Genomic DNA, 53,773 nt, shown 5'->3' with positions numbered 1-53,773 from the left:
GTCGCGCGCGAGCAGCACGTGGTGACGGCCCCTGCCTCGGGCGTCCTGACCCGCCTCGACGCGTACGCGGTGGGCGTCGGCGCCTGGCGCCTCGGCGCGGGCCGCGCCCGCAAGGAGGACCCGGTGCAGGCGGGCGCGGGCATCGAGCTGCACGCGAAGCCGGGCGACACGGTGACGGCGGGCCAGCCGCTGATGACCCTGCACACGGACACCCCGGAGAAGTTCGCCTACGCCCTGGCGGCGCTGGAGGGCTCCCACGACATCGCCCCGGCGGGCACCTCGTTCTCCGCCACGCCGATCGTCCTGGACCGCATCGCCTGACCTGCGACTTCCCTTTCGGGTGAACGGGACCGGTGGACCCCCGCCGGTCCCGTTCGGCATGCTGGGATCGGTGACGAACCGATTGAGGAGCAATCGATGAGCGCACTCACCGTCCAGCCTGAGTCACGTGGTGGCGACAGCTGGGACGCGCTTGTCCGTCTCTGGGAGGAGATGGACTGGCCGGAGGGCTGCAAGGTGGAGATCATCGAGGGGATCATCACCGTGGCGCCCACGCCTGCCAACCAACACAACCTCATCGCCGGAGAGGTGCAGCGCAAGCTCTACTCGGTCCTCCCCGACGATTGGGGCATCTACCAGACCCAGAGTGTGGCGGTCCCGTCCCGCAAAGGCATGTTCATCCCGGACCTTCTGGTGATGCCGACGGAGGTCCTCTCCGAGTCCGAGTCCGTGTACTACGTGCCCGCCGCCGCTGCGGAACTCGTTGTCGAGATCACATCACCTTCGAACGCATCGCACGACCGCATCGCGAAGGTTGCCGGATACGCGCAGGCTGGTGTTCCGCTGTACCTCCTCATCGATGCGTTCGCCGGGGGCGGCCCGACGGTCACGCTGTACGGAGAGCCCAGTGACGGGGTCTACCGAGTGCTCCAGGCCGGCAAGTTCGGCGACACCTTCCGGCTGCCCGCGCCCTTCGGCATCGACCTCGACACGTCCCCCTTCCCCACCCCCTGAGGCGATTCGCCTGCGCCGATGAGTTCCGGGCCACGGCGGAGTCATCCCCTCGTGGAGATCATGCGACTCGTGCTGCCCGGGCCAACTCCGACCGCGCAGGACACGGCCCGGCTGTGTGCCCGGCTCGCCCTGCTGTACGACAGCGGGGCGTCCGCCGTGGTGTGCGAGGCGGCGGCCGTCACCGCGCCGAGCCTCGGCACCGTCGAGGCGTTGGCCCGGCTGCGGATGACCGCCGGGGCCCGGCCCTTCCGGATCACCGGGGCCGGGCCGGCCCTGCGCGCCCTTCTGGACCTCGTAGGCCTGTCAGAGCTGCTCGGGGAGGCCGAAGAGCGGGAACCACCGGGCGGTGTCCAGGAAGGCGTTGAGCCCGACGATCTTGCCGTCTGATATTTCCAGCACCTGGAGCGCCCACGGGGTGTGGCCCGTCCCCGAGGCGGCCGGCCGGTACTGTCCGAAGGCCGGCATGCCGTTCGCCGTGGTCGGGATCAGGCGGGAGCCCTTGCAGCCGATGCCCTGGTTCAGGTGCCAGGCCGCGATGTCCTCGTGGCCCTGGAGCCACAGGTCGAACGGCGGCATCGACAGCACCGCGTCCTCGTGCAGGAGCGTGGTGAGCCGCGAGATGTCGTAGGCCTCGAAGGCGGTCAGGTACTGCTCCAGCAGCTTCGCCTGGTCCGCGTCCAGCGGGTCGGCGGCCTCGCTCTCGCGGATCCGGCTGCCGGCCAGCGTGGCCCGGGCCCGCTGCAGGGCGCTGTTCACCGAGGCCACCGTGGTGTCCAGGAGCGTCGCGACCTCGTCCGCCTTCCAGGCCAGTACCTCACGCAGGATCAGCACCGCCCGCTGCTTGGCCGGCAGGTGCTGGAGGGCCGCGACGAACGCCAGCCGTACGGATTCCCTGGCGAGGGCCATCTCCGCCGGGTCGGCGGTCTGCGGCAGGACCCGCCCGTCCGGCACCGGCTCCAGCCAAGTCACTTCGGGCCGTTCGTTCAGCACGGCGGAGGCCTGGTGCTGGGGGGCGGACAGGTCCATCGGGCGGGCCCGCTTGTTCCCCGCGCTCAGCAGGTCCAGGCAGACGTTGGTGGCGATCCGGTACAGCCACGACCGCAGCGAGGATCGCCCCTCGAACTTCTCGAAGCTGCGCCAGGCACGGATGTACGTGTCCTGCACCGCGTCCTCGGCGTCGAAGGACGAGCCGAGCATCCGGTAGCAGTACCCCGTCAGCTCGACCCGGTAGCGGTCCAGCGCGGTGTCCAGGTCGGTGCTGGTGGCGAGGTCGCTCATGTCCGTTCATCCCCCTGGTGGTTCCCGGTACTTCGGAAACTACCGGAGGGGTCTGACAGTCGCAGCAGGACGGAATGTCTATCGACATCAAGTATCTTGACGTCAAGATTGATGTGGGGCAGGCTTCCGTCATGTATCTCGATATCGAGACACTTCGAGGTGCGTGGACTGCGGAGGGGGAGGCCCGGAATGCGGCGCGGCACGGAGACCCGGAAGGCGCGACGGGGGGAGCCCGGCCTGCTGGCGCAGCTGCGCCGACCGCCGGGAGGCCGCGACGCGCGGATCATGCTGCTCGCCCAGCTCCTGGACCGCGCCGGTACGGGCGTATGGGCCGCGTCCTCGGTCCTGTACTTCACCTTCGTGGTCGGACTCGACGCCGGGCAGCTGGGCCTGCTGGTGGGCGCGGCAGGAGTGGCCGGCATCGCCGGATCACCGCTGGCGGGCCACCTCGCCGACCGCTTCCCGGTGCGCTCCCTGCTGATCGGCTGCCACCTGCTCCGCCTCGGGACCCTCTGCGCGCTGCTGCTGGTCACCCGCTTCGGCGTGCTGCTGCTCGTGGTGGCCGTCACGTACCTGGGCGACCGGGCGGCCAAGACGCTGGAGATGCTCTTCGCCACCCGGGTCGCGGGCGAGCGGCGCTCCACGTACCAGGCACTGTCGCGCAGTTCGGCGAACGCCGGGTACGCGCTCGGCGCGGGCCTCGCCGCGATCGGCCTCGCCGTCGGGACCCGGGGCGCCTACCAGGTGCTGATCCTGGCCAACGCGCTGTCGTTCCTCGTGGCCGCGGCCCTGGTGTGGCGCACCCGCGAGCCGCGCGGCCGCGGGCTCGTGGCCGCACGGCCCGGCGACGTTGCTCCGCAGACGGCGGGCGGGGAGGCAGCAGGGCCCGGGGCGGCCGGGGCGGCCGGGCGCAGTCCCTGGCGGGACCGCGGCTACCTCCGGTTCGCCCTGCTGGACGTCCCGATGAACCTGGACGACTCGATCCTCGGTGTCGGCCTGCCGCTGTGGCTGGTGCACCACACCGCGGCGCCGCACGCCCTGGTCCCGGCGTTCCTGGTCATCAACACCGTGCTCGTCGTCGTCCTGCAGTTGCGCGTGTCGGCGAAGGTCCAGGGCCCCCGCCAGGCGGCGGGAGCCGTCGCCGTGTACGGACTGACGACGCTCGCGTGCTGCGTCCTCCTGGCCACCGCCACCGGCGGCGGGATCTGGTCCGCCTCGGCGGCCCTGCTCGCCGCGGCGGTCCTGGCCACGGCGGCAGAGCTGATGCGCTCGGTGAGCTCCTGGGAGCTGGCGGTCTCCCTCGCGCCCCGGGAGGCGCGCGCCTCGTACCTCGGCGTGGCCGGCATGGCCCAGTCCGTCCAGAAGTCCGCCGGCCCACTGCTGCTGACCGGCGCGGTGATGACGGCGGGCCCGGCGGGCTGGCTGGCCCTCGGGGCGGCGGTGGCCGGGCTGTCCCTCGTGCAACGACGCGCCAGCCTGCGGCGGTTGGACGCCCTGGCGCAGGCCGACAGGCCCTACGTGCCGGGCTTGCGGCCGTAGACGTAGACGTCCTCGCCGTTCCCCAGCAGGTTCCAGTACGCCTTGGCGTCGGCGGGCCGCATGTTCACGCAGCCGCCCGAACCCGGCGGGTTCCACATGCTCTTGGTGGTCGAGTGGAACGCGATGCCGCCGTCGAAGAACTGCGCGTACGGCATCGCCACGTCGTAGATCGTCGACCAGTGGTCGATGCTCCGGTAGTAGATCTTCTTCAGGCCGGTCCGGGTCTCCGTGCCGTCCTTGCCCGTACGGACCGGGACGGGGCCGTACTTCAAGGCGGCGCCGTCCTGGATCCAGCTGAGCTGCCGCGTCAGGTCGACACAGGCGATGCGCCCCCGGTTCACCGGGCAGGCACCGTCCCTGTTGGGTGTGGTGCCGGCCGCCCGCTGGGCCAGCATGGTGCTCATCGTCTGCCAGGTCAGCGGTCCGGCGTAGCCCTGCGTCGGGGTTATGCCGTGGCTCGCCTGGAAGGCCCTGATGGCCGTGCAGTCGGCCGCCGACTGCCAGCCGTCCACCGGCCGCCCCAGGAACTGTTCCACCTGCCGCTGGTACGGCCCGGTGCCGAGGTTGCAGGATGCGGCCCGGGCCGCTCCGCCGCCCGCCACCACCATCGGCAGCGCGAGCGCCACCGCCCCGCCGAACACCGCGGCGGCCCGCCGCCCCGCGCGCAGGCGCTTCGTCAGCATCCCCATCAGGTCCTCCCCTTCGCGGATACGTCTCCTGTTGAATGCCCGGAAACCAGCGCGAGTTGCATGAGAAGGGGACGTATTTCCCGCCGTTCCCGGCGAGTTCTTCAGCGCGCGGCCACAGCCGGAGTCGGCATCCGCCGTTCCGCGCGGGCCGCGTGGGACCCGTACAGCGTGATCGATACGACGCCGAGGACGGCCAGCAGGGCGATGCCGACCGTGGCCGCCCAGCCTGCGGAGTGGTAGGCGAGCGCGCCCAGGGTGCCGCCCGCGCTGGAGCCCAGGTAGTACGCGGACTGGTAGAGCGCGGAGGCCTGCGCACGGCCCGACTTCGCGGTCCGGCTCACCGCGGCCGAAGCCACCGCGTGCCCGGCGAAGAAGCCCGCCGTGATCAGGACCAGGCCGGTCAGGACCGCGGCCAGGGAGTCGGACAGCGACAGCAGCAGCCCCAGCGCCGTGGTGGTCACCGCCAGGTACAGCGCGCCCCGGCGGCCCGCGCGGGCCACGAGCTGCCCGGCGGCGGCCGAGGAGACCGTACCGACCAGGTAGATCAGGAAGATCGACCCGATCACGCCCTGCCCGAGCGAGAACGGCTCGTCCACCAGGCGGTAGCCGATGACGGTGTACACGGCGCCGAAGACGGTCATGAACAGCGCGCCGATCCCGTACAGCCGCAGCAGCAGCGGATCGCGCAGGTGACCGGCGACCGTACGGCCCACCGCGCGCGGGTTCAGCGACGCCGGACGGAAGAACCGCGCCCGGGGCAGCAGCACCAGGAACGCCGCCGCGCAGGCCAGCGACATCAGCCCGACGGCCAGCAGACCAACCCGCCAGCCGCCCAGCTGCGCCGCCCAGCCGGTGACCATGCGACCGCTCATGCCGCCGATGGAATTGCCCGCGACGAACAGACCGATCGCCCCGACCAGGGCCTTCGGCTTGACCTCCTCCGCCAGGTACGCCATCGCGGAAGCCGGGATCCCGGCGATCGCCGCGCCCTGGACGGCGCGCAGCGCCACCAGCCACTCCAGGTTCGGCGCGAAGGGCACCAGCAGGCCGACGCCCACGGCCACCGCCATCGACCAGGTCATCATCCGGGTGCGCCCGAACCGCTCGGACAGCGCGCTGAGCGGCAGGACGAACAGCGCGAGCGCGCCCGTGGCCGCGGACACCGTCCAGCTGGCCTGACCCGCCGTCACCCCGAAGCCGTCGGAGATCGCGGGCAGCAGCGCCTGGGTGGAGTAGAGGAGGGCGAAGGTGGCGAGGCCGGCGGCGAACAGCGCGAGGGTCATCCGGCGGTAGCCGGGACGGCCGGGCTCACGGCCCTCAGGGGTGGTGGTCTCGGGGGCCGGGAACGACGCGGTGGAGGCACCCGGGATGACGGGTGCCCCGGTATGAGCGGGAGACATACCTCGAAGGTAGGCCCGTGTTTTTCATGCGTCCAATGCACGGATTCGCGATAATCGATCCACTCACGCATCAGTACAGCTCAGGGCGGCGCATGTCGATGAACCGTTACGAAGAAGACGTGTCGGTGACACGTTTGCTGGCCCCGCGCCTCGCGTACTTCGCGGCCGTCGCCCGGCACGAGCACGTCACCCGGGCCGCCCACGAACTGGGCGTCCCGCAGTCCACCCTGTCGCGGGCCATGGTCCGCCTCGAACAGGACCTGGGCGTCACGCTGTTCGCCCGCAAGGGCCGCACCGTCGCCCTCACCACCGCGGGCCGCACCTTCCTGGCCTCGACCGAACAGGCCCTGGACGGGATCGCCCGCGCCGCCGAATCCGTCCAGCAGGACGCCGACCCGGCCTCCGGCAAGGTCGCCTTCGGCTTCCTGCACACCCTGGGCTCCGAGACCGTACCCGGCCTCATCCGTGCCTTCCGCGCCGACCACCCGCGCGTGCGCTTCTCCCTCGTCCAGAACTACGGCGAGGCGATGCTGGAGCGGCTGCGCGCGGGCGAGCTCGACCTCTGCCTCACCTCGCCCCTGCCCGACGCCCCCGACCTCGTCGCCCGCCGCCTCGACGAACAGCGCCTGCGCCTCGTCGTCCCCGACGACCACCGCCTCGCCGGCCGCAAGCGCATCCGCCTCGCCGAGGCCGCCGAGGAAACCTTCGTCACCCTGGAGCCCGGCTACGGTCTGCGCCGCATCACCGACGACCTGTGCGCCGAGGCCGGCTTCACCCCCCGCGTGGCCTTCGAGGGCGAGGAGGCCGAGACCCTGCGCGGCCTGGTCGCCGCCGGCCTCGGCGTGGCCCTCCTGCCACCCCCGGCCGTGGCCCGCCCGGGCGTCGTCGAGCTGACGGTCACCGCCCCGCGCGCCGTCCGCGAGATCGGCCTCGCCTGGCTCGACGGCCACCCCGACACCCCACCGGTCGCGGAGTTCAAACGCTTCCTGCTCTCCCGCCGCGGCCGCCTGATCCCCGAACTGGAGCCGCCGGTCTAGCGTCCTGCGCCACGGTGGAGGTCCAGGAACCGTGCCGCCCGGCGGACATCACCGGGTACCGCTGACCCACCGGCCGCCTTTCCCCGCCCTACCGCGGCTCCGCCCCGCCCGCATGCAGCTCGGCCCACCGCTCCAGCCCTTCCAGCACGCACTGGAGCCCGAAGGCCCACACGGCGTCCGGGTCGTAGGCACCGGCGGCCTCGCCCACCCGCCCGGCGAGCGGATACCGCTCGGCGTCGATCACCCGGGCGAGCAGCGGCCCGACCTCGGCCCACCAGTCGTCGTCGCTCTGCCGGCCGTTCAGCTCGGCCGCGTCGGCGGCCGCCCGGGCGCTGGAGTGGACGAAGCCCAGCAGGTGGCTGAGGGCGGCGTCCCGTTCGGCGTCGGGCAGGCCGATGCCCTCGAACGCCGCCAGCTCGTGCTCGTACTTGCCGATCACACCGGGGCCCAGGGGCGGGCGGGTGACGGACATTTCGGCGATCCAGGGGTGGCGCACCAGCAGGGCCCGGTTGTCCCCGGCGACCCGGGTGACCCGGTCCCGCCACGGCTCGTCCGGGCAGAACGGCGTCAGCTCCATCCGCCCGTACGCCTCGTCCAGCATGAGGTCGAACAGTTCGGCCTTGCCCGGGACGTACGTGTAGACGGTCATCGGCGTGACCCCGAGCCGCTGGGCCAGGGCGCGCATGGTCAGGGCGTCCAGGCCTTCCGCGTCGGCCAGTTCGACCGCCGCGCCGACCACCGCGTCGACGGTCAGCCCTTGGCGGGGGCCGCGCCGCCCTGCCGACGGCTCCGGGGTGCCGGCCTCGCGCCACAGCAGCTCCAGGGTGCGGACGGGGTCCCCACCCCCACTGCGGTTCTTCGTCACGGCTCCTCCATTCCTTCGGAAATATGGTGCGCCAAAACTCTGTATGACGTATAGAGTACATCGTACAGAGAAAGCTCGAGAGTCACCCCTCAGCGAGGAGTTCCGTGCAGATCGCCGACACCGCCATATGTCTGACCGTTGACGACGTTCCCGCCTCCGCCTCATTCCTGACCAGGTACTTCGGCTACGCCGAGGCCATGGCCGCCGACGGCTTCGCCTCCCTCCGCCACCCCGACGCACCCAACGTGATCTTCCACCGGCGGGGTCTCGAAGTGCTCCCCGAGGGCTTCCGCGACCGGCACGCGGACGGGGTGATCCTCGCGTTCGTCGTGAGTGACCTGCGCAAGGAGTACGAGCGACTGCGCGCCGAAGGGGTCACCATCACCCTGGAGCCGCGCGAGGAGTCGTGGGGCGAGCGACTGTTCATGGTCGCCGACCCCAACGGGGTCCCCATCGAGCTGGTCGAATGGGCCACGGAGAACGGAAGCGGAAGCGGGGGCGGGAGCGGGGGCGGGAGCGCGGAGGCGCAGGCGTGAGCCTCCCCTGCGAACCCGGCCGTCGGCCACCAGTTGATCCGGGTGCGGGGAGCCCGCGAGCCCCCGTCCGCGGCTCGCGCCGGTCCGACCCCGACACGTAGACCGGACTGTTGAACCCGGTCCGGATCTGGCTGATCGCCGCCGTACGGCTCCTCGACGCCCGCAAATATTCGTGACGAGGAGCCGGGCGCGGCACCGTCACCTGACCGGCCGGCCGGGTGCCTGCGGCGGCTGCGCGGACAGCAAGTACCCCGCCTGGAAGCGGGACTTGGCGCCGACGGCCCGCATGATCCCGGCGATGTGCCGCTGGCAGGTCCGCTCGGACATGCCGAGCCGCCGCGCGATCGCCTTGTCCTCCAGCCCCTCCGACAGCAGCCGTACGATCGTCTGCCGCAGCTCGTCCGAGACCGACCGCGCCGCCTCCGGACTCACCGTCACCGGAAAGGGCTCCGCCCCCACCCAGGACCGCTCGAAGGCCGCCGTCATGAAGTGCACGACATTCGGCTCGCGCACCACCAGCGCCGCCCCGCTGCGGTCCGGTACCCCCATCAGCCCCGTGTGGTCGTCGAAGACCAGCATCCGCATCAGCCCGTCGCCCAGGGTCCGTACCTGCGCGCCCAGCGCCGTCACCCGCTCGACGTACGCCGCCGTCGGCCGCGAGTACCGCGCCGTGTGCTGGTAGATCGTGCGCATCCGGACCCCGCGCGCCAGCAGCGACTCGTCCCGTCCGATCGACTCCTCCAGCGTCTCCAGCGGCCGGCCCCCGCCGGGCTGCGAGGTCAGCATCTCCCGCTCGCACGCCGCGGCCAGCTCCGCGATCAGTCCCCGTACCGCGCCGAGGTCGGTCACCAGCTCCAGGCGCCCCGAACCGCTCAGGTCCCGGTGCGCGGTCCCCGCCTCGTACGCCGGCACCAGCGTCTCCAGCCGCCCCCGCAGCCGGTCCATCTCGTCGTGGGTCTCCCGCACGAGCAGAGCCAGCGGGGCCAGCGCCCGGGCCGCCGCGGCACGGGGCGCCACCGCGCTCCACCGGTCGGGCCCGCCGCACGGCGCCCGCTGGAGCAGGTGCGCGGCGGCCAGCTCGGTGATCGCGGCGGCCGTGCGCACGCCCAAGGCCTCGGTGGCCTCGGCCGCGTCGAAGGCGTTGCGTTCGACCGCGTACGCATACAGGCGTCGGGCCGCGGGGCTGAGATCGTCGGCTCGATCAGCTGGCATACGCGTATTCGTCCCGGTCTGCGACTGTTCGTAAACCCCTCGTGTTCCCGCAAGGCGGTAAGACGACGCCTGCCCGGCGGCGATCGGCATATGCCGAAGAGGCACAGTGGCCGCACGGCGTGAAGGGGGCACGCCGTGTGGGTGCCCGCACCGTGGTGGTCGCGCCGGGATCCATCGGTGCCATCCGACCGTGAGGGGGCGGAGCGGCGGGCACGGACGGACCGGCGCGACCACCGGTAGCCCGTCGGGCACGTCGGGCACATCGGGGCCGTCGGCCGTAGCGGCGGACGCGTCAGCCGGAAGGCTTCGCGTAGTCGACGTATCCGGTCCAGTCCAGCGCGACACAAGGCTCGTCACCCAGGACCCAGGCGTCGTGTCCGGGTGCGATCTGGATGAAGTCGCCGGGGCCGATCTCGCCGCTCTCCCCGTCGTCCATGACGATCTTCATGCGCCCGCTCACCACGTACCCCGTGTGAGCGGACTGGCAGCTGTCCGTACCCGCCAGCGGCTTGATGTGCTCCGACCAGCGCCATCCAGGCTCGAAGACGGCGCGCCCGACGGCCCCGCCCTCGGTGTTGAACAGGTCCAGCCTGCCCTTGCCGTCCTCGAACGGACGCGTCTCGTCCGGCTTGTCGAAGTTCTTGCTCTGCAGTCCGGCCATGCTTGATCGCCTCCGGGAGGAGAAAGCCCCGAGTCCACTCCTCACGTTACCCGCGGCAGCCGCCCGTCACCTGCGCAGCGATCGCCCGAACCCCGACGCCAGCGGCATCCGCAGGCCCAACGGCGGGGGAGCGGCGAGCGCGTCCGTCACCGGCCGTGAGTACCGTCCCGAGAACACCGAGCCCAGTACGAAGTCCACGACCAGCGCGACGACTTCCGGCTGGTGCTCGCGCAGCCCGTGCCCGTCCGAGTGCACCTCGAAGCGGCAGGTCGACCGGTTGGCCTTCTTCGCCCGGGCCGCGAGCTGAAACGATGCCTCTGGGTCACTGCGCGCGTCGTTCGTGCCGTGCACGATCAGCACCCGCCGTCCCGACAGCTGTTTCACCGGTTCGGGCGAGTCCGCCGCGGCCGCCGCATTCTCCAGGCAAGGGGCCAGCGACACCACGGAGTTGACGGCGTGGTGGCCCGCCGCCCGCAGCGCGGCAAGGCCGCCCGCGCCGTAGCCGGCCAGGCACACCGGCACGTCCCCGTACCGCCGCACCGCCTCATCCGCCGCCCATCCCGTCTGGTCCTCGCGGGAGGATCCCCCGCCGTGGATGACGGTGTGCGCGACCAGCCCCTCCGCCCCGCCCGCCCGGACCAGCGCCCGCCCGAGGGGGCGCAGTGGACCGGGGGAGAATCTGGACGCTCCGGGAAGCAGGAGCACCACACCACTGACCGTCGACCCCGAGCCGTTCGCGCCGGCCGCCCGCCCCAGGCGGGCCCCGCGCGCCGGCGGCGCATGCTGTGCCATGACGGAACAGTCTCAGACGCCGAGGTGTACGCCATCCGTCCGCGCGGTCACTGTTACATATCTGCGGCCGTCGTCGGCGCGTCGCTCTACGCGCGTAGGAGTTAGAGTGCCCAGATGACGAGCGAGACCCCCAACCTGCCGACCCCGGATCAGATCCGCCGCTCCCCGAAGGTGCTGCTGCACGATCACCTCGACGGTGGACTGCGCCCCGGGACCATCATCGAGCTGGCCCGTGAGGCCGGCTACGAGAACCTCCCCGAGACCGACGCCGACAAGCTCGGCATCTGGTTCCGGGAAGCCGCCGACTCCGGTTCCCTTCCGCGCTACCTGGAGACCTTCGCCCACACCTGCGCGGTCATGCAGACGAAGGAGGCCCTCTTCCGGGTCGCCGCCGAGTGCGCCGAGGACCTGGCCGAGGACGGCGTCGTGTACGCCGAGATCCGCTACGCCCCCGAGCAGCACCTGGAAGCCGGCCTGACCCTCGAAGAGGTCGTCGAGGCCGTGAACGACGGCTTCCGCGAGGGCGAGCGCCGCGCGAAGGCGAGCGGTCACCGCATCCGCGTCGGCGCCCTGCTGACCGCGATGCGCCACGCCGCCCGCGCGCTGGAGATCGCGGAGCTGGCCAACCGCTACCGCGACAACGGCGTGGTCGGCTTCGACATCGCCGGCGCCGAGGCCGGGTTCCCTCCCACCCGCCACCTCGACGCCTTCGAATACCTCAAGCGCGAGAACAACCACTTCACGATCCACGCGGGCGAGGCCTTCGGTCTGCCGTCGATCTGGCAGGCCCTGCAGTGGTGCGGTGCCGACCGCCTCGGCCACGGCGTGAAGATCATCGACGACATCGAGGTCGCCGCCGACGGCTCCGTGAAGCTGGGCCGCCTGGCCTCGTACGTCCGGGACAAGCGCATCCCCCTGGAGATGTGCCCGACGTCGAACCTGCAGACGGCCGCGGCCGCCTCGTACGCCGAGCACCCGATCGGTCTGCTGCGCAAGCTGCACTTCAGGCTCACGGTGAACACCGACAACCGCCTGATGAGCGGCACCAGCATGAGCCGCGAGTTCGAGCACCTGGTGGACACCTTCGGCTACTCGCTCGACGACATGCAGTGGTTCACCGTCAATGCGATGAAGTCCGCGTTCATTCCTTTCGATGAACGACTGGCCATGATCAATGAGGTCATCAAGCCTGGTTATGCGGAACTGAAGTCGGAGTGGCTGTTCCAGCAGACCGCTTCCACCAGGGGTTCTGTCTCGGCGTAGGCCACGGCATGACGTACTGAAAGCGCCCGGGAGGAGCAATTCCCGGGCGCTTTCTCGTATTTACTGATGTTTGCGGGCGGGGGTTTTACGTGACTAGTTTGCGGAGCCGCTCAATTCCCCTCCGCAAGGACTATTTTTCATGAAGCAGTCAGCTGCCAAGATCCTCGGTGCCGCCGCTCTCGGTGCCGCCTTCGCCGCCGTCGCCGCCGGTACCGCCTCCGCCGCCGCCCTCCCGGCCGTCGGTCTCACCGACGCGCTGGGCACTGCCACGGGTGCGCTCCAGGGCGTCACCAGCCCGCAGCAGACGGGCGCCCAGGGGGGCCAGCAGTCGAGCGACCCCACCTCCTCGGTCACCGGCCTGCTGAACCCGCTCACCGGCGCCCTCAACGGCGGCTGACGCTGTCCCGATGCGAACGCGCGCACGGCGGTCGTACGCCTCTTCGGCGAGGTGTGTGTACCGCCGTGCCGTGTGCCACGATCACCATCAACTGCCCGCCGACCCCATCGGTATGAGGTTCTTGGTCATGCGCATGAAGGCACGAGCGACGATGGTCGCGCTGGTCCCCGCCCTGCTGCTCGCGGCGGTCGGCTGCGCCGGTACGGGCAGCCCCGCGAAGGACAAGGCCCCGGACCCCAAGGGTTCCGCGAGTCAGGCCTCGGGAGCGCCCGGCGGCCCGGCGGCGACCGCCCCCGGCGGCTCCGCCGCACCCAAGACCGGCAGCAGGCTGGAGCGGTCCGCGCTGGAACAGGGCGACCTGCCCGGCTACCAGATCTCCGCCCAGGGCAAGAACCCGAGCGCCCCGAACGGTCAGCCGCAGGCCGACAAGAAGGCCTGCCAGCCGCTTGCCGACATCATGGGCGACAAGCCGGACCCTGCCGCGCGCGAGACCGTCAACCGCGGCGTCGGCTCCCTGAAGCAGGTCGGACTCGCGGTCTCCGCCTCGGTCAGCTCCTACGCCGAGAGCGACGCCAAGACGCTCATCGCCCGCCTCAAGGCCGCCGTCGCCGCCTGCGGTACGGGCTTCTCCGCCACGGTCGAGAAGCAGACCGGCAGCTACCGCGAGGTGCGGGCCGCCCACTACCGCACGTCCGGCGACGAGAGCGTCAGCTGGACCACGACCGCGGCCGCCCAGGGCGTCTCGGCACAGGTCCACCTGGTCGTCGTACGCGAGGGAGACACCGTCGTGCGGCTGATGGCCCTCAATGTGGCGGCCGGCCAGCAGAAGACCCAGGTGCCGCAGGAAGTCGCCGACAAGCAGCTGGAGAAGGTCCAGCGGGCCGGCTGACGCCCCCCCGGTCCGACGGAGGGCCTACCAGGCGGTGGAGGCGGACTTCTCGTTCGGCAGGAGCAGCCACAGCGCCAGGTAGATCAGGAACTGCGGGCCGGGCAGCAGGCACGAGACGACGAATATGACGCGCATCGTGTTCGCGGAAATTCCGAAGCGGCGCGCCAGTCCGGCGCAGACTCCGCCGATCCACCGGCCGTCACGGGGGCGGGCAAGGGCGCTCATGGGGTTCTCCTTAATCGGGATCGCTTTTCTGCGATGCCTCAATACTCCCGGGGAACCGCCGACAGGACCTCGGTCCAGGGGCCGAGCCCGACCCTGGTAATTCTCGGGGTGGCCCCCTGATAAGCGGTGCGTGAACGCCTCATCCGGGCGCGCAGCGCCGGTACGACGGCCGCGTGCGCGAGCAGCACCCCGACGGTGTTCAGCAGGACCGAGTCCACGTCGACCACCTGGCCCGGCACCGCGGTCTGGAGCATCTCGATGCACACCGAGACCAGCGCGCCCGCGGCCGCGGTCCGGGCGAGCGAGGACCACGCGGACAGTGCCGACGGCGCGAGCCGCCCGCTGACCAGCGGCAGCAGCACCCCTAGCGGGGCGAGCAGCGCCAGCCCCTCGCCGATCCGGTGGGCGGCCTCCAGCGGCCCGTAGGCGAGGTCGGCCCTGATCCCCTCCAGCGGGCTCAGATTGGCGGCCGCGGCCCAGGGCACGTCCAGCGGCCGAAGAGTCAGCCAGCCGACGACCAGGAGGTGGGCGACCAGCAGGACGGCTGCCAGGAGCCGGAACCGGAGATGAATGGCGGTGGCGGCGCTGCCGCCGGCCTCATTGCGCTGCACACCTGCGAGGACGCACCGTCCGGTGGCCCTGGTTCCGCCCGGGGTGAGATGTGCTGGGGAGCACGTACGGGGGCGCAGAAGGACCGGTCAGCCCGTGGCGAGGAGCACGATCAGCACCAGCGCGCCGGCCACGACCGGCGCGATGATCTCGTACGACCACGTCACGCGCACGCTGCCCTGGGCGCCGGGCCGCGAGGCACCGCGCTCCGCCAGGTCCCGCAGCTCGTCCACGACCCGGTCGGCCTCGGCCCGCTGCGGCTCGGCCGGTACGGCAGGCTTCTGCGCATCCGAGGAGGACGGCCCCGGGCCGCCGGGCCCGCCGCCGCGGCGGCCGGGCTGCTGTTGCTGCTGGCGGGCCGCCTTCTTGCGCTCGCGCAGCGAGACGGGGACGGACCAGAGCTGATACTTCGAACCCTCCGCCAGCACCTCGGCCGAGTACCCGGCGCGCACCGAGTCCACGGCCGCCCACGGCAGCTCGATGACCCGGAAGGGGTTGCGTACGCGCAGCCGGTCGGCATTGGCGAAGACGGCCGGGCGGATGGTGAAGGCCACGACCAGCGGTACGGCGCAGAGCGCGACCGCGAGCGCGATCCACGGGCTGTTCCCGGAGCCGCGCACCACGGCGTCCCCGCAGAGCCACGCGATCAGGGCGAGCAGCAGCACGCCCGTGACCACGGCCATGGAGGAGCGGTAGACCCGGTCGTCGTACACCGGTTCATCAGAGGGCTGCTGGCTGCTCATGCGGTCGATTCTGCCCCACGCCGTCTCAGCTGACGAGATCGGCGTACAGGATGATGTTGTCGGGCCGGTGGCCGTCGGTGATCTCGCCGCCGCAGGTGATGACGCGCAGCTCCGGGCGGGTGGTGTCCCCGTACACCTTTTCGGTGGGGAACTGCTTCTTGCCGACCTGCTCCAGTTCGCGGACGCGGAAGACGGCGGTGCTGCCGTCCGCCCGGGACACCGTGATCTCGTCACCGGTGTGGACCTTGGAGACGTCCTTGAGCACGGCGGGGCCGCGCGCGGTGTCGAAGTGCCCGATCAGCACGGCGGGACCGGTCTCGCCGGGGGTGACGCCCTTGCCGTACCAGCCGACCTTGTCCGCTTCGGCCACGGAGGGCACCTCGACCGTGCCGTCGGCGGCCAGCCCCAGCTTCAGCAGCGGCGAGGCGTCCACCCCGGCCGCCGGGATCCGTACGCGTACGGGCGCGGAGGCGGGCATCGGGGCGGCCGACGCCGGGGCGGCGGGGGCGGTGGTCGGCGTGACCGAGGGCGGGGCGGCGGAAGGCGCGGCGGCCCCGGGCGCGGGTGCGGTGGTGGTGGCCGCGCCGCAGCCGGTCAGGGCGGCGGCGAGGAGGACGGCGGCGAGCATGGGGCGGGCGCGGTGGGCCATGGAGTGCTCCGGGGACGGCTTTCGGCGGGCCACCGGATCGGTGGCCCGCCGGAGGAGGGCAGGGGGGAAGCGGGGGCGTCAGCCCTGGGTTGCGCGTCGGCGGCGCAGGACCACGCTGGCGCCCAGGGCCCCGAAGGCGGCGATCAGGCCGGCGCCGGCCGCCATGGTGGCGGTGCCGCCGGCGCCCGAGGCGGTCTCGGCCGGGAGCTCGGCGCCCGCGGCGACCGGGCCCTTCGGGACCACCGTCGTCTGGCCCGCGGTCTGCGGCTTCGTCGGGGCGGGGGTGGTGGGCTTCGTCACCGGCTTGTCGTCGGTGAACTTGTAGTTCGGCTTGCACCCCTTGGGGAACGCGGGGAAGGAGGTCCGGCCGACCGTGCTGTTGCCACCCTCGGTCTTCCACTCGAAGACGGGAGTGGCGCTGCTGGGGTTCACGATCCGGGCGATGATGCCCGCGGACTCGGGCAGCGAGGGTTCGGTGCGGTACAGAGTGGCAAAGGCGCGACCGTCCGGGTCGGCGATGAGGGAAGCTTGCGGGCCGTTCTCGGTCACGCGCAGCTCGGCCCGCATGCCGCCACCCATCGGCTGCCCCTTGAGCCCCGAGCGGCAGTCGGCGCCGGCCTCGGCGGCCGGCAGCGGGTACGACTTGGTGACGCCGTTCATGAACACGGTGAGCACCGGCGCGGCCGTGTCCGCCTTGGTGAGCTCGAAGATCACCCCCTGCTTCGACACCTTGGTGTGCGCACGGTCGAGGGTCGCGACGATGCCCGGCTCGGTCTTGCCGTCGATGACGGCGCGGATCTCGACGCGCGGCCCCCCAGCTGCGGAGTTGCTCATGTGCGCGACCAGGTTCCCGCCGAGGTCGGCCGTCTCGTCGCCGGACGCGGCCGCGCTCGTCGCCGCAACCGCCTGCTGGGCGACCGGGGCGGCGCCCGGCATGCCGGACGCGGCGAACGCCGTGCCGGCGGCTGGGGCCAGGAGCGCGCCGGCGAGGGCGGCCGTGACGATGGAGGTGCGGAGGGCGGTACGCATAACGACTCCTGAAGCGTGGGTGAGGAGGGTGGAGGAGAGCCGCATGCCGCGTTGCGTCTGTTCGGTCTTGTTCACCGGGTCAGGTGTGGCGGGCTGCTGAAGACAAATCTATGGATCTCGTGCGCGCGGACGATCTGCCTCCTGTCATGGCCGTGTAACGGCCGAACGCGTGTCGGAATGGAGGTGTCGATTCCCTATCGGATCCGCCTGAAGCTCGCCCGGAAAAGCGCCCGGAAAAGCGTCCGAAATAGTGCCCGTAAAAGTGTCCGGAAACGCCTCAGGCGGGCATGGACAGGGGGATGCGGGTGCGTCAGCGCTGGGTGGCGCGGGCGCGGCGGCGCAGGGCGAAGGCGGTGCCCACCCCGGCGAGGACGGCGGCCAGGGCGGCGCCCAGCGCGGTGGTGGAGCCCGCGGACTCCTCGGAGGCCGCGACCTCGGCACCGGCCGCGACCCCGCCCTTGGGCACGACGGAGGTCTGGCCGGCGGTCTGCGGCTTCGGGGCGGCCGGGGTGGAAGGCGTCGCGGACGGCTTCGTGACGGGCTCGTCGGACGGAGCCGTCTCCGGCAGCGGCGTCCGGGTCGGCTTCTGCAGCGTGTAGTTGAAGGTGCAGCCCGGGTGGAGCTTCGGGAAGGAGGCGTGGCCGACCGGAGCGCCGTTCTGCACGTGCCACTCCAGGAGCGGCTCGGCGGAGCTCGCGTTCAGGATGCGGACCTCGCCCTCGGAGGCCGGCAGCGCGGGGTTCTTGCGGGTGAGGGTCCGCCAGGCGGTGTCACCGGAGGCCGGGCCGAACAGCTCGGCCCGCGGGCCCTCCGGAGAGGTGGTCATCCGGACTTCGAGGCCCCGGCCCAGGGCCTTGGTCACCGGCCCGCTCACGCACTCGGAACCCTGGCCCCCGGGCAGCGGGTAGGAGGTGTCCGTGCCCTCCTTGGTCACGACGAGGTTCTGGACGTGGATCTCGCCGCCCTCGACGAGCTTCAGCTGCAGCTTGCCGCCCGTGGCGGAGCGGTGCGCGTCGTCCAGCACCGTCAGGACCCGGCCCATGTAGTCGTCGCCCTGCTTCCAGTCCTTGGAGACGGCGCGGATCCAGGCCTCGGGGCCCTCGCCTTGTGGCGCAGCACCGCGACGACGCCCTCGTCGATGTCGGGGACGGAGACAGAGCCGGAAGCGGCCGCGGTGCCGGCCGGTGCGACCGCGAAGGCGGTACCCGCGGCCGGGGCCAGTAGGGCGCCGGCGATGACGGCGGTGGCGAGGGCGGAACAGACGGCGGTACGCATAACGACTCCCGGAAGCAGAGTGAGGAAGAGGGAGGAGGCGCATGCCGAGGTTCTGGCGGGCTGCTGAGAAAGAATTTACGGATCTCGTCCGACCGGACCGTGGGGCTCCCGTCATCGCCGCGCAACAGCAAAAGCGGAGGTCAGCGCTCCGCTAGGCCGATCCGCGGTCCGGCCCGGCCGCGCCCGGATGTGGCCGACCCCGCACAGATGTGCACCCGTGGGGGGTGACAGGTCGCTACGCGCGTAGATATGCTCATCTGGTGACCATGCCCACCACCCTCACCGCATTCGCTGACGTGACGACGTCCGACAGTGCGCTGCGCCGCTTCCTGCACGGGCTGCCCGGCGTCGACGCTGTCGGTCTGGAGGCCCGCGCGGCCTCCCTCGGCACCCGTTCGATCAAGACGACGGCCAAGGCGTACGCCATCGACCTGGCCATCTCGATGATCGACCTGACGACGCTGGAAGGCGCGGACACCCCGGGCAAGGTCCGGGCGCTCTCCGCCAAGGCCGTCAACCCCGATCCGACCGACCGCAGCACCCCGATGACGGCCGCCGTCTGCGTGTACCCCGACATGGTGGCCACCGCGAAGAAGGCGCTGAACGGCGCCGACGTCAAGGTCGCCTCCGTCGCCACCGCGTTCCCGGCCGGCCGCGCGGCCCTGCCCGTCAAGCTCGCGGACACGGCCGACGCCGTGGCCGCCGGCGCCGACGAGATCGACATGGTCATCGACCGTGGCGCCTTCCTCGCCGGCCGCTACCTCGACACCTACGAGCTGATCAAGGCCGTCAAGGAAGCGTGCGTGCGCCCCGACGGCACCGCGGCCCGCCTCAAGGTCATCTTCGAGACCGGCGAGCTGTCCACGTACGACAACATCCGCCGGGCCTCCTGGATCGGCATGCTCGCGGGCGCCGACTTCATCAAGACGTCGACGGGCAAGGTGGGCGTCAACGCCACCCCGGCCAACACCCTGCTCATGCTCGAAGCCGTACGCGACTTCCGGGAGCAGACTGGAATCCAGATCGGCGTGAAGCCGGCCGGCGGCATCCGCACCACCAAGGACGCGATCAAGTTCCTGGTCCTGGTCAACGAGACCGCGGGCGAGGACTGGCTGAGCAACCACTGGTTCCGCTTCGGCGCCTCCAGCCTGCTCAACGACCTGTTGATGCAGCGCCAGAAGCTGAGCACCGGCCGTTACTCCGGTCCCGACTACGTGACGGTGGACTGATCACCATGGCATCCCTCTTCGAGTACGCACCGGCTCCCGAGTCCCGCTCGGTCGTCGACATCGCCCCCTCCTACGGCCTCTTCATCGACGGAGAGTTCACCGACGCCGCCGACGGCAAGGTCTTCAAGACCGTCTCGCCGTCGTCCGAGGAAGTCCTGGCCGAGATCGCCCAGGCGGGCGCCGCCGACGTGGACCGCGCTGTCAAGGCCGCCCGCAAGGCCTTCGAGAAGTGGTCCGCGCTGCCCGGCTCCGAGCGCGCCAAGTACCTCTTCCGCATCGCCCGGATCATCCAGGAGCGCAGCCGCGAGCTGGCCGTCCTGGAGACCCTGGACAACGGAAAGCCGATCAAGGAGACCCGCGACGCGGACCTCCCGCTGGTCGCCGCGCACTTCTTCTACTACGCGGGCTGGGCCGACAAGCTCGACCACGCGGGCTACGGCCCGAACCCGCGCCCGCTGGGCGTGGCGGGCCAGGTCATCCCCTGGAACTTCCCCCTCCTCATGCTCGCGTGGAAGATCGCCCCGGCGCTCGCCACCGGCAACACGGTCGTCCTGAAGCCCGCCGAGACCACGCCCCTGTCGGCGCTGTTCTTCGCGGACATCTGCCGCCAGGCCGGCCTGCCCAAGGGCGTCGTCAACATCCTCACCGGGTACGGGGACGCGGGCGCGGCCCTCGTCGAGCACCCGGACGTCAACAAGGTCGCCTTCACCGGCTCGACCGCCGTGGGCAAGAAGATCGCCCGCCACGTCGCCGGGACCGACAAGAAGGTCACCCTGGAGCTGGGCGGCAAGGGCGCCAACATCGTCTTCGACGACGCCCCCATCGACCAGGCCGTCGAGGGCATCGTCAACGGCATCTTCTTCAACCAGGGCCAGGTCTGCTGCGCGGGCTCCCGCCTGCTGGTCCAGGAGTCGATCCACGACGAGCTGCTCGACTCGCTCAAGCGCCGCCTGTCCACGCTGCGCCTCGGCGACCCGCTCGACAAGAACACCGACATCGGCGCGATCAACTCCGCCGGGCAGCTCGCCCGGATCACCGCGCTCGCGGACACCGGCGAGGCCGAGGGTGCCGAGCGCTGGTCCCCGGCCTGCGAGCTGCCGTCCGCCGGTTACTGGTTCGCCCCGACGCTCTTCACGAACGTCACCCAGGCGCACACCGTCGCCCGCGACGAGATCTTCGGCCCGGTGCTGTCCGTGCTGACCTTCCGCACGCCCGACGAGGCCGTCGCGAAGGCCAACAACAGCCAGTACGGTCTGTCCGCCGGCATCTGGACGGAGAAGGGCAGCCGCATCCTCGCGGTCGCGAACAAGCTCCGCGCGGGCGTCGTCTGGGCCAACACGTTCAACAAGTTCGACCCGACCTCGCCGTTCGGCGGCTACAAGGAGTCGGGCTTCGGCCGCGAGGGCGGTCGCCACGGCCTGGAGGGTTACCTCGATGTCTGAGTCGTCGACGGCGCGTCTGAGCGTCTTCAAGACCTACAAGCTGTACGTCGGGGGCAAGTTCCCCCGCTCCGAGAGCGGCCGGGTGTACGAGGTGACGGACTCCAAGGGCAAGTGGCTGGCCAACGCCCCCCTGTCCTCCCGCAAGGACGCGCGTGACGCGGTCGTCGCCGCCCGCAAGGCCTTCGGCGGCTGGTCGGGCGCGACCGCGTACAACCGGGGCCAGATCCTCTACCGCATCGCCGAGATGCTGGAGGGCCGCCGCGACCAGTTCGTCCGCGAGGTCGGCGAGGCCGAGGGCCTGTCGAAGTCGAAGGCCGCCGCGGTCGTCGACGCGGCCATCGACCGCTGGGTCTGGTACGCGGGCTGGACCGACAAGATCGGCCAGGTCGTCGGCGGGGCCAACCCGGTCGCGGGCCCGTTCTTCAACCTCTCCACCCCCGAGCCGACCGGTGTCGTCACGGTCGTCGCCCCGCAGGACTCGTCCTTCCTGGGCCTGATCTCGGTGCTCGCCCCGGTGATCGCCACCGGCAACACGGCCGTCGTGATCGCCTCCGAGAAGGCGCCGCTCCCGGCGCTCTCCCTCGGCGAGGTGCTCGCCACCTCCGACCTGCCCGGCGGAGTCGTCAACATCCTGTCCGGCAAGGCCGCCGAGATGGGCCCGCACCTGGCGTCCCACCAGGACGTCAACGCGATCGACCTGGCGGGTGCGGATGTCGCGCTGGCCAAGGAGCTGGAGATCGCGGCGGCCGACAACCTCAAGCGCGTCCTGCGTCCACAGCCTGTGGACGACTGGAGCGCGGACCCGGGCACGCGGCGCATGACCGCGTTCCTGGAGACCAAGACCGTCTGGCACCCCACCGGGTCGCTGGGCGCGGGCGGCTCCTCCTACTAGGCCCGCCCGGGTGAGTCCGGCCCCGGCAGCGTCCGTCCACGCTGCCGGGGCCTTCCCGTGCGCGCCTACGACTTGGGGAGCACCGGCCCCAGCAGCGAGGTGACGGCGGCCGTGGGCAGCTCGCCGACGGAGGGCCCCTGCGTCAGGACGCCGGTGACCATGCCCGTACCGACCGCCGGGAAGTCCGCGACCTTCGTGGCGACTCCGTTGTCCAGCGGATCCACGCCCGTGTGGGCGAGCGGATTCACCTTGAGGTTCGAGATCGGGTCGGTGACCCCGGCGAGGGCCGCCGGGACATCGAGTTCGCCGGCCTGCGCGCCGCCGGCGGCCATCGCCAGGGCCGCGCCGGCCATCGAGACCGCCAGCCCGGCGGTGCGGAGCCGGTGCGTTGCGGAGGGGGCTGCGTGACGTGCCATGGGATTCCCGCCTGTGGTCGTAGTCGCGTGCGCACGCAGCGTAGTTGAGGTGTGATCCTGGATACCAACCGGCCACCGGGAGGATCCCCTACCCGGGGGAATGGTTCAGACTGGTGTCCCGTGAGCTGTTCTTCTCCTTCACCGACCCGCGTCGTACTTCTGACCGGTCCGTCGGGCTCCGGAAAATCCGTACTGGCCGCCCGGTCCGGGCTGCCCGTGCTGCGCCTCGACGACTTCTACAAGGAGGGCGCCGACCCCACCCTCCCCCTGGTCGAAGGCAGCTCCGACATCGACTGGGACTCGCCGGGATCGTGGGACGCGCAGGCGGCCGTCGCCGCGATCGCGGAACTGTGCGCGGCCGGGCGGACGGAGGTGCCGGTGTACGACATCGCCACGTCCGCGCGGACCGGGACCGAGACCCTGGACATCTCGCGGTCACCGCGGACCCCGCTGTTCATCGCTGAGGGGATCTTCGCCGCCGACATCGCGGCGCGCTGTCAGGAGCTGGGTCTGCTGGCCGACGCGATCTGCCTGCGGGGGCGGCCCTCGACCACCTTCCGGCGGCGCCTCGCCCGTGACCTGCGGGAGGGGCGCAAGTCCGTGCCCTTCCTGCTGCGCAGGGGCTTTCGCCTGATGCGGGCCGAGCGGGGCATCGTGGCCCGGCACGTCGCGCTCGGCGCGCACGCCTGTGGCCGCGACGAGGCCCTCGGCCGCCTGGCCGCCGCCGCGGCGGGCCGCCACCGCGCCGCCGCTCCGGCGTAACCGGGGACTTCGCCGCGGCGCCGCTGGCGGGGGCGGCGCGCCCGGACCCTCAGCACGCGAAAAGGCGGGATCACGCGGACCCCCGGCCGCCTGATCCCGCCTTTTCCCCCCGCGGCCCCCGCCCCACCCCCGTAGGACGGGCCCCCTGGCCCGATGGCTCTTTGTCGGCGCCGCGTTACGCGACGAGTTCCTCGAAGGACTCCGCCTCGTCGCGGCCGAAGCTCAGCGCCTCGTCGTCCCGCATGCGCCGCAGCGACCGCCAGATGCTCGACTTCACCGTGCCGACGCTGATCCCGAGGATCTCCGCGATCTCCGGGTCCGTCCGGCCCTCGTAGTACCGCAGCACCAGCATGGTGCGCTGCGGCTCCGGGATCCGGGCCAGCGCCTGCCACAGCACCGCGCGCAGCTCCGTACCGCCCATCGCGTCCGTGTCCGAGGCCGTCTCCGGCAGCTCCTCCGTCGGGTACTCGTTCAGCTTCCGCCGGCGCCACGCGCTGATGTGCAGGTTCGTCATCGTGCGGCGCAGGTAACCGCCCACGGCCGCCTTGTCGCTGATCCGGTCCCAGGCGCGGTACGTGGAGAACAGTGCGCTCTGCAGCAGGTCCTCGGCCTCGTGGCGGTCGCCGGTGAGGTGGAAGGCCGTCGCGTACAGCGCGGCCCGCCGCTCCTGGACGTACGCCGTGAACTCGGCCTCGGACGTGGAGGACGGCGTGCCCTGTGCGGGAACCGCCCGGTACTGGTTTGCGTCAATGGCTACGACGTGTGCCGGCCGGGGACGGGTGACCGCAACCTTACGGACACCCGCCCGGCGGTTCACATCGTGCAGCCGCGTGACAACCGCGCTGGTGGTGGTGCTGTGCAGCGTGTTCATCTCGCGCCCCCCGTCGTGGAGTCTGCTTGGGTCCGTCGTGTTCGGTTGCTGATAGAAGACTGCCCGGCCGACTTAACCGGGGTGTCCGTCGACTGTCACAGGCCTGTCACAGCGATCTCGGCGAGGGCGCGGCGAGGACGCGAAGAGATCCCGTACCCCGGACGGTCGAACTCCCGTCGGTCGATGGGACAGAATGAGCCCGTGCCTTTCCTGTTGCTGATCGAGGACGACGACGCCATCCGCACGGCCCTCGAACTCTCCCTGTCTCGCCAGGGCCACCGTGTGGCCACCGCGGCGACGGGCGAGGACGGCCTGAAGCTGCTGCGCGAGCAGCGGCCGGACCTGATCGTGCTGGACGTGATGCTGCCCGGGATCGACGGTTTCGAGGTGTGCCGGCGCATCCGGCGCACCGACCAGCTGCCGATCATCCTGCTGACCGCGCGCAGCGACGACATCGACGTGGTCGTGGGCCTGGAGTCCGGGGCCGACGACTACGTGGTCAAGCCCGTGCAGGGGCGGGTCCTCGACGCCCGCATCCGCGCCGTGCTGCGCCGCGGTGAGCGCGAGTCCAGCGACTCCGCGAGCTTCGGCTCCCTCGTCATCGACCGCGCCGCGATGACGGTGACGAAGAACGGCGAGGACCTCCAGCTCACCCCGACCGAGCTGCGGCTGCTGCTGGAGCTGAGCCGCCGTCCCGGACAGGCGCTCTCCCGCCAGCAGTTGCTCCGGCTCGTCTGGGAGCACGACTACCTGGGCGACTCGCGGCTCGTCGACGCCTGCGTGCAGCGGCTGCGCGCCAAGGTCGAGGAAGTGCCTTCCTCCCCGACCCTGATCCGTACCGTCCGGGGTGTCGGCTACCGGCTGGACTCGCCGCAGTGATCAGACCTCTGTTCGCGGGCCGGCGCTGGACCAGCCTGCGGCTGCGGCTCCTCGTGGTGTTCGCGCTCGTCGCGCTCACGGCCGCGGTCTCCGCGTCCGGGATCGCGTACTGGCTCAACCGGGAGGCCGTCCTCACCCGTGTCCAGGAGGCCGCACTCGGCGACTTCCGGCAGGAGATGCAGAACCGGGCCGCGGCACTGCCCGCCGACCCGACCCCCGCGGAGATGCAGCGCACCGCCGAGCTGATGGCGGGCAGCAGCCCCGGGTACAGCGTGCTGCTGGTGCAGGAGCTGGGCGACCACCGCCAGGTGACCGGCGCCGCGGGTCCCGACACCTTCGGGCTGGGCGACGTACCGAAGTCCCTGCAGAACGCGGTCAACGACCGGCAGAAGACGACGGCGGCGAACGACGCCGAGTACCACGTGTACTGGCAGCGGACGAAGCCGCACGGCAACCCCTACCTGGTCGGCGGCACCCGGATCGTGGGCGGCGGACCGACCGGCTACATGTACAAGTCGCTCGCGCAGGAGCGCGACGACCTGAACGCGCTCGCCTGGTCGCTGACGATCGCGACGGGTCTGGCGCTGCTGGGCTCGGCGCTGCTGGCGCAGGCCGCGGCCCGTACGGTGCTCAGGCCCGTGCAGCGGCTCGGCGACGCGGCGCGGCGGCTGGGCGAGGGCGAGCTGGACCACCGGCTGGACGTGTCGGGGACGGACGAACTCGCGGACCTGTCGCACACCTTCAACAAGACGGCGGAGGCGCTGGAGAAGAAGGTCGCCGACATGAGCGCGCGGGAGGAGGCGAGCCGGCGCTTCGTCGCGGACATGTCGCACGAACTGCGTACGCCGCTGACGGCGTTGACGGCGGTCGCCGAGGTGCTGGAGGAGGAGGTCGACGACCTCGATCCGATGATCGCACCGGCGGTGGCGCTGGTCGTCAGCGAGACGCGCCGCCTCAACGACCTGGTGGAGAACCTGATGGAGGTCACCCGCTTCGACGCGGGGACGGCCCGGCTGGTGCTGGACGACGTGGACGTCGCCGACCAGGTCACGGCCTGCATCGACGCGCGCGCCTGGCTGGACGCGGTCGAACTCGACGCCGAGCGGGGCATCGTGGCGCGGCTCGACCCGCGCCGCCTCGACGTCATCCTCGCCAACCTGATCGGCAACGCCCTCAAGCACGGCGGCTCGCCGGTGCGGGTGAAGGTGGTCGTGGAGGACGAATGGCTGGTGATCGCGGTCCAGGACAACGGGCCGGGCATCCCCGAGGACGTCCTGCCGCACGTCTTCGACCGGTTCTACAAGGCGAGCGCGTCGCGGCCCAAGTCGGACGGGAGCGGACTGGGCCTGTCGATCGCGATGGAGAACGCGCACATCCACGGCGGTGACATCACCGCCGCCAACGTGGCCGGGGCCGGGGCGCTGTTCACCCTGCGGCTGCCGATGGATGTGGGGAAGGTGATCGCGGGTGACCAGGATGCGTAGGGCCCTGCCGGTGGCGATGGTGCTGCTCGCCGTCTCGGGGTGCGGGATCAGGGCGACCACCGTGCCCGTGGACGTGGGCCCGGCGCCCTCGCGGGTGTCGTGCGAAACCCCGGCGCAGCCGAGCGGGCAGAGCGGGGTGCAGGGCTTCCGGGCCACGGTCGAACTGGTCTGCGGATCGCAGCTGGTGGGTGTGGAGCGGGTCGTCCCGATACCGGAGAAGAGGGTGCTGAAGGACCCCGTGGCGCTCGTCGCGCAGGCGCTGCTGGAGGCGCTGGAGCGGACGCCGAGCGCGGAGGAGCGGGACGCCGGCTTCACGACCGGGGTCCCCTCGGGGCTGACGGCGGTCGCGCCGAGGACCGGCGACCCGGCCGGCACGGTGCGGCTGAGCCGCAAGCCGGAGGACCTGCCGCCGGTGGCCCTGTCGCAGGTCGTGTGCACGCTGGCGGGCAGCGAAGCCGTGTCCGCGGGCCCGGGACCGGTGGTCCTGGGCGGCCCGGACGCCGATCCGCCGCGGAAGTGGGAGTGCACGGACGCGGTCCGCTCCCGACCGGAGTCGATCCCGACCCTGGGCGACGTCGTGCGCCCCACCCCTTCCTGACGCACCGTTCGCACGGCGCGGCCCCGGCGGGCCTCGGAGACGACGACGGCCCCCCGAGCTCGAGCTCGGGGGGCCGTCACCGTACCGGGCGGGCTAGATGCCCGCGGCCGCAGCCAGGTCCTTCTTGATCGCGTCCAGGATTTCCTGGCCGCGGGCGCGGGCCGGAGACAGGTCGGAGGCTTCGGGTACGGGGACCACGACCTCCAGGTAGCACTTCAGCTTCGGCTCCGTGCCCGACGGGCGGACGATCACCCGGGCCTTGTAGGCGCCGTCCAGGTAGTAGCGCAGTCCGTCCGTCGGCGGGAGGGACTCCGTGCCCTGGTTCAGGTCCTCCGCCGAGACCACGCGCAGGCCCGCGAGGGAGGTCGGGGGCTCCGCGCGGAGCGCGGCCATCGCCGAGGCGATGACCGACAGGTCCGAGACGCGGACCGACAGCTGGTCGGTGGCGTGCAGGCCGTGGGCCATCGCCAGGTCGTCCAGCAGGTCGGTCAGCGTACGGCCCTGCTCCTTGAGCTCCGAGGCCAGCTCCGCCACCAGCAGGGCGGCGGTGACGCCGTCCTTGTCGCGGACGCCCTCGGGGTCCACGCAGTAGCCGAGCGCCTCCTCGTAGCCGTAGCGCAGGCCCTCCACGCGGGCGATCCACTTGAAGCCCGTGAGGGTCTCCTCGTGGCCTACGCCCGCCGCCTCCGCGATCCGCCCCAGGAGGGAGGAGGAGACGATGGACTCCGCGAAGACGCCGCGCGCACCCTTGTGCACCAGGTGGGCCGCCAGCAGCGCGCCGACCTCGTCACCGCGCAGCATCCGCCAGCCGGAGGCGGCGGAATCGTCCGGGACGGCCACCGCGCAGCGGTCCGCGTCCGGGTCGTTGGCGATCACGATGTCCGGCCCGGCCTCCGCCGCCTTCGCGAAGGCCAGGTCCATCGCGCCCGGCTCCTCCGGGTTGGGGAAGGCCACCGTCGGGAAGGCCGGGTCGGGCTCGGCCTGCTCGGCCACCAGGACCGGCTCCGGGAAGCCGTGCCGGGCGAAGGCCGCCATGACGACCTCCTTGCCGACGCCGTGCATGGCCGTGTAGACGGTCCGCACGCCCCGGGGGGACCCCGGGGTCAGGACGGAGTCCGTACGGGTCAGGTAGGCCTCCAGGACCTCCTCGTCGAGCTGCAGCCAGCCGTCCGTCGGGCGGGGTACGTCCGACAGCGCCCCGATGGCCGCGATCTGCGCCGCGATCTCGGTGTCCGCCGGGGAGACGATCTGCGAGCCGTCGCCGAGGTAGACCTTGTAGCCGTTGTCCCGGGGCGGATTGTGGCTCGCGGTGACCTCGACGCCGGCGACGGCACCCAGGTGCCTTATGGCGTACGCGAGGACCGGCGTCGGCAGCGGACGGGGCAGGACGGCCGCGCGAAGCCCGGCGCCGGTCATCACGGCCGCGGTGTCGCGGGCGAAGTCCGCGGACTTGTAGCGCGCGTCGTAGCCGACGACGACCAGGCCGCCGGTGTGACCCTGGGCCTTCAGGTAGGCCGCGAGTCCCGCCGCGGCCCGGATGACCACGGCACGGTTCATCCGCATCGGGCCCGCGCCCAGCTCGCCGCGCAGTCCGGCGGTGCCGAACTGGAGCGTGCCGGAGAAGCGGTCCGCGAGGTCCGCCGTGTCGCCGGCCTCGATCAGCCCGGCGAGCTCGTCCGCCGTCTCCGGGTCGGGGTCCTCCGCCAGCCAGGCCTGGGCCCGGGTGATCAGGTCGTCCTGTTCCTGCACTGCTTCCGCCTTACCTCTCGTACCTCTGCGGCCTTTTCGACGGTCACTCAGATGCGGGCGAGGACCTGGGTCAGCAGCTTGCCCATGCGCGCGGCCGAGTCACGGCCGGCCTGGAGCACCTCTTCGTGGTTCAGCGGCTCGCCGGAGATGCCCGCCGCCAGGTTGGTGACCAGGGAGATGCCCAGCACCTCGGCGCCGGCCTCGCGGGCGGCGATGGCCTCCAGCACGGTGGACATGCCGACCAGGTCGGCGCCCATGACGCGGATCATGTTGATCTCGGCCGGGGTCTCGTAGTGCGGGCCGGGGAACTGCACGTAGACGCCCTCTTCGAGAGTCTCGTCGATCTCCTTGCACAGCGCGCGCAGGCGCGGCGAGTAGAGGTCGGTGAGGTCCACGAAGTTCGCGCCGACGATCGGCGAGGTGGCCGTCAGGTTGAGGTGGTCGCTGATCAGGACCGGCTGGCCGGGCTTCATGCCCTCGCGCAGGCCGCCGCAGCCGTTGGTGAGGACGACGGTCTTGCAGCCGGCGGCGACGGCGGTGCGCACGCCGTGGGCGACGGCGGCGACGCCGCGGCCCTCGTAGTAGTGGGTCCGGCCGAGGAAGAGCAGCGCGCGCTTGTCGCCGATCTTGTACGAGCGGATCTTGCCGCCGTGGCCCTCGACGGCGGGGGGCGGGAAGCCGGGCAGCTCGGTGACCGGGAACTCGGCCTCGGGGGCGCCGAGCGCCTCTGCGGCGGGGGCCCAGCCGGAGCCCATGACGAGGGCGACATCGTGGGATTCGGCGCCGGTCAGCTCACGCAGACGGGCGGCTGCGGCGGTGGCGTCGGCGAAGGGGTCGGTAACAGATGCGTTCACGCGGAAGAGCGTAGCCGCTCATTGCCTACGCGCGTAGATGGCACAGGTCACGGTGTTCGGATCGTTGCCTTGTCGTTTCCGCCGAATCGTCCCCGCAAGACCGGTCAGGGCCCCTGGCGGGGCCGGTCAAGGACCCAGGCGGGGCCGCGCAGGGTTCAGCAGGGCCGCTTGCGGAGTTCCATCACATAGTCGTGCGGGGCGCCCGCGGACTCGGCCGCGTCGGCGATCTCACCCAGGTAGCGCGCCGAGGGCAGCCCGCCCTCGTAGCCGTTGAGGACGTACACCCAGGCCGCCTCCTCGCCGTCCAGTGTGTGCACGCGCACACGCATCCGGCGGTAGATGTCGAGCCCGACCCCCTCCCAGCGGTCCATCGAGTCCTCGTCCAGCGGCGCGATGTCGTACAGGGCGACGAAGACCTGGTGGCGCGGGGCTTCGACGATCGTGGCGAGTGCGCCCTCCCAGCCCATCTGCTCGCCGCCGAAGGTCAGCCGCCAGTCGTTGATCCAGCCCGTTCCGCGCAGCGGCGAATGGGGAGCACGGCGCGTCATCAGCCGCGGGTCGAGGTTGCCGGCGTACGCGGCGTAGAGCGACATGAGTCCGAGAGTACGGGAGGGGTGGCGATCACGGTGTGCCCGGCCGGTGCCCGGATGGAGGGACCGGGCGCGAAGCACCTTGAAGCGTGCGGGACAATGGGGCACGGAATGCATCCCCCGGGGAGACCCCCCGGAAGCCCCGGCCGGGGCGGCAGCCGGCCGGGTAGACGTGAGGCGGAGTTTTCGTGACCCGGATCGTGATCATCGGCGGCGGACCCGGCGGGTATGAGGCGGCCCTCGTGGGGGCCCAGCTCGGCGCGGAGGTGACCGTCGTCGACTGCGACGGTCTGGGTGGCGCGTCGGTGCTGACCGACTGCGTGCCCTCCAAGACTCTCATCGCGACCGCCGAGGTCATGACGACCTTCGACTCCTCGTACGAGGAGCTCGGCATCGTCGTCGCGGACGACACCCCGCCGCTGGAGCAGGCCGCGCGTGTCGTCGGCGTTGACCTCGGCAAGGTGAACCGGCGCGTCAAGCGCCTGGCGCTCGCCCAGTCGCACGACATCACCGCCTCCGTCACCCGGGCCGGCGCCCGCGTCGTACGGGGCCGCGGCAAGCTCGGCGGCCCCCAGGGCATCGACGGCACCCGGGACGTCATCGTCACGGCCGCCGACGGCTCCGAGACGATCCTGACCGCGGACGCCGTGCTGATCGCGACCGGCGGGCACCCCCGCGAGATCCCGGACGCCATGCCCGACGGCGAGCGGATCCTGAACTGGACCCAGGTCTACGACCTGGACGAGCTCCCCGAGGAGCTCATCGTGGTCGGCTCCGGCGTGACCGGCGCCGAGTTCGCGGGCGCCTACCAGGCCCTCGGCTCCCGGGTGACGCTGGTCTCCTCCCGCGACCGCGTGCTGCCGGGCGAGGACCCCGACGCGGCCGCCGTCCTGGAGGACGTGTTCCGGCGCCGCGGCATGAACGTCATCGGCCGCTCCCGCGCCGAGTCCGCCAAGCGCGTCGGCGACCGGGTCGAGGTCACCCTCGCCGACGGCCGGGTGCTGAGCGGCACGCACTGCCTGATGGCGGTCGGCGCGGTGCCGAACACCTCCGGGATGAACCTGGAGGAGTCCGGGGTGCGGCTCAAGGAGTCCGGGCACATCTGGACCGACAAGGTGTCGCGCACCTCCTCGCCCGGCGTCTACGCGGCCGGCGACGTCACCGGCGTCTTCGCCCTCGCGTCCGTCGCGGCGATGCAGGGCCGCATCGCGATGTACCACTTCCTCGGCGACGCGGTGGCCCCGCTGAACCTGAAGACGGTGTCCTCGAACGTCTTCACCGACCCGGAGATCGCCACCGTCGGCTACACCCAGGCCGACGTGGACTCCGGCAAGATCGACGCCCGCGTGGTCAAGCTCCCGCTGCTGCGCAACCCGCGCGCCAAGATGCAGGGCATCCGGGACGGCTTCGTGAAGCTGTTCTGCCGCCCGGGCACCGGCATCGTCGTCGGCGGTGTGGTCGTCTCCCCGCGCGCGAGCGAGCTGATCCACCCCATCTCGATCGCGGTCGACAACAATCTGACGGTCGAGCAGATCGCAAACGCGTTCACCGTGTACCCCTCGCTGTCGGGTTCGATCGCCGAGGTGGCGCGGCAGCTGCACACGCGGAAGGCCGCCGGAGAGGCGTAACCGCCGCATGCCGTAAGGAGTTTGGGGCGGGGCGCCGTCCCGTGGCCGGTCGTTCACGCAACCAACCGACCGCGTATACCACTAGTCGCCCCGCCGTACGGACAACTTCGGTATTCCGGTGCAAGGAGCTGAAAGCAGACGGTCGTTGGGGTTACTGTCAGTTTCGTGTTCGCTGCAGAACGTCGCCAATTGATCCTCGAAATGGTGCGGGCCAACGGAGCGGTATCGCTCCGGGAGCTCGCCCGCGTCGTCCAGACCTCCGAAGTGACCGTACGGCGGGACGTGCGGGCGCTGGAGGCAGAAGGACTCCTCGACCGCCGGCACGGCGGTGCGGTCTTGCCGGGCGGTTTCACGCGGGAGTCCGGCTTTCCGCAAAAGTCCCATCTCGCGACGGCGGAGAAGACCGCCATCGCCGATGTCGCGGCCTCCCTCGTCGAAGAGGGCGAGGCCGTCGTCGTCGGCGCGGGCACCACGACCCAGGAGCTGGCTCGCCGGCTCGCCCGGGTGCCCGGACTGACCGTCGTCACCAACTCGCTGCTGGTCGCCCAGGCGCTGGCGCACGCGAACCGGGTGGAGGTGGTGATGACCGGCGGCACCCTGCGCGGGTCCAACTACGCCCTCGTCGGCAGCGGCGCCGAGCAGTCCCTCCAGGGACTCCGGGTCTCCCGCGCCTTCCTCTCCGGCAGCGGCCTGACCGCCGAGCGCGGGCTGTCCACGTCCAACATGCTCTCCGCGAGCGTCGACCGGGCGCTCGTCCAGGCGGCCGCCGAGGTCGTCGTCCTGGCCGACCACACGAAGCTCGGCACCGACACCATGTTCCAGACGGTGCCGACGGACGTGATGACCCGCCTGGTCACGGACGAGCCGCCGCCGCACGACGACCGGGCCGCCACGGAGCTCCAGGCGCTGGCCGACCAGGGCGTGCAGATCACCGTGGCCGGTGGCGGTGTGTCCGTCGGCGGAGACGGCATGGCGGGCCGCCGCCCGCGCCGGGACTCCCCGCTGCCGGTCCAGCGCCGGGGCGGGCCGTCGGCCCAGTTGCGGAGCGCGCCCGCCTCGCTGCTGGAGCAGCAGGCCGGGGAACGGGCGCGCGTCGCGGACATGCGGCGCCGATAGCCCCTGCGGGCCGGCTGCCGGGGCTCGCCCCGGACCTCGTGCCCCGAACGCCGACGGGGCTGGTCTCCCAGCCCCGCCGACGTTCTAGGTGTGCAAAGGACGTCAGTCCTTGATCTCGCAGATCGTCGCGCCCGAGGTGAGGGAAGCGCCGACCTCGGCCGTGAGGCCGACGATGGTGCCGGAGCGGTGCGCGTTGAGCGGCTGCTCCATCTTCATGGCTTCGAGTACGACGACCAGTTCGCCCTCGGTGACCTGCTGGCCCTCCTCGACCGCGACCTTGACGATCGTGCCCTGCATCGGGGAGGCGAGGGTGTCGCCGGAGGCGGCCGGGCCGGACTTCTTGGCCGCGCGCCGCTTGGGCTTGGCGCCGCCAGCCGCCGCCGTACGGGCCAGGGTCATGCCCAGGGACGACGGGAGCGAGACCTCCAGGCGCTTGCCGCCGACCTCGACGACCACCGTCTCGCGGCCCGGCTCGTCCTCGGTGTCCTCCGCGGCCGGAGCCGTGAACGCCGGGATCTCGTTGACGAACTCGGTCTCGATCCAGCGGGTGTAGACGGTGAAGGGGCTGCCGTCGGTGGGGGCGAACGCCGGGTCGGCGACGACCGCGCGGTGGAACGGGATGGCCGTGGCCATGCCCTCCACCTCGAACTCGGCGAGCGCGCGGGCGGCCCGCTGGAGGGCCTGCTCGCGGGTGGCGCCGGTGACGATCAGCTTGGCCAGCAGCGAGTCCCAGGCGGGGCCGATGACCGAGCCGGACTCGACGCCCGCGTCGAGGCGGACACCCGGACCCGTCGGCGCGGCGAACTTCGTCACCGTGCCGGGGGCGGGCAGGAAGCCGCGGCCCGGGTCCTCGCCGTTGATGCGGAACTCGATGGAGTGACCGCGCAGGACCGGGTCCCCGTAGCCGAGCTCCTCGCCGTCGGCGATGCGGAACATCTCGCGCACCAGGTCGATGCCGGCCACCTCTTCGGTGACCGGGTGCTCGACCTGGAGGCGGGTGTTGACCTCCAGGAAGGAGATCAGGCCGTCGGCGGAGACGAGGAACTCGACGGTGCCCGCGCCGACGTAGCCGGCCTCCTTGAGGATCGCCTTCGACGCCGCGTACAGCTCGGCGTTCTGCGCCTCGCTCAGGAACGGGGCGGGGGCTTCCTCGACCAGCTTCTGGTGGCGGCGCTGGAGCGAGCAGTCACGGGTGGAGACGACGACGACGTTGCCGTGGCTGTCGGCGAGGCACTGGGTCTCGACGTGGCGGGGCTTGTCGAGGTAGCGCTCGACGAAGCACTCGCCGCGGCCGAAGGCGGCGACGGCCTCACGGACGGCGGAGTCGTAGAGCTCCGGCACCTCTTCGAGGTTGCGGGCGACCTTGAGGCCGCGGCCGCCACCGCCGAAGGCCGCCTTGATGGCGATCGGCAGGCCGTGCTCCTTGGCGAACGCGACGACCTCGTCGGCCCCGGAGACCGGGTCCGGCGTACCGGCGACCAGCGGCGCGCCGGCGCGCTGGGCGATGTGACGGGCGGCGACCTTGTCACCCAGATCGCGGATGGCCTGCGGCGGCGGGCCGATCCAGGTCAGGCCCGCGTCGATGACAGCCTGCGCGAAGTCGGCGTTCTCGGACAGGAACCCGTATCCGGGATGGATGGCGTCCGCGCCGGAATCGGCTGCGGCCTGGAGGACCTTGGAGATGTCCAGGTAGCTGGCGGCCGGGGTGTCACCGCCCAACGCGAAAGCTTCGTCGGCCGCGCGGACGTGCAGAGCGTCCCGGTCCGGATCGGCGTAGACGGCTACGCTCGCGATCCCGGCGTCCCGGCAGGCCCGAGCAACGCGGACAGCGATTTCGCCACGGTTGGCGATGAGCACCTTGCGCACGATGGCTCCCTCCTTGAAACAAGCTGAGTTTAGGGACAGTCCACACGGCCTTTCGACCCTTCCCCGGTGGTGACCTTGCCCACACAGAGTGTGATTCGAGGCTCTCTCCACCGGGGAACCCTTATGGCGCCCCAAGTCAGGGGGATCCCCGACTGCACAGTAACCCCGTCATGTAGCCAAGGTCTCTGTCTTGCCGGTCAGCCGCCCCGGGTGATTCTTTGTCGAGTCCCTACGAACGGCCCACGTTTTCTTTGCTTGATCGCCGCGCCGGGGCCCTCCCGTAACGAAGCGGCCCGGACCCCTTGTCCGCACGTTTACCCGTTAGTAGCCTCCAGGCGTCGAACAGGCTTGTGACGTGTGAGGAGTGGGGGCGTCGTGCTGCGCAGACTCGTGGCCGGACTGGCCGCGATCGCACTTGTCGCGGAAGCGGCCGTGCTCGTGCTCGTCCACATCGTGCTGGGCACGACCACCGCGAACCAGTCGATGTCGATCGCCGGCAGCGATCCGGATGTCATGTCCAAGGCAACCTACGCCCTGGGGGCGGGCATGGGCGCCTTCCTCCTGCTGGGCGCCGTGCTCGCCGCCGTCGTGGCCGTCCGCGACCGGGCGCCCGGCGCCTTCGCCCGTGTCGTGCTCGTCGCCGCGGCCGTCACCCACGGGGTGCTCGGCATCCTCGCCGTCGCCCTGGTCGGCTGGGGCGCCTTCGCGGTGACGACGCTGATCCTCTGTCTCCTCGCCTGGACCCTGGTGCTCTACGCCGCCCCGGGCGAGCCCGCCTCCGCCGCATCCGCGGTCGCATCCGGGCCGGGGGACGGCGTTCAGGACACCCCGCCGCCGGTCGGGGGACTCAAGCCCACAAATCCGTGATGGATACACCCAGTTCGCCCAGCAGGGAGCGCAGCAGCGGCAGCGACAGCCCGATCACGTTGCCGGGGTCCCCGTCGATGCCCTCGATGAACGGCGCCGACAGCCCGTCCAGGGTGAACGCCCCCGCCACGTGCAGCGGCTCGCCGCTCGCCACGTACGCCGCGACCTCGGCGTCCGTCGGCTCGCCGAACCGGACCGTCGTGGAGGCCGTCGCCGAGACCTGACGGCCGGTCGTCGTGTCGATCACGCAGTGGCCCGTACGCAGGATTCCCGACCGCCCGCGCATCGCCTTCCAGCGCGCGACGGCCTCCTCGGCGTCCGCCGGCTTGCCCAGCGCCTCACCGTCCAGCTCCAGTACGGAGTCGCAGCCGATCACCAGCGCGCCCGAGGCCTCGCCCAGGGCCGCCACGACCGCCGCCTTCGCCTCGGCCAGCGCCAGCGCCAGCTCGGCCGGCTCGTCGTGGTCCAGCGCGTCCTCGTCGAAGCCGCTGACGATCACGTGCGGGGCGAGCCCGGCCTGCCGCAGCAGGTTCAGCCGGGCGGGGGAGGCGGAGGCGAGGACGAGCGAGCGCGGTTCGACAGTCATGGTGGCCATCGTAGGGGCGCTGCGGGGTACCCCTAGAAGTGGTCGGCCAGGTGATCCACGCCGAGTACGTAGACCACGACGAGCATGGCCAGCGCCAGCACCACGGTGAGCCGCCGGACCATCGCCTGCGCGTCGCGCATGTCCTTCGGCGGCTCGTTCTTGGGATCGGACCAGAGCATGCTCCGATCCTGTCCCCGGGACGGGAGCGGCGCCTGAGTACCCGTACTCAGGCGCCACCTCACGTTCACACCATCTTCGCCCCGGCAGGGCTAACCGGGCCAGTACGTACGGCCCCACGCCCGCGGCCCCGGCTGCGGCAGCCGGTGCCGTGCCACCCGGGCGGGCGCCGACCACTCGTCCGCCGCCCGCGGCGCGCCCGACGGCGCCGATGCCAGCACCGCCGCGCGCGCTTGGACCACCGCCAGTGCGGCGGCCAGCTCCTCCGGGGTCGGGTTTCCCTTGACGACCTTGATCACCACAGGACTGACCTCCTAGAGGGGGATGTTGCCGTGCTTCTTCGGCGGCAGGGACTCCCGCTTGGTGCGGAGCTGGCGCAGCCCCTTCACCACGTGTGCCCGCGTCTCCGACGGCATGGTCACCGCGTCGATGTAACCGCGCTCGGCGGCCGTGTACGGGTTCAGGAGCGCGTCCTCGTACTCGGTGATCAGCCGCGCACGGGTCTCCTCCACCTCCTCCGGGGAGGCTTCCGCGATCGTGCGCCGGTGCAGGATGTTGACCGCGCCCTGGGCGCCCATGACGGCGATCTGGGCCGTCGGCCAGGCCAGGTTGAGGTCCGCGCCCAGGTGCTTGGAGCCCATGACGTCGTACGCGCCGCCGAAGGCCTTGCGGGTGATGACGGTGATCAGGGGGACGGTGGCCTCGGCGTACGCGTAGATCAGCTTCGCGCCGCGCCGGATGATTCCGTTGTACTCCTGGTCGGTGCCCGGCAGGAAGCCCGGCACGTCCACGAACGTCAGCACCGGGATGTTGAAGGCGTCGCACGTCCGGACGAACCGCGCCGCCTTCTCGGAGGCGTCGATGTCCAGGCAGCCGGCGAACTGCATCGGCTGGTTGGCGACGACGCCCACCGGGTGGCCCTCGACCCGGCCGAAGCCGGTCAGGATGTTCGGCGCGAAGAGCGCCTGCGTCTCCAGGAACTCCGCGTCGTCGAGCACGTGCTCGATCACGGTGTGCATGTCGTACGGCTGGTTCGCGCTGTCCGGGATCAGCACGTCGAGCTCGCGGTCGGCGTCGGAGACCTCGGTGTCCGCCTCCTCCGGGAACGCGGGCGGCTCGGAGAGGTTGTTCGACGGCAGGTACGAGAGCAGCGACTTCACGTACTCGATGGCGTCCTTCTCGTCGCCCGCCATGTGGTGCGCGACGCCGGACGTGCTGTTGTGCGTCCGGGCCCCGCCCAGCTCCTCGAAGCCCACGTCCTCGCCGGTGACCGTCTTGATGACGTCGGGTCCGGTGATGAACATGTGCGAGGTCTGGTCGACCATGACCGTGAAGTCGGTGATGGCGGGGGAGTAGACGGCGCCGCCCGCGCAGGGCCCCACGACGAGGCTGATCTGCGGGATGACACCGGAGGCGTGGACGTTGCGGCGGAAGATCTCCCCGTACATGCCCAGCGCGCTGACGCCCTCCTGGATGCGGGCGCCGCCGGAGTCGTTGATGCCGATGACCGGGCAGCCGGTCTTCAGGGCGAAGTCCATGACCTTGATGATCTTCTGGCCGTAGACCTCGCCGAGGGCTCCGCCGAAGACGGTGAAGTCCTGCGAGAACACCGCCACCGGGCGGCCGTCCACCGTGCCGTAGCCGGTGACGACGCCGTCGCCGTAGGGGCGGGTCTTCTCCAGCCCGAAGTTGGTGGAACGGTGCCGGGCGAACTCGTCCAGCTCGACGAAGGAACCTTCGTCGAGCAGCAGGGCCACCCGCTCACGCGCCGTCAGCTTGCCCTTGGCGTGCTGCTTCTCCACGGCACGCGAGGACCCGGCGTGGGTGGCTTCGTCGATGCGGCGCTGCAGATCCGCGATCTTGCCCGCGGTGGTGTGCATGTCGATCGGCTCTGACGGTTGTGACATCGGGGTCGCGGCTCCCTGCGTGGTGTCAACGGCCTGGTCAATTGGATGTCTACTGCTGGCTACTGGTGCGTAGCGTATCGGCGGGCATGGCGCTCGGCAGTGCGGCGTTTGACACACCTGCATTGGCTTGCTTGGCCTCGCCGCCTTCCCTAGGGGGACGGGACCCCGGCCTCGCGGCCGGGGTTTCCTGCTTCATCACGCGCTGCCCCGCACGGGGAGAACCCGGTCGAGGTCTTACGCCCGCTCCACAGGCAGTGACCGCCAGCCCGGCGGCCAGAAGATTCACAGCGGCGTTGACGGCCCGGTCGTGGTTCGTCCCGCAGCTTGTGCACGTCCACTCGCGGACGTTCAGGGGCATGGTGTCAGCGACGGCCCCGCAGACCGAGCACAGCCGCGTGCTGGGGAACCATCGGTCGATGGTGATCAGGTCGCGCCCGTACCCGGCCGCTTTGTACGTCAGCATGGTCCGCAGCTCACGCCAGGCCGCGCCCGAGATGGCGCGGGCCAGTTTGCGGTTTCCCAGCATGTTGCGGACGGCGAGGTCCTCGATCACGAGCGTTTGGTTTTCGCGCACGATTCGAGTCGTCAGCTGGTGCAGGTGATCACGGCGTCGGTCGGCGATCCGGGCGTGGATCCGGGCCAGCCGGGTGCGGGCCTTGGCCCGGTTCCTACTGTCCTTGCCCTTCCGGGACAAGACCCGCTGCGCGCGGGCGAGGCGCTCCCGGTCTCTGCGTTCGTGATTCGGGTTCGCGACCTTCTCGCCGGTGGAGAGGGTGCCCAAGGCTGTCAGCCCGACCGTCCGGAAGCGGGCGTGGGCAGACGATGGCGAGAGGAGCGACCATCTTGGCCGGTGTGAGCTGCCCGTCCCGGTAGGAGAACGCAGATCGGGTGTACTCGGCACTGGCGCGCGAACGCCGTTTCGATTTGAATCGCGGGCGCTTCGACAGATTGCCCCAGAAGGCGACGGACGCGCTCTGCAGGTGACGCAACGCCTGTCGAAGGGGCACGCAGGACACCTGAGCCAAGCAGGCCAGCTCTGCGGTCTGCTTCCACACGGTGAGCATCGCCGAAGTCTGCGCGTAGTTCACCCGCTCACCACGCGTCCAGGCCTCGGCTCGGGCGGACAGGGCCAGGTTGTAGGCGTTGCGTACGCATCCGAAGGTCCGCGACAGTTCCGCTGCTTGAGCGTCGTCGGGGTAGAAACGGAACTTGAATGCCCGCTTTACCGGAGAATTCCCCACAGGCCGGAGGCTAGGGTCGGTCACGATCCGAACACAATCCCGGGTCGAAGGATCACGTGCGGTAACGCAAAGGAACTCGAAAATGCCATCAGATGCATCAGCTGGAGCTTCCGCCGGTCGCTGGTCGAACCTGGACCGGCCGCCCCTGAACGCCGCGGCCCTGCAGCGGGCCCTCGTCACCGGGGAAGGGCTGTGGACCTCCCTGGAGGTCGTAGCCGCCACCGGGTCGACCAATTCCGATCTCGCGGCCCGGGCGGCGCAGCTGCCCGAGGGGGCCGTGCTCGTCGCCGAGGAGCAGACCGCCGGGCGCGGGCGCCTCGACCGCAGCTGGGTCGCGCCGGCCCGGTCCGGGCTGTTCTTCTCCGTCCTGCTCAAGCCGGGCGACGCCGTGCCGCAGGAGCGGTGGGGGTGGCTGACCCTGCTGGCCGGGGTGGCCACCGCGAGCGGGCTCTCGCGGGCGGCGGGCGTGGACACCGCCCTCAAGTGGCCCAACGACCTGCTGGTCACCGTGGACGGCGAGGAGCGCAAGACCGGCGGGATCCTCGCCGAGCGGGTCGACGACGGCGTGGTCATCGGGATCGGGCTCAACGTCAGCCTCACCGAGGACGAGCTGCCGGTGCCGGGCGCCGGGTCCCTCGCGCTGGCCAAGGCGTCCGTGACCGACCGTGACCCGCTGCTGAGGGCCGTACTGCGCTCCCTGGAACAGTGGTACGGGAACTGGCGCGCGGCCGGCGGCGACCCCGCCTCCAGCGGCCTCCAGGAGACCTACGCGGCGGGCTGCGCGACCCTGGGCCGTCACGTCCGCGCGGAGCTGCCCGGGGGCCGCACGCTCACCGGAACGGCCGAAGCGGTCGACACCGACGGTCGCCTGGTGATCCGTACGGCCGAGGGAGCGCACGAAGCAGTGGGAGCCGGGGACGTCGTCCACCTGCGGTCGGTGCACTGAGGGCCGGCCGGACCCGGACGGAGCGAGCCGCAAAACGGGGAGGGGGAGTGAGCTACGGCACACCTGCCGTATGGTTTAGGCGATCCCGGTACTCGTGTGATCACCCGGTTCGGCAGGGCAGTGCGCACGGCAATGGACAGGAGGCGGCCCTTGACCGTCGACGACTCTACGTCCAGCGCGTCGGCCCCAGGGCCCTCGGGTCCTGGAACGCCGATCGGGCGCGACCAGCACACCCCGCTGCACGAGGTGGACCACACGGCCCATCCGACGGCGGACCCCCTCGCGATCAGGCTCGAACAGCTGATCCTGGGCGCCGAGCGCCGGTACACCCCCTTCCAGGCCGCCCGCAGCGCCGGTGTCTCGATGGAGCTCGCCTCCCGCTTCTGGCGGGCCATGGGCTTCGCGGACATCGGCCAGGCCAAGGCCCTGACGGAGGCGGACGTACTGGCGCTGCGCCGGCTCGCGGGCCTGGTCGAGGCCGGGCTGCTGTCCGAGCCGATGGCGGTGCAGGTGGCGCGGTCCACCGGGCAGACCACGGCGCGCCTCGCGGAGTGGCAGATCGACTCGTTCCTGGAGGGGCTGACGGAGCCGCCGGAGCCGGGGATGACCCGTACGGAGGTCACGTACCCCCTCGTCGAGCTGCTGCTGCCCGAGCTGGAGGAATTCCTCGTCTACGTGTGGCGCCGCCAGCTGGCGGCCGCCACCGGGCGCGTCGTGCAGGTGGCGGACGACGAGGAAATGGTCGACCGGCGGCTCGCCGTGGGCTTTGCCGACCTGGTCGGATTCACCCGTCTGACGCGGCGGCTGGAGGAGGAGGAGCTCGGCGAGCTGGTCGAGTCCTTCGAGACGACGTCGGCGGACCTGGTGGCGGCGCACGGCGGCCGGCTGATCAAGACGCTCGGCGACGAGGTGCTGTACTGCGCCGACGACGCGGCGACGGCGGCGGAGATCGCGCTGCGGCTCATCGAGACGATGGAGGCCGATCCGCAGATGCCCGAGCTGCGGGTCGGGATCGCCTTCGGCACGGTGACGACCCGGATGGGCGACGTCTTCGGGACCACGGTGAACCTGGCGAGCCGGCTGACCTCCATAGCCCCCAAGGACGCCGTGCTGGTGGACGGGGCGATGGCCGAGGAGCTGGGCCGGACCGGGGCCGCGCCGGTGTCGGAGAAGGAGGCCGAGTCGGAGGAGGGCGGCGGCGGGTACCGCTTCGCGCTCCAGCCGATGTGGCAGCGGCCGGTGCGCGGGCTGGGCGTCGTGGAGCCCTGGTCGCTGACGCGCCGGAAGCCTAAGATCCCGGGATAACGTTCGTTAACCGGGAGGGTCCTGTGGCTGTGCAGTCTGAGTTCGTGGCGGTACGTCGGCACGATGACGGGGTCGCGGAGCTGGTCCTGGACCGCCCCAAGGCGATGAACGCGGTGTCCACGGACATGGCCCGCGCCATCGGGGCGGCCTGCGCCGACCTCGCCGCGGACGCGTCCGTACGGGTGGTCGTGGTCTCCTCGACCGCGGAGCGGGCGTTCTGCGTGGGCGCGGACCTCAAGGAGCGCAACTCCCTGTCGGACGCGGAGCTGGTGCGGCAGCGGCCGACCACGCGCGGGGCGTACGGGGGCGTACTGGAGCTGCCGATGCCGACGATCGCCGCCGTGCACGGCTTCGCGCTGGGCGGCGGCTTCGAGCTGGCCCTGGCCTGCGATGTGATCGTCGCCGACGAGACCGCGGTGGTCGGCCTGCCCGAGGTGTCGGTGGGCGTGATCCCCGGCGGCGGGGGTACGCAGCTGCTGCCGCGCCGGGTCGGCGCGGCGCGGGCCGCCGAGCTGATCTTCACGGCGCGCCGGGTGGAGGCGGCCGAGGCGCTGTCCCTGGGCCTGGTGGACTCGGTGGTCCCGGCGGGCACGGACACGGCCGAGGCCCTCGACCTGGCCGGCCGGATGGCGGCGAACTCCCCCGTCGGGCTGCGCGCCGCCAAGCGGGCGCTGCGGCTGGGGCACGGCATGGACCTGTCGGCCGGTCTGGAGATCGAGGACGCGGCCTGGCGGACGGTGGCCTTCTCGGGCGACCGGGCCGAGGGCGTGGCGGCGTTCAACGAGAAGCGGAAGCCGAACTGGCCCGGGCAGTAGCCCAGTGGGGACGTCGCGCCCGCGGCGCGGCGTCCCCGCGCCGCCCGCCGCCGTCACCGCTGGTGATCTTGTCGCCACCGAAAGTCGCGCCAACTATCACTAAATCGGGCAAAACTCCCTAACCTGGGGTGATGGGAGTCGACGGGCGGCTGCGAGCCGTGGTGAGCCTCGCGCAGGCGATGGCCGCCGCGTGCGCGCCGCGGGACAGTGTGCGGGCGGCTGCGCGGGGGGCGCGGATGGCCCTGGACGGCTCCTTCGCCGCGATCTCCGCGTGGGAGCGCGAGCGGGGGCGCCTGCGGGTGCTCGTGAACGAGGGGGAGCGGCGGGCCGGGGAGGAGGAGTTCCCCGAGGACGAGTCCTATCCCGTCCACGACTTCCCCGAGGTCACCGAGTTCCTGCACGAGCGCTGGGTGGGGGGCGGCGGCCCGCACGCCTGGGTCGAGAGCGCTGTCGGCGACCGGTCGGGCCACCGCGGCGCCGCCCTGCGCCGGCGCGGCCGCGGGACCTGCGTGGTCGCGCCCATCGTGCTCAGCGGGCGGGCCTGGGGCGAGCTGTACGTGGCCCGGGACGAAGGGCTGCCCGACTTCGACGAGGACGACGCCGAGTTCGCGACCGTGCTCGCCGCCGTGGTCGCCGCCGGTCTCGCGCAGAACGAGCGGCTGGCCGAGGCCCGGCGCCTGGCCTTCACCGATCCGCTGACCGGCCTCGCCAACCGGCGGGCGGTCGACATGCGGCTCGACGAGGCCCTGGAGGAGCACCGGCGGACGGGGGCCGTGGTCAGCCTCGTGGTCTGCGACCTGAACGGGCTGAAGAAGGTCAACGACACCCTGGGCCACGCCATGGGCGACCGGCTGCTGGAGCGGTTCGGTTCGGTGCTGAGCCTGTGCGGGGCCATGCTGCCCGGCGCGCTGGTGGCGCGCCTCGGCGGCGACGAGTTCTGCCTGGTCGGGGTGGGTCCCGCGGCGGACGAGGTGGTGCGGGTCACCGAGGAGCTGTGCGCCCGGGCCGCCGAGCTGGAACTGGGCGAGGGCGTGGCCTGCGGGGTGGCCTCCACCGGGGACCCGATCGGGCTGGTCAAGTCCTCCCGGCGGCTGTTCCGCCTCGCCGACGCCGCCCAGTACAAGGCGAAGGCCGCCCGTTCGGCCAAGCCGGTGGTCGCGGGCCGGGACACCGCGGTGGTCCGCCTCGCCGACGCGGCCGCCCAGGAGGCTCCGGGGGAGCGGCGCCGCTTCCGCGGGCGTCAATGACCGCCCCCGGCGCGTGCCCGACGGGTGCCGACGGTAAGGGGTCCTCGTACTGCGCGATCGTGACAGTTCTAGCTAGTGACATGTAGCGATTCAATCCGTAGGGTGCTGAATATGGATATGCACACTGTCGTGGTGGGGACGTCCGGGACCACCGCTGAGGACGTCATCGCCGTCGCCCGCGGCAATGCCCGGGTCGAACTGTCCGGCGAGGCCCTCGACGCGCTCGCCCGCGCCCGGGAGATCGTCGACGCGCTCGCCGCCAAGCCCGAGCCCGTCTACGGGGTGTCCACCGGATTCGGCGCCCTCGCCTCCCGGCACATCAGCCCCGAGCTGCGCGCCCAGCTCCAGCGCAACATCGTCCGCTCCCACGCCGCGGGCATGGGCCCGCGCGTGGAACGCGAGGTCGTCCGCGCGCTGATGTTCCTCCGGCTCAAGACCGTCGCCTCCGGGCACACCGGCGTACGGCCTTCCGTCGCCCAGACCATGGTCGACGTGCTCAACGCCGGGATCACCCCCGTCGTCCACGAGTACGGCTCCCTCGGCTGCTCCGGCGACCTCGCACCGCTGTCCCACTGCGCGCTCGCGCTCATGGGCGAGGGCGACGCCGAGGGTCCGGACGGAACCGTCCGCCCCGCCGGGGAACTGCTCGCCGAGGCCGGCATCGAGCCCGTCGAGCTCCGCGAGAAGGAGGGCCTGGCCCTCCTCAACGGCACCGACGGCATGCTCGGCATGCTGGTCATGGCCCTCGCCGACCTCGGCAAGCTCTACACCGCCGCCGACATCACCGCCGCGCTGACGCTGGAGGCGCTGCTCGGTACGGAGAAGGTGCTCCAGCCCGAGCTGCACGCCATCCGCCCGCACCCGGGGCAGGGCGCCTCCGCCGCGAACATGGCCGCCGTCCTGGAAGGCTCCGGGCTCGTCCGCCACTACCAGGAGGAGACCGCCCCCCGCGTGCAGGACGCCTACTCCGTGCGCTGCGCCCCGCAGGTCGCCGGCGCGGGCCGCGACACCATGGCGCACGCCGCCCTGGTGGCCTCCCGCGAGCTCGCCGCCGCCGTGGACAACCCGGTGGTCCTGCCCGACGGGCGCGTCGAGTCCAACGGCAACTTCCACGGGGCCCCGGTCGCGTACGTCCTGGACTTCCTGGCCATCGCCGCCGCCGACCTCGGCTCCATCGCCGAGCGGCGCACCGACCGGCTGCTCGACAAGAACCGCTCGCACGGCCTGCCGCCGTTCCTCGCGGACGACGCCGGCGTCGACTCCGGGCTGATGATCGCCCAGTACACGCAGGCCGCGCTGGTCAGCGAGATGAAGCGGCTCGCGGTACCGGCCTCCGCCGACTCGATCCCCTCCTCCGCGATGCAGGAGGACCACGTCTCCATGGGGTGGTCGGCCGCGCGCAAGCTCCGTACCGCCGTCGACAACCTGACCCGGATCATCGCCATCGAGATGTACGCGGCGACCCGCGCCATCGAGCTGCGCCACGGGCTCACCCCGGCCCCGGCCAGCCGGGCCGCGATCGCGGCCGCCCGGGCGGCGGGCGTGCAGGGTCCCGGGCCGGACCGTTTCCTCGCTCCTGACCTGGCCGCTGCCGACGAGTTCATCCGTACGGGAGGCCTCGTCGACGCGGTGGAAGGCGTGACGGGACCGCTCGCCTGACCCCGTCCGCACGCACAGCGAAGGGCCGCCCCCGGTGGGGGCGGCCCTTCGCCGTTCACGCGGTGCGGGAGCGGCGTACGGAGAAGGCCACGAAGCCGGCGCCGACGCCCAGGAAGAGCGTGCCGCCCAGGAGGTAGGGGGTGGTTTCGACGGAGCCGGTGTCGGCGAGCACGACGGCCGCGGGACGGGCGTCCGGCGGCGCGTCCGACCCCGTCGCCGTCAGGGTGGTCGTCAGGGTCGTCGTCCGGTCCGTGTTCGCGGACGAGGGCGCGCCGGAGCGGCCTGATGCCTGCTCCGGTGCGGTGGCGTTGGCCGATGGTACGAACCAGAGGGCGGCGAGGAGGGTTGTCGCTCCGAGAGCGGTGAGCAGCGGTCGACGTGCGGACACGGTGCGATCCCCCTTGTGGCAGCAGCGAATTGGCCGTGTGCGGTGATGCTACGGAAAGGGGCGGGTCGTGGGAAAGTCAGGGCTTCCGCGGGCTTACTCTCCGTCGTATGAACTCTTCAGAGACATCACGATACGTACGCCTTCGGGTGGATTTGGTACTTGAGGTGCCGGACCCGCAGGCACTGACCGGAGCCGCGCTCGCGCACATCGAGGCCGACGAGTTCATGCCGGACGAGGAGCGCGGCCACGCCGAGTCCGCCGTCAGGGAGGACGAATCGGAGGCCCTGGCCTACCTGGTCGACCCCACCGACCTGGTCCTGGAGATCCCCGGCGTGGAGCTCGCCCAGGCCTCCTGGAGCAGCGAGCCCGTCGAATACGACCCCGAGTCCATGGAGTGGGACATGGGCGAGGAAGATGGGGACTTCGACGAAGAAACCGACAACGCCTGACCGTGTGGTGGCCCACATCCCAACGGAATGTGGAACCGATCCGCTCCGTTTTCGCGTTGTCATGGCGAGGCAGGGGGCGTTTCCCCCTGCCCGGCCAACCCCGGGACGGCAGCCTCGGGGGTTCCGGCAACGATGGAGTGGCGTGTGAGGACGGACAGCAAGCGGCGGAGAAGGTCCCTGGTGGCCGTATCCGCCGTGCTCGGCGGTGTACTGATGCTCTCGGCCTGCAATGACGGGGGCGGCGAACCGAAGGGCAGCGGCGAGAGCAGCAAGTCCCAGGCGGATGTCGACGCGGCGGCGGCCAAGGACGCCTCCAAGGCCCGAATAACCATCACGCCGAAGGACGGCGCCACCAATGTCGGCCTCAACGACGCGGCGAACGTCGCCGTCGCCGACGGCACCCTGACGCAGGTGGAGCTGAAGACCAGCGAGGGCACGGCCGTGGCGGGCAAGATCGCCGCGGACGGCAAGAGCTGGAAGCCCGACGCCGCGCTGAAGCGCTCCACGAAGTACGCCCTGTCGGCGACCGCGAAGGACGCCGACGGCCGCGAGGCGCACGAGAACGCCTCTTTCACCACCCTGTCCCCGGAGAACAGCTTCGTCGGCTCGTTCATCCCGGACGACGGCCAGACCGTCGGTGTGGGCATGCCGGTCTCGATCACCTTCAACAAGCCGATCAAGGACCAGAAGGCGGTCCAGGCGGCCATATCCGTCACCTCCAGCAGCGGCCAGGAGGTCGTCGGCCACTGGTTCAACCCGCAGCGGCTGGACTTCCGGCCGGAGCAGTACTGGCAGGCGAACTCCACCGTCACGCTGAAGCTGGCGCTGGAAGGCGTACAGGGCGCTCCCGGCGTCCAGGGCGTCCAGAACAAGACCGTCACCTTCAAGATCGGCCGCAGCCAGGTCTCCACGGTCGACACGAAGACGAAGAAGATGACGGTCACCCGGGACGGCGCGGTCCTCAAGACCATCCCGATCTCGGCGGGCTCCCCGGAGAACCCGACCTACAACGGCCAGATGGTGATCTCCGAGAAGTTCAAGGAGACCCGGATGGACGGCTCGACCGTCGGCTTCAAGAACGACGAGGGCAAGGGCGAGTACGACATCAAGGACGTCCCGCACGCCATGCGGCTGTCCACCTCCGGCACCTTCATCCACGGCAACTACTGGGGATCGGACTCGATCTTCGGCAGCGTCAACACCAGCCACGGCTGTGTCGGCCTGAACGACGCCAAGGGCGCGGGTGACCCGAACCAGCCGGCCGCCTGGTTCTTCGACAACTCGCTCATCGGCGACGTGGTCACCGTGGTGAACTCCCCGGACAAGACCATCAAGCCGGACAACGGCCTCAACGGCTGGAACATGAGCTGGGCGGAGTGGAAGGCCGGCGCGGCCTCCTGACGGAGCCCCTGACGGCACGGCGCATCCGGGCGGACGGCGGGAAACCCCACGGGGTTCCCGCCGTCCGCTTTTCGTTCGGACGAGTCCGGCGACGAGGTCACCGTCACCGAAAACCCCCGAGCGCGGCGGAACCGCCGGTCTAGGGTCGGGGACATGACGATCCGAGCGCTCGCCCTGCCCCCGTCCGGCCCCGAAGTCGACGGCTGGCTGGCGGTCCTGGCCGCCGCCGGGGCCGCCGACCAGCCGCACCTGGCGCCGCCCTCCCGCGTGGAGGTCGCCGGCCGGCTGTGCGTGGCGCCGGCGCGCGGCCGCGCCGCACTGTGGGCGGCGGACGGGGGCGAGGGCGTGGCGGGCCTGCTCCTGTTCACGGACGAGGCCAACCGGCACACCGCGTACCTCGACGTGCTCGCGGTACGTCCCGAGGCGCGGCGGCGGGGGATCGGCACGGCCCTGTGGCAGCGGGTCAGGGAGGAACTGCTGGCACAGGGTCGGACCTCCGTCGCGACGATGATCGACCTGGGAGGCCCGGGCCAGGCGTTCGCCGAGTCGCTCGGGTTCGCATGCGTGCTGCCCATGGCCTGGTACGTACAGGAAGTGGCGCGGCGGCAGCCGCAGCAGGCCGGGGAACCGGCCGCACCGGGATACGAACTGCGGGCCTGGCACGGACTGGTGGCGGACGACTGGGCAGGGCCGGTGGCCAAGGCCCACGGGGCGATGGAGGACGCGCCCACGGGGGACATGGACGAGAACATCGAGCCCTGGACGGCGGAGCGGCTCCACGCGGCGCAGCGGCTGATCCTCGACCGGGGCGGCGAGCTGACCACGGTCGCGGCGGTGACCGAGGCCGGCGAGGTGGCGGCGTACACGGAGCTCGTCCTGCCGGACCCGGGCGGCCCGCGGGCCCTCCAGTACGACACCGTGGTCGTCCCCGCCCACCGCGGCCACGGCCTCGGCCGGGCGGTGAAGCGGCGGATGCTGGCGCTCGCGGAGCAGCGGTATCCCGCCCTGCGGCAGATCGCCACGACGGTGGCGGACGAGAACACACCCATGCGCGCGGTGAACGAGGCGCTGGGCTACCGCCGCGAACGCGGCGCGGCGTACTTCCAGCTCAAGTTGTAGCCGCCGGATCGCGCCCCTCGGCCCCGTCCGACGGGCCCGAGGGGGCGGAGGCGGCTGAGGTAGCAGAAGTGGCAGAGGGGACGGACGGGGCGGAGGAGGTCGACGGGGCCGCCGGGGCCGACCACGACGTCAGCAGGCGCAGCGCGTCCGCGGACGGGGAGCCCGGCGCCGCGTGGAAGGTGACCAGGGACTGCGCCGGATCGTCCGGGAGCCTCAGCGTCTCGAAGGCCAGGTGCATCTCACCCACCAACGGATGCCGCAGCCGCTTCACCCCGTGCGTCTTGTCCGCCACCGTGTGCGCCGCCCACAGCCGCCGGAACTCCTCGTCCTTCACCGACAACTCCCCGACCAGCGCCGACAGCTGCTCGTCGTCCGGGTGCTGGCCGGCGTACATCCGCAGGTTGCTCACCACTTCGCACGCCCGGCACTCCCAGTCCGCGTACAGCTCCGCCGTCGCCGGGTCCAGGAACACCAGCCGCACCAGGTTCCGCTCCGCTGCTGGCAGCCGCCCGAAGTCCCCGAAGACCGCGGCCGCCAGCCGGTTCCAGCCGATGACGTCCTGCCGGTGCCCCACGAGGTACGCCGGTACGCCCTCCATCGCGTCCATCAGCGTCCGCAGCTCGGGCCGGACCTGCTGCGGGCGATGGCTCTGGCGGCGCCTGCGCGCCTTCGGGCGGGCCAGGTGCATCAGGTGCGCCTGCTCCGAACCGTCCAGGCGCAGCGCCCGCGCGATCGCGTTGAGGACCTCCGCCGACACGTTGGTCCCCCCGCCCTGCTCCAGGCGCGTGTAGTACGCGACCGACACCCCTGCCAGCTGCGCCAGTTCCTCCCGGCGCAGGCCGGGGACACGCCGGCGGCGCCCGTAGTCGGGCAGGCCCACGTCCTCGGGGCGCAGCCGGGCGCGGCGGGAGCGAAGGAATTCGCCGAGCTCGGTGCGCTGGTCAAGCTGGTCCATACGGCCAGTATCCCCGCCCGGCCGGTCGCGGCGGGGGCCTGAGCCTGACCCCGCCAAGGGTAGGTTTGCCGGTCCTAGGCTGGACAGGGGGCTGGGTGGGTTCGCGCCGGTGGCGCAGGCTGGAGCCCGTCGCCACAGCGCACAGGGCTGCGGCGGCACACAGCCAGCGTCACCCGCCGAGGAGCACCCATGTCCGTCACCCAGGTCGCCGCCTACGCCGCCCCCGCCCCCAAGGCCCCGCTGGAGCGCATCACCGTCCCCCGCCGCCCCGTCGGCGAGCACGACGTCCTCATCGACATCAAGTACGCCGGCATCTGCCACTCCGACATCCACCAGGTCCGCGACGGCTGGGGCGAGGGCATCTACCCCATGGTCCCCGGGCACGAGATCGCCGGGGTCGTCACCCAGGTCGGCCCGGGCGTCACCAGGTTCGCGGCCGGGGACCGGGTGGGCGTCGGCTGCTTCGTCGACTCCTGCCGGGAGTGCGAGTACTGCCTGCGCGGGCAGGAGCAGTTCTGCGCCAAGGGCGCGACCGGCACGTACAACGCGCTCGACAAGAACGGCGAGCCCACGTACGGCGGTTACTCCACCCACCTCGTCGTCGACGAGAACTACGCCGTCCGCATCCCGGACGGCCTCGCCCTCGACGTCGCCGCCCCGCTGCTCTGCGCCGGCATCACCCTCTACTCGCCGCTGATGCACTGGCAGGCGGGCCCCGGCAAGAAGGTCGCGATCGTCGGCCTCGGCGGGCTCGGGCACATGGGCGTGAAGATCGCGGCGGCTCTGGGCGCGGAAGTGACCGTCCTCTCCCAGTCCCTGCGCAAGAAGGAGGACGGCCTGAAGCTGGGCGCCTCCCACTACTACGCCACCAACGACGAGGCCACCTTCGAGGAGCTGGCCGGCAGCTTCGACCTGATCCTGTCCACCGTGTCGGCGCCGCTCGGACTGGACCGGTACCTCGCGCTGCTGAAGGTCGACGGCGCACTGGTGAACGTCGGCGCCCCGGAGGAGCCGGTCGAGCTGAACCTCTTCTCCGTCATAGGCGGCCGCAAGACCCTCGCCGGGTCGATGATCGGCGGGATCGCCGAGACCCAGGAGATGCTGGACTTCTGCGCCGAGCACGGGCTGGGCTCGGAGATCGAGCTGATCCGCGCCGAGCAGATCAACGAGGCGTACGAGCGGGTACTGGCCAGCGACGTCCGCTACCGCTTCGTGATCGACGCCTCGACGATCTGACCGGACCGGCCCAGCGCCGTACGGAGCCGGTCGCGGGCCTCGGTCTGGGCGGCGATCCGGGCCTCCAGGACGGCGAGCCGCTCCCGGGCCACCGCCAGCCCCTTCGGGGACGGTGGCCCGGCGGCCACGTCGCCGTCCAGGCACGGCAGGAACACGTGCACGTCGTCCAGCGTGAGACCCGCGTCCAGCAGCGCCCGGATGTTGCGGACCCGTACGGCGGCCGGCTCGCCGTAGACCCGGTAGCCGTTCGGCGCCCGCTCGGAGGAGATCAGCCCGGCCTGCTCGTAGTGGCGCAGGGCGCGCGGGGTGGTCCCGGTGGCTTCGGCGAGTTCCCCGATCAGCATGGGGCCATGGTGCCAAGGCAGGCGCTACGCCACCAACGCGCCCCCGTCGACGGGGAGTACGACCCCGGTCACGAACGACGCCGCCGGGTCCGCGAGCCGGCACACCGCCCAGGCGACCTCCTCCGGCCGACCCACCCGCCCCAGCGGAGTACGGGCCACCTGCCACGCCCGCACCTGCCCGGCCCGCTCGGGGCTCAGCCCCTGGTGCTCGGCGATCGGTGTGTCCACGGCGCCGGGTGCGACCGCCACGACCCGGATGCCGCGCGGGGCGAGCTCCACGGCCCAGCTGCGGGTGAGGGTGTCGAGGGCGGCCTTGCCTGCGGCGTAGAGGGAGTTGCCGGGCCAGCCGCGCTGCCCGACGCTCGTGGTGATGTTGACGACGACCCCGGCCGGGGCGGCCTCCAGGGCGGGGAGGGCGGCCTGGGTGAGCAGCACCGGCGCGACCAGATTGGTGGCCAGCTGGTCTGCGATGTCCTGGGCGGCCAGGCCGCCGAGCGGCCCGCTGCGTACGATCCCGGCGTTGTTCACGACCACGTCGAGCCTGCCGTGGGCGTCCAGGACGGCCCGGACGATCCGCTCCGGGGCGCCGGGGGCGGTCACGTCGCCGGTCAGGGGATGGATGCCGGGGTGACCTTCTGCCGTTGCGGCGAGCGGCCCGGGCCGCCGGCCCACGGCGACCACGAGGTCGCCGCCGGCGGCGAAGGCCCGGGCGGTGGCACGGCCGATGCCGGTGCCGGCGCCGGTGACGAGGATGACGCGCTGGGTGCTGTGGCTGGTGTCCATGAGACGACCCAACAACCCTGCCGCCAGTGGCAAGGTCAAGCGGGGCAGGCCGGCAGTGCCCGCCGCACCCGCTGTACGAGCGGGGCTAAGGGACGTACCACTGCTGGGTCTTGATCCCTGGAGTGCAGGTGGTGGCGGTCAGCTCCTTGCCCGAGCCGTCGTCGGTCAGGCAGTTCCGGCCCGCGTAGTCCTTGATGCATTACGCGCCCGACGCGGGGGCTTCGTACAGCTTCCACGACGTGCTGCCGCCGCCGGGGGAGATGAGACGCGGAGTCGAGGAACCGTACGACTGGCCGAGCCCGGGACCGCTCAGGCTGCAGGAGTTGAACTTGGTCCACTGGGGTTTCGTGTGCACCCAGCCGAACTCGGTATGGCCACCCATGATCACCTTCGACCCGCCGTCAAAGCTGTCGGCGGCGAGGCCGATCTTGAGCCCGTCGCCGACGTTGGTGATCGCGCCCCAGTTCGCGCCGCCGCAGCCCTGCGGGGCGGCGGGCGCCTGGGTGGCGGGCGGGGACGCCGGCTTGTTGCCGGAGCCGCCCGGACCGCCGGCGGCCGGGATGGCGCCGGCGTTCCCCTGAGCCGGACCAGGACCAGGGGTCGTACTCCCAGCGCCAGTCGTGGCTCACGGCAGGTGGGCGGCGAGGGCGGCATGGGCCGCGTCGAGGATTCTGCCGATCTCGGCGGCGGCTCGCCGGGCCCGCGAGGCGTCGCCGGTAGCCGCAGTGTCCTCCCAGCGCCGCAGCTCCTCGGCGAGCCGGAGTTGGCGCTGGACCTGGACGAACGCCGCCCACTGGGCGATGAACCGCCGCAACGGGGCCAGGTCTGAGCCTTGCCGGGACTGGTCCGCCGCCAGGTCCAGCTCGCGGGTGAAAGCGGGCAGCGCCGCCGGGGAGACCTGCGCGACGGCCTGCCGCAACTCGGTCACGGTGGACGGCGGCTGCGGGATGAGCGGCTGCCCGCGGGCGGACGTGGTCACGGTTGCTGGGCGAGATTCTGGGCCCCGCCGCCGGCGTACCCAGCTCGATGCGCGGCCCTCACGCGAAAAGGTGAGCCAGGACGGTTCGTCACTCCGCCGGAGCCACGCCGATCGGGCAGGAGACGCCCGTGCCGCCGATGCCGCAGTAGCCGCCCGGGTTCTTGTCGAGGTACTGCTGGTGGTAGGCCTCCGCCGGCCAGAAGGGGCGGTCCGATGCCGGGAGGACGGCCGTGGTGATCTCGCCGTGGCCCGAGGCCGTCAGGACGCGCTGGTAGGCGGTGCGGGAGGCCTCGGCCGCGGCCTGGTGGGCGGGGGAGTGGGTGTAGACCGCCGAGCGGTACTGGGTGCCGACGTCGTTGCCCTGGCGGAAACCCTGCGTGGGGTCGTGGGACTCCCAGAACAGCTTCAGCAGGGTCTCGTACGACACCAGGGACGGGTCGAAGACCACGCGGACGACCTCGGTGTGGCCGGTCTGGCCCGAGCAGACCTCCTCGTAGGTCGGGTTCTCCGTGAAGCCGCCCTGGTAACCGGCCAGGGTGGTCCACACCCCGGGGGTCTGCCAGAACTTGCGCTCCGCGCCCCAGAAACAGCCCAGGCCGAAGTCGGCGACTTCGAGGTGCGCGGGATAGGGGCCGGCCAGCGGGTTGCCCAGCACGGTGTGCTTCTCGGGCAGGCCGAAGAGAGGCTCCGCGCGGCCGGTCAGGGCCTCCTCGCGGGTGGGGAGCTCGGGCGTACGGCGGTACGAGAACATGGGGTTCCCTCCTTGTCACCGATGACAACGGGCGGGGGGGGGGGGGGGGGTGGCCCCCCCCCCCCCCCCCCCCCCCCCCCCCCCCCCCCCCCCCCCCGCCCCCCCCGGGCCGCGACACCGCCGCCCCCCCGGTTACCCCC

59 protein-coding genes and 1 pseudogene (1 of these 60 only partly in view) are annotated in these 53,773 nt (G+C 72.0%); 28 read left to right on the top strand and 32 right to left on the bottom strand.

The features are described from left to right. The 3 genes from ACFYOB_RS22705 to ACFYOB_RS22695 all read left to right on the top strand — a co-directional run. Positions 1–321, top strand: partial view of a thymidine phosphorylase gene (locus tag ACFYOB_RS22705; protein WP_388562150.1) — the 3' end only. It extends 957 nt beyond the left edge of the window; the window shows 321 of its 1,278 coding nt (coding positions 958–1,278); its start codon lies off the left edge, out of view; the stop codon is at positions 319–321. Positions 322–417: 96 nt separating this feature from the next. Continuing rightward, positions 418–1,014: a Uma2 family endonuclease gene (locus ACFYOB_RS22700; RefSeq protein WP_388562148.1), complete on the top strand. Its 597-nt coding sequence runs from the start codon at positions 418–420 to the stop codon at positions 1,012–1,014. 60 nt (positions 1,015–1,074) lie between these two features. Next, positions 1,075–1,401 carry an STAS domain-containing protein gene (locus tag ACFYOB_RS22695; RefSeq protein ID WP_388562453.1) on the top strand — a complete coding sequence of 109 codons (327 nt, stop codon included), beginning with the start codon at positions 1,075–1,077 and terminating at the stop codon, positions 1,399–1,401. Here ACFYOB_RS22695 and ACFYOB_RS22690 read toward each other — a convergent pair. After that, a complete protein-coding gene (locus ACFYOB_RS22690) occupies positions 1,318–2,292 on the bottom strand; it encodes a sigma-70 family RNA polymerase sigma factor (protein WP_388562146.1) in 975 nt (324 codons plus the stop codon). The genes ACFYOB_RS22695 and ACFYOB_RS22690 overlap by 84 nt on opposite strands. A gap of 189 nt (positions 2,293–2,481) precedes the next feature. Here ACFYOB_RS22690 and ACFYOB_RS22685 point away from each other — a divergent pair, with 189 nt between their 5' ends. Continuing rightward, positions 2,482–3,831, top strand: a complete 1,350-nt coding sequence (locus ACFYOB_RS22685; RefSeq protein ID WP_388562144.1) for an MFS transporter — start codon at positions 2,482–2,484, stop codon at positions 3,829–3,831. Here the strand turns inward: ACFYOB_RS22685 and ACFYOB_RS22680 are convergent. Then, the gene (locus ACFYOB_RS22680) at positions 3,807–4,439 is read right to left on the bottom strand and encodes a L,D-transpeptidase family protein (RefSeq protein ID WP_388562451.1); all 633 of its coding nucleotides are present in this window, start codon (positions 4,437–4,439) and stop codon (positions 3,807–3,809) included. The genes ACFYOB_RS22685 and ACFYOB_RS22680 overlap by 25 nt on opposite strands. A 182-nt stretch (positions 4,440–4,621) precedes the next feature. Continuing rightward, positions 4,622–5,920: an MFS transporter gene (locus tag ACFYOB_RS22675; RefSeq protein WP_388562142.1), complete on the bottom strand. Its 1,299-nt coding sequence runs from the start codon at positions 5,918–5,920 to the stop codon at positions 4,622–4,624. A 98-nt stretch (positions 5,921–6,018) separates the two neighbouring features. Between ACFYOB_RS22675 and ACFYOB_RS22670 the strand changes: the two genes are divergently transcribed. After that, on the top strand, positions 6,019–6,957 hold the full coding sequence (locus tag ACFYOB_RS22670; RefSeq protein ID WP_328930391.1) for a LysR family transcriptional regulator: 939 nt from the start codon (positions 6,019–6,021) through the stop codon (positions 6,955–6,957). Between the two features lie 88 nt (positions 6,958–7,045). On the opposite strand, the gene ACFYOB_RS22665 is transcribed toward ACFYOB_RS22670, so the two are convergent. Beyond that, complete coding sequence (locus tag ACFYOB_RS22665) at positions 7,046–7,822, bottom strand: TetR/AcrR family transcriptional regulator (RefSeq protein WP_388562140.1); 777 nt, start codon at positions 7,820–7,822, stop codon at positions 7,046–7,048. Between the two features lie 104 nt (positions 7,823–7,926). Here ACFYOB_RS22665 and ACFYOB_RS22660 point away from each other — a divergent pair, with 104 nt between their 5' ends. Beyond that, positions 7,927–8,358, top strand: a complete 432-nt coding sequence (locus ACFYOB_RS22660; RefSeq protein WP_388562138.1) for a VOC family protein — start codon at positions 7,927–7,929, stop codon at positions 8,356–8,358. Between the two features lie 198 nt (positions 8,359–8,556). Here ACFYOB_RS22660 and ACFYOB_RS22655 read toward each other — a convergent pair whose 3' ends face one another. From ACFYOB_RS22655 to ACFYOB_RS22645, 3 genes are all read right to left on the bottom strand, one after another. Continuing rightward, complete coding sequence (locus tag ACFYOB_RS22655) at positions 8,557–9,570, bottom strand: LuxR C-terminal-related transcriptional regulator (RefSeq protein ID WP_388562136.1); 1,014 nt, start codon at positions 9,568–9,570, stop codon at positions 8,557–8,559. 292 nt (positions 9,571–9,862) lie between these two features. Beyond that, on the bottom strand, positions 9,863–10,231 hold the full coding sequence (locus ACFYOB_RS22650) for a cupin domain-containing protein (protein WP_388562134.1): 369 nt from the start codon (positions 10,229–10,231) through the stop codon (positions 9,863–9,865). Positions 10,232–10,297: 66 nt separating this feature from the next. Further along, positions 10,298–11,023 carry an alpha/beta hydrolase gene (locus tag ACFYOB_RS22645; RefSeq protein ID WP_388562132.1) on the bottom strand — a complete coding sequence of 242 codons (726 nt, stop codon included), beginning with the start codon at positions 11,021–11,023 and terminating at the stop codon, positions 10,298–10,300. Between the two features lie 114 nt (positions 11,024–11,137). Here ACFYOB_RS22645 and ACFYOB_RS22640 point away from each other — a divergent pair, with 114 nt between their 5' ends. The 3 genes from ACFYOB_RS22640 (at position 11,138) to ACFYOB_RS22630 (ending at position 13,572) form a co-directional block, all read left to right on the top strand. After that, the gene (locus tag ACFYOB_RS22640) at positions 11,138–12,286 is read left to right on the top strand and encodes an adenosine deaminase (protein ID WP_388562130.1); all 1,149 of its coding nucleotides are present in this window, start codon (positions 11,138–11,140) and stop codon (positions 12,284–12,286) included. Between the two features lie 139 nt (positions 12,287–12,425). Then, a complete protein-coding gene (locus tag ACFYOB_RS22635) occupies positions 12,426–12,683 on the top strand; it encodes a hypothetical protein (protein WP_388562128.1) in 258 nt (85 codons plus the stop codon). Between the two features lie 127 nt (positions 12,684–12,810). Then, positions 12,811–13,572 (top strand): hypothetical protein, encoded by a 762-nt coding sequence (locus tag ACFYOB_RS22630; RefSeq protein ID WP_388562126.1) that lies wholly within the window; start codon positions 12,811–12,813, stop codon positions 13,570–13,572. 24 nt (positions 13,573–13,596) lie between these two features. Here the strand turns inward: ACFYOB_RS22630 and ACFYOB_RS22625 are convergent, their stop codons facing one another. The 7 genes from ACFYOB_RS22625 to ACFYOB_RS22595 form a co-directional block, all read right to left on the bottom strand. Further along, positions 13,597–13,797 carry a PspC domain-containing protein gene (locus ACFYOB_RS22625; RefSeq protein WP_388562124.1) on the bottom strand — a complete coding sequence of 67 codons (201 nt, stop codon included), beginning with the start codon at positions 13,795–13,797 and terminating at the stop codon, positions 13,597–13,599. Positions 13,798–13,835: 38 nt separating this feature from the next. Next, positions 13,836–14,408, bottom strand: coding sequence for a VanZ family protein (locus ACFYOB_RS22620; RefSeq protein WP_388562122.1), 573 nt, complete (start codon positions 14,406–14,408; stop codon positions 13,836–13,838). A gap of 87 nt (positions 14,409–14,495) precedes the next feature. Further along, complete coding sequence (locus ACFYOB_RS22615) at positions 14,496–15,149, bottom strand: PH domain-containing protein (RefSeq protein WP_388562120.1); 654 nt, start codon at positions 15,147–15,149, stop codon at positions 14,496–14,498. A 25-nt stretch (positions 15,150–15,174) separates the two neighbouring features. Next, the gene (locus ACFYOB_RS22610) at positions 15,175–15,798 is read right to left on the bottom strand and encodes a class F sortase (protein WP_388562118.1); all 624 of its coding nucleotides are present in this window, start codon (positions 15,796–15,798) and stop codon (positions 15,175–15,177) included. 78 nt (positions 15,799–15,876) lie between these two features. Then, positions 15,877–16,827: a hypothetical protein gene (locus ACFYOB_RS22605; protein ID WP_388562116.1), complete on the bottom strand. Its 951-nt coding sequence runs from the start codon at positions 16,825–16,827 to the stop codon at positions 15,877–15,879. A gap of 310 nt (positions 16,828–17,137) precedes the next feature. Continuing rightward, positions 17,138–17,869, bottom strand: a complete 732-nt coding sequence (locus ACFYOB_RS22600) for a hypothetical protein (RefSeq protein ID WP_388562114.1) — start codon at positions 17,867–17,869, stop codon at positions 17,138–17,140. After that, entirely contained in the window at positions 17,854–18,102 is a 249-nt protein-coding gene (locus tag ACFYOB_RS22595; protein WP_388562112.1) for a hypothetical protein, read from the bottom strand. Before ACFYOB_RS22595 ends, ACFYOB_RS22600 begins: the two co-directional genes overlap by 16 nt. 266 nt (positions 18,103–18,368) lie before the next feature. Here ACFYOB_RS22595 and deoC point away from each other — a divergent pair, with 266 nt between their 5' ends. Genes deoC through ACFYOB_RS22580 form a run of 3 tightly spaced genes read left to right on the top strand, consistent with a single transcriptional unit; the run spans position 18,369 to position 21,665 of the window. Continuing rightward, the gene (deoC, locus tag ACFYOB_RS22590) at positions 18,369–19,331 is read left to right on the top strand and encodes a deoxyribose-phosphate aldolase (RefSeq protein ID WP_388562450.1); all 963 of its coding nucleotides are present in this window, start codon (positions 18,369–18,371) and stop codon (positions 19,329–19,331) included. Between the two features lie 5 nt (positions 19,332–19,336). Continuing rightward, positions 19,337–20,773, top strand: coding sequence for an aldehyde dehydrogenase family protein (locus ACFYOB_RS22585; protein ID WP_388562110.1), 1,437 nt, complete (start codon positions 19,337–19,339; stop codon positions 20,771–20,773). Then, positions 20,766–21,665 carry an aldehyde dehydrogenase family protein gene (locus ACFYOB_RS22580; RefSeq protein WP_388562108.1) on the top strand — a complete coding sequence of 300 codons (900 nt, stop codon included), beginning with the start codon at positions 20,766–20,768 and terminating at the stop codon, positions 21,663–21,665. The genes ACFYOB_RS22585 and ACFYOB_RS22580 overlap by 8 nt, the downstream gene beginning before the upstream one ends. A gap of 65 nt (positions 21,666–21,730) precedes the next feature. Here ACFYOB_RS22580 and ACFYOB_RS22575 read toward each other — a convergent pair whose 3' ends face one another. Then, positions 21,731–22,081 (bottom strand): hypothetical protein, encoded by a 351-nt coding sequence (locus ACFYOB_RS22575; RefSeq protein ID WP_388562106.1) that lies wholly within the window; start codon positions 22,079–22,081, stop codon positions 21,731–21,733. A 54-nt stretch (positions 22,082–22,135) separates the two neighbouring features. Here ACFYOB_RS22575 and ACFYOB_RS22570 point away from each other — a divergent pair, with 54 nt between their 5' ends. Continuing rightward, on the top strand, positions 22,136–22,843 hold the full coding sequence (locus ACFYOB_RS22570) for a uridine kinase (protein WP_388562448.1): 708 nt from the start codon (positions 22,136–22,138) through the stop codon (positions 22,841–22,843). Positions 22,844–23,018: 175 nt separating this feature from the next. Here ACFYOB_RS22570 and ACFYOB_RS22565 read toward each other — a convergent pair whose 3' ends face one another. Further along, entirely contained in the window at positions 23,019–23,714 is a 696-nt protein-coding gene (locus tag ACFYOB_RS22565) for a SigE family RNA polymerase sigma factor (RefSeq protein WP_328927302.1), read from the bottom strand. A gap of 201 nt (positions 23,715–23,915) precedes the next feature. Between ACFYOB_RS22565 and afsQ1 the strand changes: the two genes are divergently transcribed. The 3 genes from afsQ1 to ACFYOB_RS22550 are packed head-to-tail and all read left to right on the top strand — an operon-like array spanning position 23,916 to position 26,675. Continuing rightward, positions 23,916–24,593, top strand: coding sequence for a two-component system response regulator AfsQ1 (afsQ1, locus tag ACFYOB_RS22560; protein ID WP_063783935.1), 678 nt, complete (start codon positions 23,916–23,918; stop codon positions 24,591–24,593). After that, positions 24,590–26,077, top strand: coding sequence for an ATP-binding protein (locus tag ACFYOB_RS22555; protein WP_388562103.1), 1,488 nt, complete (start codon positions 24,590–24,592; stop codon positions 26,075–26,077). Before afsQ1 ends, ACFYOB_RS22555 begins: the two co-directional genes overlap by 4 nt. After that, complete coding sequence (locus tag ACFYOB_RS22550; protein ID WP_388562446.1) at positions 26,070–26,675, top strand: hypothetical protein; 606 nt, start codon at positions 26,070–26,072, stop codon at positions 26,673–26,675. Before ACFYOB_RS22555 ends, ACFYOB_RS22550 begins: the two co-directional genes overlap by 8 nt. Before the next feature lie 93 nt (positions 26,676–26,768). Here ACFYOB_RS22550 and ACFYOB_RS22545 read toward each other — a convergent pair whose 3' ends face one another. The 3 genes from ACFYOB_RS22545 to ACFYOB_RS22535 form a co-directional block, all read right to left on the bottom strand. Further along, entirely contained in the window at positions 26,769–28,424 is a 1,656-nt protein-coding gene (locus ACFYOB_RS22545) for a phospho-sugar mutase (protein ID WP_388562101.1), read from the bottom strand. 47 nt (positions 28,425–28,471) lie between these two features. Beyond that, the gene (locus tag ACFYOB_RS22540; protein ID WP_328927305.1) at positions 28,472–29,278 is read right to left on the bottom strand and encodes a purine-nucleoside phosphorylase; all 807 of its coding nucleotides are present in this window, start codon (positions 29,276–29,278) and stop codon (positions 28,472–28,474) included. Positions 29,279–29,433: 155 nt separating this feature from the next. Continuing rightward, entirely contained in the window at positions 29,434–29,871 is a 438-nt protein-coding gene (locus tag ACFYOB_RS22535) for a gamma-glutamylcyclotransferase (RefSeq protein ID WP_069921661.1), read from the bottom strand. A 185-nt stretch (positions 29,872–30,056) separates the two neighbouring features. On the opposite strand from ACFYOB_RS22535, the gene ACFYOB_RS22530 reads away from it, so the two are divergent. Further along, on the top strand, positions 30,057–31,496 hold the full coding sequence (locus tag ACFYOB_RS22530; protein WP_328927306.1) for an NAD(P)H-quinone dehydrogenase: 1,440 nt from the start codon (positions 30,057–30,059) through the stop codon (positions 31,494–31,496). A gap of 165 nt (positions 31,497–31,661) precedes the next feature. After that, the gene (locus tag ACFYOB_RS22525; RefSeq protein WP_388562098.1) at positions 31,662–32,612 is read left to right on the top strand and encodes a DeoR/GlpR family DNA-binding transcription regulator; all 951 of its coding nucleotides are present in this window, start codon (positions 31,662–31,664) and stop codon (positions 32,610–32,612) included. Positions 32,613–32,714: 102 nt separating this feature from the next. On the opposite strand, the gene ACFYOB_RS22520 is transcribed toward ACFYOB_RS22525, so the two are convergent. Then, complete coding sequence (locus tag ACFYOB_RS22520) at positions 32,715–34,478, bottom strand: acetyl/propionyl/methylcrotonyl-CoA carboxylase subunit alpha (RefSeq protein ID WP_388562096.1); 1,764 nt, start codon at positions 34,476–34,478, stop codon at positions 32,715–32,717. 375 nt (positions 34,479–34,853) lie between these two features. Between ACFYOB_RS22520 and ACFYOB_RS22515 the strand changes: the two genes are divergently transcribed. Beyond that, positions 34,854–35,345, top strand: a complete 492-nt coding sequence (locus ACFYOB_RS22515) for a hypothetical protein (RefSeq protein ID WP_388562094.1) — start codon at positions 34,854–34,856, stop codon at positions 35,343–35,345. Here the strand turns inward: ACFYOB_RS22515 and ACFYOB_RS22510 are convergent. The 5 genes and pseudogenes from ACFYOB_RS22510 to ACFYOB_RS22490 form a co-directional block, all read right to left on the bottom strand. Then, a complete protein-coding gene (locus tag ACFYOB_RS22510) occupies positions 35,326–35,940 on the bottom strand; it encodes a nucleoside triphosphate pyrophosphatase (protein WP_388562092.1) in 615 nt (204 codons plus the stop codon). The two genes, ACFYOB_RS22515 and ACFYOB_RS22510, sit on opposite strands and share 20 nt — an antisense overlap. Before the next feature lie 23 nt (positions 35,941–35,963). Then, complete coding sequence (gene mmpB / locus ACFYOB_RS22505) at positions 35,964–36,110, bottom strand: morphogenic membrane protein MmpB (RefSeq protein WP_328927313.1); 147 nt, start codon at positions 36,108–36,110, stop codon at positions 35,964–35,966. A 90-nt stretch (positions 36,111–36,200) separates the two neighbouring features. Continuing rightward, complete coding sequence (locus ACFYOB_RS22500; RefSeq protein ID WP_388562090.1) at positions 36,201–36,410, bottom strand: acyl-CoA carboxylase epsilon subunit; 210 nt, start codon at positions 36,408–36,410, stop codon at positions 36,201–36,203. Between the two features lie 12 nt (positions 36,411–36,422). Continuing rightward, entirely contained in the window at positions 36,423–38,015 is a 1,593-nt protein-coding gene (locus ACFYOB_RS22495) for an acyl-CoA carboxylase subunit beta (RefSeq protein WP_388562088.1), read from the bottom strand. A gap of 49 nt (positions 38,016–38,064) precedes the next feature. After that, a pseudogene (locus ACFYOB_RS22490) lies at positions 38,065–39,256 on the bottom strand (RNA-guided endonuclease InsQ/TnpB family protein). Between the two features lie 82 nt (positions 39,257–39,338). Between ACFYOB_RS22490 and ACFYOB_RS22485 the strand changes: the two are divergent. The 5 genes from ACFYOB_RS22485 to hutH all read left to right on the top strand — a co-directional run bounded on the left by ACFYOB_RS22485 (position 39,339) and on the right by hutH (position 45,228). Further along, a complete protein-coding gene (locus tag ACFYOB_RS22485) occupies positions 39,339–40,202 on the top strand; it encodes a biotin--[acetyl-CoA-carboxylase] ligase (protein WP_388562086.1) in 864 nt (287 codons plus the stop codon). Between the two features lie 150 nt (positions 40,203–40,352). Then, entirely contained in the window at positions 40,353–41,507 is a 1,155-nt protein-coding gene (locus tag ACFYOB_RS22480; RefSeq protein ID WP_388562084.1) for an adenylate/guanylate cyclase domain-containing protein, read from the top strand. Between the two features lie 23 nt (positions 41,508–41,530). Further along, positions 41,531–42,322: an enoyl-CoA hydratase-related protein gene (locus ACFYOB_RS22475; RefSeq protein ID WP_388562082.1), complete on the top strand. Its 792-nt coding sequence runs from the start codon at positions 41,531–41,533 to the stop codon at positions 42,320–42,322. Between the two features lie 131 nt (positions 42,323–42,453). Further along, positions 42,454–43,569, top strand: a complete 1,116-nt coding sequence (locus tag ACFYOB_RS22470) for a diguanylate cyclase domain-containing protein (RefSeq protein WP_388562080.1) — start codon at positions 42,454–42,456, stop codon at positions 43,567–43,569. A gap of 117 nt (positions 43,570–43,686) precedes the next feature. Next, complete coding sequence (gene hutH / locus ACFYOB_RS22465) at positions 43,687–45,228, top strand: histidine ammonia-lyase (protein WP_388562444.1); 1,542 nt, start codon at positions 43,687–43,689, stop codon at positions 45,226–45,228. A gap of 55 nt (positions 45,229–45,283) precedes the next feature. Here the strand turns inward: hutH and ACFYOB_RS22460 are convergent, their stop codons facing one another. Further along, positions 45,284–45,616: a hypothetical protein gene (locus tag ACFYOB_RS22460; protein WP_388562078.1), complete on the bottom strand. Its 333-nt coding sequence runs from the start codon at positions 45,614–45,616 to the stop codon at positions 45,284–45,286. A 146-nt stretch (positions 45,617–45,762) separates the two neighbouring features. Here ACFYOB_RS22460 and ACFYOB_RS22455 point away from each other — a divergent pair, with 146 nt between their 5' ends. The 3 genes from ACFYOB_RS22455 (at position 45,763) to ACFYOB_RS22445 (ending at position 48,585) form a co-directional block, all read left to right on the top strand. Further along, positions 45,763–46,065: a hypothetical protein gene (locus tag ACFYOB_RS22455; RefSeq protein ID WP_328927320.1), complete on the top strand. Its 303-nt coding sequence runs from the start codon at positions 45,763–45,765 to the stop codon at positions 46,063–46,065. Between the two features lie 132 nt (positions 46,066–46,197). Next, a complete protein-coding gene (locus tag ACFYOB_RS22450; RefSeq protein ID WP_388562076.1) occupies positions 46,198–47,466 on the top strand; it encodes an Ig-like domain-containing protein in 1,269 nt (422 codons plus the stop codon). A gap of 153 nt (positions 47,467–47,619) precedes the next feature. Next, positions 47,620–48,585, top strand: a complete 966-nt coding sequence (locus ACFYOB_RS22445) for a GNAT family N-acetyltransferase (RefSeq protein WP_388562074.1) — start codon at positions 47,620–47,622, stop codon at positions 48,583–48,585. Here the strand turns inward: ACFYOB_RS22445 and ACFYOB_RS22440 are convergent. Continuing rightward, positions 48,575–49,540 (bottom strand): helix-turn-helix transcriptional regulator, encoded by a 966-nt coding sequence (locus tag ACFYOB_RS22440; RefSeq protein WP_388562072.1) that lies wholly within the window; start codon positions 49,538–49,540, stop codon positions 48,575–48,577. The two genes, ACFYOB_RS22445 and ACFYOB_RS22440, sit on opposite strands and share 11 nt — an antisense overlap. A gap of 189 nt (positions 49,541–49,729) precedes the next feature. On the opposite strand from ACFYOB_RS22440, the gene ACFYOB_RS22435 reads away from it, so the two are divergent. Then, positions 49,730–50,776, top strand: a complete 1,047-nt coding sequence (locus tag ACFYOB_RS22435) for an NAD(P)-dependent alcohol dehydrogenase (RefSeq protein WP_388562070.1) — start codon at positions 49,730–49,732, stop codon at positions 50,774–50,776. Here ACFYOB_RS22435 and ACFYOB_RS22430 read toward each other — a convergent pair. The 5 genes from ACFYOB_RS22430 to msrA form a co-directional block, all read right to left on the bottom strand. Then, entirely contained in the window at positions 50,743–51,120 is a 378-nt protein-coding gene (locus ACFYOB_RS22430) for a MerR family transcriptional regulator (RefSeq protein ID WP_388562068.1), read from the bottom strand. The two genes, ACFYOB_RS22435 and ACFYOB_RS22430, sit on opposite strands and share 34 nt — an antisense overlap. A gap of 24 nt (positions 51,121–51,144) precedes the next feature. Then, entirely contained in the window at positions 51,145–51,903 is a 759-nt protein-coding gene (locus tag ACFYOB_RS22425; protein WP_388562066.1) for an SDR family NAD(P)-dependent oxidoreductase, read from the bottom strand. Between the two features lie 199 nt (positions 51,904–52,102). Beyond that, positions 52,103–52,285 (bottom strand): hypothetical protein, encoded by a 183-nt coding sequence (locus ACFYOB_RS22420; protein WP_388562064.1) that lies wholly within the window; start codon positions 52,283–52,285, stop codon positions 52,103–52,105. A 243-nt stretch (positions 52,286–52,528) separates the two neighbouring features. Then, positions 52,529–52,882 carry a hypothetical protein gene (locus ACFYOB_RS22415; protein WP_388562062.1) on the bottom strand — a complete coding sequence of 118 codons (354 nt, stop codon included), beginning with the start codon at positions 52,880–52,882 and terminating at the stop codon, positions 52,529–52,531. Between the two features lie 88 nt (positions 52,883–52,970). Then, complete coding sequence (msrA, locus tag ACFYOB_RS22410; protein ID WP_388562060.1) at positions 52,971–53,633, bottom strand: peptide-methionine (S)-S-oxide reductase MsrA; 663 nt, start codon at positions 53,631–53,633, stop codon at positions 52,971–52,973. Positions 53,634–53,773 lie beyond the last annotated feature (140 nt).

It is taken from the genome of Streptomyces sp. NPDC006463 (genome assembly GCF_042870715.1).
In the GTDB taxonomy this organism is placed as follows: domain Bacteria; phylum Actinomycetota; class Actinomycetes; order Streptomycetales; family Streptomycetaceae; genus Streptomyces.
Note: the sequence above shows the minus strand (reverse complement) of the source record. Positions and strands in the feature narration are given on the sequence as shown.

What these genes read in the sequence shown, in the direction of transcription:
- ACFYOB_RS22700 (WP_388562148.1), top strand. Translation starts at nt 418, where the DNA reads ATGAGCGCACTCACCGTCCAGCCTGAGTCACGTGGTGGCGACAGCTGG.
- ACFYOB_RS22695 (WP_388562453.1), top strand. Translation starts at nt 1,075, where the DNA reads ATGCGACTCGTGCTGCCCGGGCCAACTCCGACCGCGCAGGACACGGCC.
- ACFYOB_RS22690 (WP_388562146.1), bottom strand. Translation starts at nt 2,292, where the DNA reads ATGAGCGACCTCGCCACCAGCACCGACCTGGACACCGCGCTGGACCGC.
- ACFYOB_RS22685 (WP_388562144.1), top strand. Translation starts at nt 2,482, where the DNA reads ATGCGGCGCGGCACGGAGACCCGGAAGGCGCGACGGGGGGAGCCCGGC.
- ACFYOB_RS22680 (WP_388562451.1), bottom strand. Translation starts at nt 4,439, where the DNA reads ATGGTGGTGGCGGGCGGCGGAGCGGCCCGGGCCGCATCCTGCAACCTC.
- ACFYOB_RS22675 (WP_388562142.1), bottom strand. Translation starts at nt 5,920, where the DNA reads ATGTCTCCCGCTCATACCGGGGCACCCGTCATCCCGGGTGCCTCCACC.
- ACFYOB_RS22670 (WP_328930391.1), top strand. Translation starts at nt 6,019, where the DNA reads ATGAACCGTTACGAAGAAGACGTGTCGGTGACACGTTTGCTGGCCCCG.
- ACFYOB_RS22655 (WP_388562136.1), bottom strand. Translation starts at nt 9,570, where the DNA reads ATGCCAGCTGATCGAGCCGACGATCTCAGCCCCGCGGCCCGACGCCTG.
- ACFYOB_RS22650 (WP_388562134.1), bottom strand. Translation starts at nt 10,231, where the DNA reads ATGGCCGGACTGCAGAGCAAGAACTTCGACAAGCCGGACGAGACGCGT.
- ACFYOB_RS22645 (WP_388562132.1), bottom strand. Translation starts at nt 11,023, where the DNA reads ATGGCACAGCATGCGCCGCCGGCGCGCGGGGCCCGCCTGGGGCGGGCG.
- ACFYOB_RS22640 (WP_388562130.1), top strand. Translation starts at nt 11,138, where the DNA reads ATGACGAGCGAGACCCCCAACCTGCCGACCCCGGATCAGATCCGCCGC.
- ACFYOB_RS22635 (WP_388562128.1), top strand. Translation starts at nt 12,426, where the DNA reads ATGAAGCAGTCAGCTGCCAAGATCCTCGGTGCCGCCGCTCTCGGTGCC.
- ACFYOB_RS22630 (WP_388562126.1), top strand. Translation starts at nt 12,811, where the DNA reads ATGCGCATGAAGGCACGAGCGACGATGGTCGCGCTGGTCCCCGCCCTG.
- ACFYOB_RS22625 (WP_388562124.1), bottom strand. Translation starts at nt 13,797, where the DNA reads ATGAGCGCCCTTGCCCGCCCCCGTGACGGCCGGTGGATCGGCGGAGTC.
- ACFYOB_RS22615 (WP_388562120.1), bottom strand. Translation starts at nt 15,149, where the DNA reads ATGAGCAGCCAGCAGCCCTCTGATGAACCGGTGTACGACGACCGGGTC.
- ACFYOB_RS22610 (WP_388562118.1), bottom strand. Translation starts at nt 15,798, where the DNA reads ATGGCCCACCGCGCCCGCCCCATGCTCGCCGCCGTCCTCCTCGCCGCC.
- ACFYOB_RS22605 (WP_388562116.1), bottom strand. Translation starts at nt 16,827, where the DNA reads ATGCGTACCGCCCTCCGCACCTCCATCGTCACGGCCGCCCTCGCCGGC.
- ACFYOB_RS22600 (WP_388562114.1), bottom strand. Translation starts at nt 17,869, where the DNA reads ATGGGCCGGGTCCTGACGGTGCTGGACGACGCGCACCGCTCCGCCACG.
- ACFYOB_RS22595 (WP_388562112.1), bottom strand. Translation starts at nt 18,102, where the DNA reads ATGCGTACCGCCGTCTGTTCCGCCCTCGCCACCGCCGTCATCGCCGGC.
- deoC (WP_388562450.1), top strand. Translation starts at nt 18,369, where the DNA reads ATGCCCACCACCCTCACCGCATTCGCTGACGTGACGACGTCCGACAGT.
- ACFYOB_RS22585 (WP_388562110.1), top strand. Translation starts at nt 19,337, where the DNA reads ATGGCATCCCTCTTCGAGTACGCACCGGCTCCCGAGTCCCGCTCGGTC.
- ACFYOB_RS22580 (WP_388562108.1), top strand. Translation starts at nt 20,766, where the DNA reads ATGTCTGAGTCGTCGACGGCGCGTCTGAGCGTCTTCAAGACCTACAAG.
- ACFYOB_RS22575 (WP_388562106.1), bottom strand. Translation starts at nt 22,081, where the DNA reads ATGGCACGTCACGCAGCCCCCTCCGCAACGCACCGGCTCCGCACCGCC.
- ACFYOB_RS22565 (WP_328927302.1), bottom strand. Translation starts at nt 23,714, where the DNA reads ATGAACACGCTGCACAGCACCACCACCAGCGCGGTTGTCACGCGGCTG.
- ACFYOB_RS22550 (WP_388562446.1), top strand. Translation starts at nt 26,070, where the DNA reads ATGCGTAGGGCCCTGCCGGTGGCGATGGTGCTGCTCGCCGTCTCGGGG.
- ACFYOB_RS22535 (WP_069921661.1), bottom strand. Translation starts at nt 29,871, where the DNA reads ATGTCGCTCTACGCCGCGTACGCCGGCAACCTCGACCCGCGGCTGATG.
- ACFYOB_RS22510 (WP_388562092.1), bottom strand. Translation starts at nt 35,940, where the DNA reads ATGGCCACCATGACTGTCGAACCGCGCTCGCTCGTCCTCGCCTCCGCC.
- mmpB (WP_328927313.1), bottom strand. Translation starts at nt 36,110, where the DNA reads ATGCTCTGGTCCGATCCCAAGAACGAGCCGCCGAAGGACATGCGCGAC.
- ACFYOB_RS22495 (WP_388562088.1), bottom strand. Translation starts at nt 38,015, where the DNA reads ATGTCACAACCGTCAGAGCCGATCGACATGCACACCACCGCGGGCAAG.
- ACFYOB_RS22485 (WP_388562086.1), top strand. Translation starts at nt 39,339, where the DNA reads ATGCCATCAGATGCATCAGCTGGAGCTTCCGCCGGTCGCTGGTCGAAC.
- ACFYOB_RS22470 (WP_388562080.1), top strand. Translation starts at nt 42,454, where the DNA reads ATGGGAGTCGACGGGCGGCTGCGAGCCGTGGTGAGCCTCGCGCAGGCG.
- hutH (WP_388562444.1), top strand. Translation starts at nt 43,687, where the DNA reads ATGCACACTGTCGTGGTGGGGACGTCCGGGACCACCGCTGAGGACGTC.
- ACFYOB_RS22450 (WP_388562076.1), top strand. Translation starts at nt 46,198, where the DNA reads ATGGAGTGGCGTGTGAGGACGGACAGCAAGCGGCGGAGAAGGTCCCTG.
- ACFYOB_RS22445 (WP_388562074.1), top strand. Translation starts at nt 47,620, where the DNA reads ATGACGATCCGAGCGCTCGCCCTGCCCCCGTCCGGCCCCGAAGTCGAC.
- ACFYOB_RS22440 (WP_388562072.1), bottom strand. Translation starts at nt 49,540, where the DNA reads ATGGACCAGCTTGACCAGCGCACCGAGCTCGGCGAATTCCTTCGCTCC.
- ACFYOB_RS22435 (WP_388562070.1), top strand. Translation starts at nt 49,730, where the DNA reads ATGTCCGTCACCCAGGTCGCCGCCTACGCCGCCCCCGCCCCCAAGGCC.
- ACFYOB_RS22430 (WP_388562068.1), bottom strand. Translation starts at nt 51,120, where the DNA reads ATGCTGATCGGGGAACTCGCCGAAGCCACCGGGACCACCCCGCGCGCC.
- ACFYOB_RS22425 (WP_388562066.1), bottom strand. Translation starts at nt 51,903, where the DNA reads ATGGACACCAGCCACAGCACCCAGCGCGTCATCCTCGTCACCGGCGCC.
- ACFYOB_RS22420 (WP_388562064.1), bottom strand. Translation starts at nt 52,285, where the DNA reads ATGGGTGGCCATACCGAGTTCGGCTGGGTGCACACGAAACCCCAGTGG.
- msrA (WP_388562060.1), bottom strand. Translation starts at nt 53,633, where the DNA reads ATGTTCTCGTACCGCCGTACGCCCGAGCTCCCCACCCGCGAGGAGGCC.